The organism is Desulfolithobacter sp. (assembly GCF_054025815.1).
Map to the genome: position 1 here is coordinate 1 of NZ_JBPMMS010000030.1, position 50929 is coordinate 50929.

At 55.7% G+C, this 50929-nt stretch carries 48 protein-coding genes, 1 tRNA gene and 2 pseudogenes; 21 read left to right on the plus strand and 30 right to left on the minus strand.

Annotated elements, in window-relative coordinates:
* Window positions 1-47: 47 nt before the first annotated feature.
* The 6 genes from ACXJJY_RS07545 to glmS form a co-directional block, all read right to left on the minus strand.
* Window positions 48-887 (minus strand): LpxI family protein, encoded by an 840-nt coding sequence (locus ACXJJY_RS07545; protein ID WP_456386552.1) that lies wholly within the window; start codon window positions 885-887, stop codon window positions 48-50.
* Window positions 888-897: 10 nt separating this feature from the next.
* Complete coding sequence (gene lpxA / locus ACXJJY_RS07550) at window positions 898-1695, minus strand: acyl-ACP--UDP-N-acetylglucosamine O-acyltransferase (protein ID WP_456386554.1); 798 nt, start codon at window positions 1693-1695, stop codon at window positions 898-900.
* A gap of 70 nt (window positions 1696-1765) precedes the next feature.
* A complete protein-coding gene (gene fabZ, locus ACXJJY_RS07555; RefSeq protein ID WP_456386556.1) occupies window positions 1766-2224 on the minus strand; it encodes a 3-hydroxyacyl-ACP dehydratase FabZ in 459 nt (152 codons plus the stop codon).
* Between the two features lie 51 nt (window positions 2225-2275).
* Entirely contained in the window at window positions 2276-3334 is a 1059-nt protein-coding gene (lpxD, locus tag ACXJJY_RS07560) for a UDP-3-O-(3-hydroxymyristoyl)glucosamine N-acyltransferase (RefSeq protein WP_456386558.1), read from the minus strand.
* Between the two features lie 59 nt (window positions 3335-3393).
* Window positions 3394-4563 carry an exo-beta-N-acetylmuramidase NamZ family protein gene (locus tag ACXJJY_RS07565; protein ID WP_456386559.1) on the minus strand — a complete coding sequence of 390 codons (1170 nt, stop codon included), beginning with the start codon at window positions 4561-4563 and terminating at the stop codon, window positions 3394-3396.
* 150 nt (window positions 4564-4713) lie between these two features.
* Complete coding sequence (gene glmS, locus ACXJJY_RS07570; RefSeq protein WP_456386561.1) at window positions 4714-6552, minus strand: glutamine--fructose-6-phosphate transaminase (isomerizing); 1839 nt, start codon at window positions 6550-6552, stop codon at window positions 4714-4716.
* 402 nt (window positions 6553-6954) lie between these two features.
* Here glmS and pyrE point away from each other — a divergent pair, with 402 nt between their 5' ends.
* Genes pyrE through ACXJJY_RS07585 form a run of 3 tightly spaced genes read left to right on the plus strand, consistent with a single transcriptional unit; the run spans window position 6955 to window position 8156 of the window.
* Window positions 6955-7509, plus strand: a complete 555-nt coding sequence (pyrE, locus tag ACXJJY_RS07575) for an orotate phosphoribosyltransferase (RefSeq protein WP_456386563.1) — start codon at window positions 6955-6957, stop codon at window positions 7507-7509.
* 4 nt (window positions 7510-7513) lie between these two features.
* On the plus strand, window positions 7514-7684 hold the full coding sequence (locus ACXJJY_RS07580; RefSeq protein WP_456386565.1) for a dual CXXC motif small (seleno)protein: 171 nt from the start codon (window positions 7514-7516) through the stop codon (window positions 7682-7684).
* 4 nt (window positions 7685-7688) lie between these two features.
* Window positions 7689-8156 (plus strand): PilZ domain-containing protein, encoded by a 468-nt coding sequence (locus ACXJJY_RS07585; RefSeq protein WP_456386567.1) that lies wholly within the window; start codon window positions 7689-7691, stop codon window positions 8154-8156.
* A gap of 21 nt (window positions 8157-8177) precedes the next feature.
* Here ACXJJY_RS07585 and hflX read toward each other — a convergent pair whose 3' ends face one another.
* The 6 genes from hflX to hisB all read right to left on the minus strand — a co-directional run bounded on the left by hflX (window position 8178) and on the right by hisB (window position 14380).
* Window positions 8178-9797 carry a GTPase HflX gene (hflX, locus tag ACXJJY_RS07590; protein ID WP_456386569.1) on the minus strand — a complete coding sequence of 540 codons (1620 nt, stop codon included), beginning with the start codon at window positions 9795-9797 and terminating at the stop codon, window positions 8178-8180.
* An 87-nt stretch (window positions 9798-9884) separates the two neighbouring features.
* Window positions 9885-11261 (minus strand): asparagine--tRNA ligase, encoded by a 1377-nt coding sequence (gene asnS / locus ACXJJY_RS07595; RefSeq protein ID WP_456386571.1) that lies wholly within the window; start codon window positions 11259-11261, stop codon window positions 9885-9887.
* Between the two features lie 11 nt (window positions 11262-11272).
* Window positions 11273-12160 carry a damage-control phosphatase ARMT1 family protein gene (locus ACXJJY_RS07600; RefSeq protein ID WP_456386642.1) on the minus strand — a complete coding sequence of 296 codons (888 nt, stop codon included), beginning with the start codon at window positions 12158-12160 and terminating at the stop codon, window positions 11273-11275.
* A 62-nt stretch (window positions 12161-12222) separates the two neighbouring features.
* Window positions 12223-12978, minus strand: coding sequence for a tRNA lysidine(34) synthetase (locus ACXJJY_RS07605; protein WP_456386644.1), 756 nt, complete (start codon window positions 12976-12978; stop codon window positions 12223-12225).
* 6 nt (window positions 12979-12984) lie between these two features.
* The gene (locus ACXJJY_RS07610; protein WP_456386646.1) at window positions 12985-13635 is read right to left on the minus strand and encodes a hypothetical protein; all 651 of its coding nucleotides are present in this window, start codon (window positions 13633-13635) and stop codon (window positions 12985-12987) included.
* Window positions 13636-13780: 145 nt separating this feature from the next.
* A complete protein-coding gene (hisB, locus tag ACXJJY_RS07615) occupies window positions 13781-14380 on the minus strand; it encodes an imidazoleglycerol-phosphate dehydratase HisB (RefSeq protein WP_456386648.1) in 600 nt (199 codons plus the stop codon).
* 200 nt (window positions 14381-14580) lie between these two features.
* Here hisB and ACXJJY_RS07620 point away from each other — a divergent pair.
* The 8 genes from ACXJJY_RS07620 to ACXJJY_RS07655 all read left to right on the plus strand — a co-directional run bounded on the left by ACXJJY_RS07620 (window position 14581) and on the right by ACXJJY_RS07655 (window position 22413).
* Window positions 14581-14655, plus strand: a tRNA-Gly gene (locus ACXJJY_RS07620).
* Between the two features lie 73 nt (window positions 14656-14728).
* Window positions 14729-15157 carry a 50S ribosomal protein L13 gene (rplM, locus tag ACXJJY_RS07625; RefSeq protein WP_456386650.1) on the plus strand — a complete coding sequence of 143 codons (429 nt, stop codon included), beginning with the start codon at window positions 14729-14731 and terminating at the stop codon, window positions 15155-15157.
* A 21-nt stretch (window positions 15158-15178) separates the two neighbouring features.
* On the plus strand, window positions 15179-15571 hold the full coding sequence (rpsI, locus tag ACXJJY_RS07630; protein WP_456386652.1) for a 30S ribosomal protein S9: 393 nt from the start codon (window positions 15179-15181) through the stop codon (window positions 15569-15571).
* Window positions 15572-15691: 120 nt separating this feature from the next.
* Window positions 15692-16732, plus strand: coding sequence for an N-acetyl-gamma-glutamyl-phosphate reductase (argC, locus tag ACXJJY_RS07635; protein WP_456386654.1), 1041 nt, complete (start codon window positions 15692-15694; stop codon window positions 16730-16732).
* Window positions 16729-17511 carry a tRNA pseudouridine(38-40) synthase TruA gene (gene truA / locus ACXJJY_RS07640; RefSeq protein ID WP_456386656.1) on the plus strand — a complete coding sequence of 261 codons (783 nt, stop codon included), beginning with the start codon at window positions 16729-16731 and terminating at the stop codon, window positions 17509-17511. Before argC ends, truA begins: the two co-directional genes overlap by 4 nt.
* Window positions 17508-18149 carry a Maf family protein gene (locus ACXJJY_RS07645; protein ID WP_456386658.1) on the plus strand — a complete coding sequence of 214 codons (642 nt, stop codon included), beginning with the start codon at window positions 17508-17510 and terminating at the stop codon, window positions 18147-18149. Before truA ends, ACXJJY_RS07645 begins: the two co-directional genes overlap by 4 nt.
* A gap of 107 nt (window positions 18150-18256) precedes the next feature.
* Window positions 18257-19639 (plus strand): TIGR03013 family XrtA/PEP-CTERM system glycosyltransferase, encoded by a 1383-nt coding sequence (locus ACXJJY_RS07650; protein WP_456386660.1) that lies wholly within the window; start codon window positions 18257-18259, stop codon window positions 19637-19639.
* 116 nt (window positions 19640-19755) lie between these two features.
* Complete coding sequence (locus ACXJJY_RS07655; RefSeq protein ID WP_456386662.1) at window positions 19756-22413, plus strand: HEAT repeat domain-containing protein; 2658 nt, start codon at window positions 19756-19758, stop codon at window positions 22411-22413.
* A gap of 86 nt (window positions 22414-22499) precedes the next feature.
* On the opposite strand, the gene ACXJJY_RS07660 is transcribed toward ACXJJY_RS07655, so the two are convergent.
* From ACXJJY_RS07660 to trmFO, 6 genes are all read right to left on the minus strand, one after another.
* Window positions 22500-23009: an Hsp20/alpha crystallin family protein gene (locus tag ACXJJY_RS07660; protein WP_456386664.1), complete on the minus strand. Its 510-nt coding sequence runs from the start codon at window positions 23007-23009 to the stop codon at window positions 22500-22502.
* Window positions 23010-23151: 142 nt separating this feature from the next.
* Window positions 23152-23616 carry a phosphate-starvation-inducible PsiE family protein gene (locus ACXJJY_RS07665; RefSeq protein WP_456386666.1) on the minus strand — a complete coding sequence of 155 codons (465 nt, stop codon included), beginning with the start codon at window positions 23614-23616 and terminating at the stop codon, window positions 23152-23154.
* 150 nt (window positions 23617-23766) lie between these two features.
* Window positions 23767-24873: a baeRF3 domain-containing protein gene (locus ACXJJY_RS07670; protein ID WP_456386668.1), complete on the minus strand. Its 1107-nt coding sequence runs from the start codon at window positions 24871-24873 to the stop codon at window positions 23767-23769.
* 139 nt (window positions 24874-25012) lie between these two features.
* Window positions 25013-25957, minus strand: coding sequence for an ion transporter (locus ACXJJY_RS07675; protein WP_456386670.1), 945 nt, complete (start codon window positions 25955-25957; stop codon window positions 25013-25015).
* Between the two features lie 5 nt (window positions 25958-25962).
* Window positions 25963-27141 carry a hypothetical protein gene (locus ACXJJY_RS07680; protein WP_456386672.1) on the minus strand — a complete coding sequence of 393 codons (1179 nt, stop codon included), beginning with the start codon at window positions 27139-27141 and terminating at the stop codon, window positions 25963-25965.
* 2 nt (window positions 27142-27143) lie between these two features.
* A complete protein-coding gene (gene trmFO / locus ACXJJY_RS07685; RefSeq protein WP_456386674.1) occupies window positions 27144-28457 on the minus strand; it encodes a methylenetetrahydrofolate--tRNA-(uracil(54)-C(5))-methyltransferase (FADH(2)-oxidizing) TrmFO in 1314 nt (437 codons plus the stop codon).
* A gap of 433 nt (window positions 28458-28890) precedes the next feature.
* Here trmFO and ACXJJY_RS07690 point away from each other — a divergent pair, with 433 nt between their 5' ends.
* Window positions 28891-29097, plus strand: coding sequence for a hypothetical protein (locus ACXJJY_RS07690; protein ID WP_456386676.1), 207 nt, complete (start codon window positions 28891-28893; stop codon window positions 29095-29097).
* A 23-nt stretch (window positions 29098-29120) separates the two neighbouring features.
* Window positions 29121-29345 (plus strand): hypothetical protein, encoded by a 225-nt coding sequence (locus ACXJJY_RS07695; RefSeq protein ID WP_456386678.1) that lies wholly within the window; start codon window positions 29121-29123, stop codon window positions 29343-29345.
* 33 nt (window positions 29346-29378) lie between these two features.
* Here ACXJJY_RS07695 and ACXJJY_RS07700 read toward each other — a convergent pair whose 3' ends face one another.
* The 7 genes from ACXJJY_RS07700 to ACXJJY_RS07730 all read right to left on the minus strand — a co-directional run bounded on the left by ACXJJY_RS07700 (window position 29379) and on the right by ACXJJY_RS07730 (window position 38215).
* A complete protein-coding gene (locus tag ACXJJY_RS07700; RefSeq protein ID WP_456386680.1) occupies window positions 29379-29759 on the minus strand; it encodes a 3D domain-containing protein in 381 nt (126 codons plus the stop codon).
* 287 nt (window positions 29760-30046) lie between these two features.
* Entirely contained in the window at window positions 30047-31333 is a 1287-nt protein-coding gene (gene ahcY / locus ACXJJY_RS07705; protein WP_456386682.1) for an adenosylhomocysteinase, read from the minus strand.
* 168 nt (window positions 31334-31501) lie between these two features.
* Complete coding sequence (gene metK / locus ACXJJY_RS07710) at window positions 31502-32671, minus strand: methionine adenosyltransferase (protein WP_456386684.1); 1170 nt, start codon at window positions 32669-32671, stop codon at window positions 31502-31504.
* A 28-nt stretch (window positions 32672-32699) separates the two neighbouring features.
* On the minus strand, window positions 32700-34613 hold the full coding sequence (locus tag ACXJJY_RS07715) for a bifunctional homocysteine S-methyltransferase/methylenetetrahydrofolate reductase (protein ID WP_456386686.1): 1914 nt from the start codon (window positions 34611-34613) through the stop codon (window positions 32700-32702).
* A 122-nt stretch (window positions 34614-34735) separates the two neighbouring features.
* Window positions 34736-36211: a ketol-acid reductoisomerase gene (locus ACXJJY_RS07720; RefSeq protein WP_456386688.1), complete on the minus strand. Its 1476-nt coding sequence runs from the start codon at window positions 36209-36211 to the stop codon at window positions 34736-34738.
* 154 nt (window positions 36212-36365) lie between these two features.
* Complete coding sequence (fabL, locus tag ACXJJY_RS07725) at window positions 36366-37109, minus strand: enoyl-[acyl-carrier-protein] reductase FabL (RefSeq protein ID WP_456386713.1); 744 nt, start codon at window positions 37107-37109, stop codon at window positions 36366-36368.
* 152 nt (window positions 37110-37261) lie between these two features.
* A complete protein-coding gene (locus ACXJJY_RS07730) occupies window positions 37262-38215 on the minus strand; it encodes a DUF362 domain-containing protein (protein ID WP_456386690.1) in 954 nt (317 codons plus the stop codon).
* Between ACXJJY_RS07730 and ACXJJY_RS07735 the strand changes: the two genes are divergently transcribed.
* Window positions 38214-38534 (plus strand): hypothetical protein, encoded by a 321-nt coding sequence (locus tag ACXJJY_RS07735; protein ID WP_456386692.1) that lies wholly within the window; start codon window positions 38214-38216, stop codon window positions 38532-38534. The genes ACXJJY_RS07730 and ACXJJY_RS07735 overlap by 2 nt on opposite strands.
* Window positions 38535-38545: 11 nt before the next feature.
* On the opposite strand, the gene ACXJJY_RS07740 is transcribed toward ACXJJY_RS07735, so the two are convergent.
* A complete protein-coding gene (locus ACXJJY_RS07740) occupies window positions 38546-40477 on the minus strand; it encodes an aconitate hydratase (RefSeq protein WP_456386694.1) in 1932 nt (643 codons plus the stop codon).
* Between the two features lie 61 nt (window positions 40478-40538).
* Window positions 40539-41720: a phosphoglycerate dehydrogenase gene (locus ACXJJY_RS07745; protein WP_456386695.1), complete on the minus strand. Its 1182-nt coding sequence runs from the start codon at window positions 41718-41720 to the stop codon at window positions 40539-40541.
* Window positions 41721-41988: 268 nt separating this feature from the next.
* On the opposite strand from ACXJJY_RS07745, the gene ACXJJY_RS07750 reads away from it, so the two are divergent.
* The 3 genes from ACXJJY_RS07750 to ACXJJY_RS07760 all read left to right on the plus strand — a co-directional run bounded on the left by ACXJJY_RS07750 (window position 41989) and on the right by ACXJJY_RS07760 (window position 46475).
* Window positions 41989-45138, plus strand: a complete 3150-nt coding sequence (locus ACXJJY_RS07750) for a ChaN family lipoprotein (RefSeq protein ID WP_456386697.1) — start codon at window positions 41989-41991, stop codon at window positions 45136-45138.
* Window positions 45139-45372: 234 nt separating this feature from the next.
* Window positions 45373-46182 (plus strand): hypothetical protein, encoded by an 810-nt coding sequence (locus ACXJJY_RS07755; protein ID WP_456386699.1) that lies wholly within the window; start codon window positions 45373-45375, stop codon window positions 46180-46182.
* Entirely contained in the window at window positions 46152-46475 is a 324-nt protein-coding gene (locus ACXJJY_RS07760; RefSeq protein ID WP_456386701.1) for a hypothetical protein, read from the plus strand. Before ACXJJY_RS07755 ends, ACXJJY_RS07760 begins: the two co-directional genes overlap by 31 nt.
* Window positions 46476-46669: 194 nt before the next feature.
* On the opposite strand, the pseudogene ACXJJY_RS07765 reads toward ACXJJY_RS07760, so the two are convergent.
* Window positions 46670-46801, minus strand: a pseudogene (locus ACXJJY_RS07765) (superoxide dismutase [Fe]); the annotation flags it as partial.
* A gap of 567 nt (window positions 46802-47368) precedes the next feature.
* Here ACXJJY_RS07765 and tsoR point away from each other — a divergent pair.
* The 4 genes from tsoR (at window position 47369) to ACXJJY_RS07785 (ending at window position 49835) form a co-directional block, all read left to right on the plus strand.
* Window positions 47369-47704 (plus strand): ArsR/SmtB-type metalloregulator TsoR, encoded by a 336-nt coding sequence (tsoR, locus tag ACXJJY_RS07770; RefSeq protein WP_456386703.1) that lies wholly within the window; start codon window positions 47369-47371, stop codon window positions 47702-47704.
* Window positions 47705-47723: 19 nt separating this feature from the next.
* On the plus strand, window positions 47724-48176 hold the full coding sequence (gene tsoA, locus ACXJJY_RS07775) for an LULAXC motif selenoprotein TsoA (RefSeq protein ID WP_456386705.1): 453 nt from the start codon (window positions 47724-47726) through the stop codon (window positions 48174-48176).
* 95 nt (window positions 48177-48271) lie between these two features.
* On the plus strand, window positions 48272-48592 hold the full coding sequence (locus tag ACXJJY_RS07780; protein ID WP_456386707.1) for a DsrE family protein: 321 nt from the start codon (window positions 48272-48274) through the stop codon (window positions 48590-48592).
* A gap of 52 nt (window positions 48593-48644) precedes the next feature.
* The gene (locus ACXJJY_RS07785; protein WP_456386709.1) at window positions 48645-49835 is read left to right on the plus strand and encodes an NAD(P)/FAD-dependent oxidoreductase; all 1191 of its coding nucleotides are present in this window, start codon (window positions 48645-48647) and stop codon (window positions 49833-49835) included.
* Between the two features lie 29 nt (window positions 49836-49864).
* On the opposite strand, the gene ACXJJY_RS07790 is transcribed toward ACXJJY_RS07785, so the two are convergent.
* Both ACXJJY_RS07790 and ACXJJY_RS07795 read right to left on the minus strand, forming a co-directional pair.
* Complete coding sequence (locus ACXJJY_RS07790) at window positions 49865-50635, minus strand: peptidoglycan-binding domain-containing protein (RefSeq protein ID WP_456386711.1); 771 nt, start codon at window positions 50633-50635, stop codon at window positions 49865-49867.
* A gap of 102 nt (window positions 50636-50737) precedes the next feature.
* Window positions 50738-50929 (minus strand): annotated as a pseudogene (locus ACXJJY_RS07795) (IS3 family transposase); the annotation flags it as partial.

A 50929-nucleotide genomic window follows, 5' to 3' on the forward strand; every position in this document is an offset into this window, starting at 1 on the left:
CTGATAGGAAAAAGAGGCGAGTAGAACGAAGCAGGAACAGGGAAGGCTCAGGACCTGGATCCAGGATACCCCAGGTCCTCATCGGTCAGGCCCACCACCACCAGCCCGGCCCGGTCGGCGGCCCGGATCATCTCTCCCCGGTCAAAAACCAGGGACTGGCCGGCCTCCACGGCCAGCACCGCCCCCCGGACCGCAGCCAGGCTTTCGATGGTCCCAAGCCCGGTGGCAGGGAGGTCAAAACGGAAGTCCTGACCCGGCTTTTTCAACTTCACCACCACGGCACCACTGCCGGCCAGTTCCCCGCCCCGACGAATGGTGGCGTCAGTGCCCTCGATGGCTTCCACGGCCAACACGGTCCGGTCCCGCACAACCACACACTGGCCTATATCAAGCCGGCCCATATCCCGGGCTATACTCCAGCCGAAACGAATATCATCCATCTGTTCACTGGTGGGTTTTTTCCGGCTCAAAACGCCGCGGGGAAAGAAGAGATGCTTGAGATAACAGGTGGAGGGCAGGACCTCGATCCCTTCGTCCTCCAGGGCCCCGGCCACAGCACGGAGAATGGCATCATCCTGGTGGCGATCAATCTTTTTCCAAAGGGCCAGTCCCTTCACGTCCGGAAGAACGTCCCTGAAAATACGGGTCTTGGTGATGGTTCCGCAAAAAACTGTCTGCCGGACCTGTTCCCGATGAAAACACTTGAGAATCCGACCAAATTGCCCCAGCTTGACCCAGTAAAGGGTATGGACCTCTGTTTCAAGACCAGGATCTGTTTCCCCCCGGTGGGCGATGGCCACCACCCTCCTTCCCGCCTCCCGGGCAGCCCGGGCAAAGAGGAGAGGAAACTGACCGCCGCCGGCAATGAGCCCGATGGGTCCATCCATGACTGTAAACTCAATCCTCGGTGGTTCGTTTGACCACCCCTCGCTTGCTGGACTGGAAGAATTCCACCAGATTGCGCACCTCAGGACAGTCCGGAATTTCTTCCAGAGTCTTGACCAGGGCATCCTTGAGCAGCAGCTGCGGAGTACGGAAGATGATCTTGAAAGCGTGATCCAGTTTGGAAATTGTTTCGCGGCTCATTCCGTGCCGTCTCAGACCGATCTTGTTGATACCGGCAATACGCATCTGGTTCCGGGTCCCGGTAAGGATAATATAGGGCGGCACATCGAGGCTGATCCCCGACAACCCGCCCACATAGGTATAGGCTCCAATCCGGCAGAACTGGTGGACGGCCACAAGGCCGCCGAGACTGACATGATCATCAAGCTGTACATGACCGGCCAGGGTGGCCACATTGGCCATGATCACGTGATTACCGATGATACAGTCATGGGCGATATGGGTATAGGCCATGAACATGTTGGCATTGCCGATTACGGTTTGGCCGTTGCCGGAGACGGTCCCCCGGTGGATAGAGACATATTCGCGGATCTGATTGTCATCACCGATGATGAGCTCTGTGGGTTCACCCTTGTAATGCATGTCCTGGGGCGGGCCACCCACCGAAGAAAAGGAACCGATCTTGTTCCGGGCGCCGATGGTGGTGGGGCCGGAGACCACCGCATGGGGCTCCACCACGGTTTCCGGACCGATACGGACCTTGCCGTCGATAACCGCATAGGCACCGATGGTGGCTGTAGAGTCTATTTCCGCCTCGTTATCGATAACGGCTGTGGGATGTATGGGCATATATATGTGTACTTGTAAAATTAATAGCTGAAGCCGGAGCAACGGATCGTCCTCCCGCCAGAGTGGCCTGTCAGGCGAAGGTGGCCATGAGCTGTGCCTCGGTGGCAAGCTGACCGTCGACGTAGGCCATGCCGGACATCTTGCTGAGCTTGGTCTTGTGGCGGATCAGTTCCAGCTTGTAAATCAACTGATCCCCGGGACGGACCATCCGCCGGAACCGTACCTTGTCCAGGCCGGCGAAATAGACCAGCTTGTCACCAACGGTATCCGGGGTGGACAGATAGGCCAGGAGTGCTCCGGCCTGGGCCATACCTTCCAGGATCAGCACCCCTGGCATCACCGGCTCACCGGGGAAATGGCCCTGGAAAAAGGGCTCGTTCATAGTCACGTTTTTCAGCACAGTGATCGACCTGCCCGGCTCCATTTCCAGTACCCTGTCTACCAGAATAAAAGGATAGCGATGCGGCAGAAGATCGAGTATCCCCTTGATATCTATAGGTATGGTGTGTTCTGCTGTTTCCTGCGCCATGCGACCCACTCCTCTTTGTTTTTCCTGTATCAAGCCGCGGCCAGCGGCCGCTTAGTCGTCCTGGTCTCTGGCCTGCAGCAGATCAGAAAGGTGCGAGATCTCTTTTTTAAGCCGCCGGATCTCCCTGTGCATCTCGGGCAGCCGCATGAAGGCGGTGGCGGCCCGGCCCCATTTACGGATATCAAAGGCCGGGGCCCCTCCCAGGACAGCGCCGTTTTCCTGACTGTTATGCACCCCGGACATGGCCGCGGTCATGACCCCGTCTCCCAGGTGTATATGCCCAGCCACAGCGGTCTTTCCGCCCAGGACCACATTACGTCCCAGGGTGGTTGAACCGGCGATGCCCACCTGGGAAACAAGTATGGAATTCTCGCCCACGTCCACATTATGGGCCACTTGGACCAGATTATCGATTTTGACCCCGCACCGAATCCGGGTCTCGCCAAACGCTGCCCGGTCTATGCAGGTATTGGCGCCGATTTCCACGTCATCGTCAATGCGCACAATACCAACCTGGGGTCTCTTCACATGCTCGCCGGTGGTTTGGTCAGTGGCAAAGCCAAAGCCGTCACTGCCGATCACCGCCCCTGGATGGATAATAACCCGCCGGCCGATCACACATCCGGCGCAGACAGTGACATTGGGATAAAGGACAGTTCCTTCGCCGATGGTTACCCCGTCACCGAGCACCACTCCGGGGTGGATTTCCACCTCCCGGCCGATACGCACCCGATCTCCGATACTGACCAGGGGATGGATCGAGACACAGGGATCGATGGTGCAGTCCCTGCCAACCTGGACCGATGAATGTATCCCGGTGGCCGTAAAGGGGTGCTGAAGAAAAAAATTATGGATAATGGCCGCGGCAAGATCCGGATTGTCCACCTGGATGGCGGGCCGATCCACCCCGGCCAGGTCCCGGGGTATGATGAAGGCCCCTGCCCGGCTCTGGACCAGATCGTCCTTTTTCTTCGCGCTGGTGATAAAGGTGAGCTCATCCTCCCGGGCCCATTCCAGGCCATTGAAACCACGAATCCTGATGGTGGGGTCACCGATCACCTCACCCTGAACCAGCTTTGCGAGTTCCTGCACTGTATATGTCTTTTCCATCTCCTAATCCCTTTGCCCGCCGCCAGCCGCAAACCAAGCGGAGCATAGCGTATTTCCACTTAGTCGTAAAGAAAAACAGCGCGGCGCAGCGACTCGAACCGGTCCAGATCCGGTTGCCACGCCTGTTCCAGTTCCAGGACATCCGCCCCGGATTCCAGGGCCAGCCGCACCTGCTGGTCGCCGAGGATCAGATCCATGGGCATTCGCTCGAATTCATATTCATAGGGCGGCTCCTTATAGGAAAACTCGTCCGGATGAAGACGCAGTACTACCCCGAGCAGGGCCAGGCTGAGGCGATAGGTCCGAAAAGCGTGGGGGTCGGTGACATGGATCTGAAAACCTCTGCAGGGTCTGCCGGCCCATTTGCCCGAAGTGGGCTCAAAGACAACAGGCCGAAGGACACAGCCTGCCAGATGGCGGGGGTCCAGGAGCGATTTGATCGCATCCTGATCAAAAAAAGGGGCGCCAAAAAGCTCAAACGGGAGAGTCGTACCACGCCCCTCGGAAATATTGCTCCCCTCCCAGATCACCTGTCCGGGATAGACCAGGGCGGTTTGAGGGGAAGGCATGTTGGGAGAAGGATACACCCAGGGAAAACCGGTATCGTGAAAAAACATTGTCCTCTGCCAGCCCTGCATGGGAACCACCTCAACCTCAGCCCCGATATCCATCTCCCGGTTCAGCAACAGGGCCAGCTCGCCCAGGGTCAGGCCATGACGCATGGGTATGGGATGCAGCCCGACAAAGGAACTCCACTGCGGACGGAGCAGGTTCCCTTCCACCAGGTGCCCGCTGACAGGATTTGGCCGGTCGAGGATCAGAACCGCTGTTCCGGTTTCAGCTGCTGTCTGCAGGCAGTAGATTACGGTCCAGATAAAGGTATAGACCCGGGTTCCCACATCGATGAGATCCACCAGCAGGACATCAAAGGATTCGAACATCTCCGCATCGGGCTTTCGTTTATCACCATAGAGCGAATAGACCGGCAGCCCGGTCAAGGAGTCGATTATATGTTCTGACTCGATCATGTTGTCCTGCTTTTCACTGTAAAAGCCGTGCTGGGGCGAAAAGAGACAGGAGAGCTGACCGGGAAAGGCCTGACTGACAAGCTCGCGACTGTGGACAAAGTTACGGTCTGTCGAGGCCTGGTTACAGAGCAGGGCCAGCCGCCGTCCCCGGAGAAAGTCCGGCGGCCGAGAGACGACTTCTTCGATACCGATACGAATCATGGCTGGCTCCTGGCTCCTGGAAGTGAACGGAAAACGGGCGGTTCCCAGAAAACCGGGGCGAACGGCCGGAGGAGACCTGCCCAGGCTGTGAACCTTCTGATATCAAACCCGGTCCATAAAAAAATTACCGCCATGGTTTCCGGTGGCATGTTATTCGACGGTCACGCTCTTGGCAAGGTTCCGGGGCTGATCCACGTCGCAGCCGCGGCGGTTGGCGATCTCATAGGCCAGGAGCTGGGCCGGAATGGTGTAGAGCAGCGGATTGAGGTCATCATGGACCCGAGGCAGGTAGAGTACATCATCGGTGAGGGTGGCCAGATGCTCATCCCCCCGGGTTCCGATCAGCACCAGCCTCCCTTGTCGGGCCTTGATCTCCTCCACATTGGAGATGGACTTCTGGTAGACCCCATCCTGTGGCACCAGGGCCATAACCGGCATGTCCTTGTCGATCAGGGCGATAGGCCCATGCTTGAGCTCACCCGAGGCATACCCCTCGGCATGGATATAGGAGATCTCCTTGAGCTTGAGCGCTCCTTCCAGGGCAATGGGAAAGTTGAGACCCCGGCCGACGAAAAGAAAGTCGCGGCTGTCATAATACCGCTCTATGAGTTCCTGGATCTGTGAGCGGATGGTGGGCAATTCCTCCTCAATCACGCCGGCAATGCCCACCAGGGCATGGCCCAGTTCGCGCAGAATCCCAGGCTCAATGGTCTCCCGGACCTTACCGAGATAGAGGGTCAACAAAAACAGGGCCGCCAGCTGACTGGTGAAGGCCTTGGTGGAGGCCACTCCTATTTCCGGCCCGGCATGGGTATAGATCACTCCGTCCGCCTCCCGGGTCATGGTGGAACCGACCACGTTACAGATGGTCAGAATCCGTGAACCGAGCTGGCTGGCCAGACGGATGCCGGCCAGGGTATCGGCGGTCTCCCCGGACTGGGAAATAGCGATGGTCAGCACCCGGTCGTTCAACAGCAGGGTCCGGTAGCGGAACTCCGAGGCGATATCCACCTCCACCGGCACCCCGACCCATTTTTCGATCCAGTACTTGGCCACCAGGGCCGCATGCCAGGAGGTCCCGCAGGCCACCAGGGCGATGCGCTCGACACTGCGGATAGTCTCGTCATCCAGGCCGATTTCGGGCAGGTCGACCTGGCCGGAGTCCGGGATGATCCGCCCCTTGACGGTGTTCAAGATAGCCTCGGGCTGCTCGAAGATCTCCTTGAGCATGAAATGCTTGAAGCCGGCCTTTTCCGCCATGGAGGCATTCCAGTCGATGGTCGAAATCTTTTTGTCAAGCACCTCCTCACCATCAATCCGGGTGATGGTGTAACGCCCGGGCTCGAGCACTGCCAGTTCCTGGTCGTCAAGAAAGATGACCTGCCGGGTATAAGGCAGCAGGGCCGGGATATCCGAGGCGATATAACAGGCCTCTTCATCTACCCCAAGAACCAGGGGGCTGTGGTTGCGGGCGGCGATCAGTTTCTGCGGTTCCCGGGCCCAAAGTACCCCCAGGGCATACGATCCCTCCACCCGGGCCAGGGCCTGACGGACCGCTGCCACCAGGTCGTCTTCCAGATACTCTTCGATCAGATGAGCCAGGACCTCGGTGTCGGTTTCAGAGGAAAACTCATGGCCATTTGCCCGCAGTTCCTCTTTCAGAGCCCCGTAGTTCTCGATGATACCGTTATGGACCACAACCAGCTCACCGGTGCAGTCGGTGTGGGGATGGGCATTATCCCTGGTCGGGGCGCCATGAGTTGCCCAGCGAGTATGGCCAAGACCAGTGCGGCTCGCCACCCCGATGTTTTCGTCCACTGCCTCTTCCAGATTGGACAATTTGCCCCGGGCCCGGTACCGGACCAGCTCGCCCTCGTAGTGATACACCAGCCCTGCCGAATCATAGCCACGGTATTCCAGCCGTCGCAGTCCTTCAATCAATACGGGAACAACTCTCCTGGTACCGACATAGCCCACAATACCACACATAAAAAGCTCCTTTTAGATGACAAAAACCAACTGAAGCCAGCCTCTCTGTCCGACGTCCTGCCGGCCGGAAACAGAGGCCTGTACTATAATATATGTTACAATTTGGTCCGGGAGGGACACCGGAAAGCTGCGCATCGAGGACACTCTGCAACAGAAGGACCACTTTGCATGCGTACTCTCATGGTAGCATAGAGAAAAAATGAAAAACACCGAAAAGTGCGGTTTTTCACATAATTTTAGCTGCTCACTCCGATTAGGGCCGGGGACAGATGCGCGAGTTCTTCCCTGCTGCCGGGACGTGCACAGGTGGCCGGAAAAAAAACCGTTTGCACCGCAGCCCAAACCAGGTATTTTGTGATCCTGTCAACCAAAAACCGCCCCCATCCAACAGGAATCACACCCATGAATGAAAGGCAACGCCTCAAAGAACTGCTGCTTGAAAAATCGTACCGGAAAGGGACCTTCACCCTGACCTCCGGCAAGACATCCGACTTCTATGTGGACGGCAAACAGACCACCCTTGATGCCGAGGGGGCCTATCTCTGCGGCAGACTGCTTTTTGAAATGATCAGGAATCATCCGGAAAAAATAACCGGCGTGGGCGGCATGACCCTGGGTGCCGATCCCCTGGTCACCGCCGTATCCCTGGTCAGCTACCTGGAAAAAGAGCCGATCCCCGCCTTTATCGTCCGCAAGGAGGCCAAGGGACACGGGACCGGAAATTTCATCGAGGGCAAGAACAACCTTGTTCCCGGGGAAACAGTGGCCCTGGTGGAAGATGTGGTCACCACCGGCGGGACCTTGCTCAAGGTCATCGAGCGGGTGGAAAACGAGGGATTCAAGGTCGCCCTTGTGGCCACGGTTGTCGACCGGGAAGAGGGTGGAGCCGAAGCGCTTGCCAAACAGGGCTATCCCCTGAAGGCCATCTTTACCCGTTCCGAACTCATGGGGAAATAAGATCATGCAATGCAAAAAATGCCAGGGAAAACTGGAAGTAAGCCGACGCTGCCGTCAGGTTCGACTCAAGTGCAGCCGCTGCGGCCATGAATACCAGATCCATGAACTGGCCTCGGAGCTCGACCGGGAAACAGAAGAGATCCTGGAGCGCTATACGTGTATCATCTACGACTGAACCCATGATCTCTGTCAAGACGTTCGTCCGCCACGACAACATCGCCACCATTATCTGCCCCGCCTGCAAAACAGCCAAAAAGGTCGCCGTGGGCAGGTACCTGAACAAAAAACACTTCCTGAACGTCAAGTGCCGCTGCGGACAGGTTTTCACCGTCCACCTGGATTTCCGGAGCCATTACCGCAAACAGATCCGGTTGCCCGGGACCTATACCATCATCAGGCCACCGGCCGGCGGGGGCGGAGTGGTGCACATAAAAAATATCTCCCGCTCCGGAATCGGCTTTACGGTTTCAGGCCTGCACAACATCGAAAAGGACCAGATCCTCCTGCTTGAGTTTCACCTCAACGACAAGAAACAGACCAAGTTGAAAAAAGAAGCCGTGGTCCGCTCGGTACGGGGCAATGACATCGGCTGCGAATTCCTTGACAAAGAAGTGGAAAAGGAGCTTGGTTTTTTTCTCCAGCCCTGAAATTCTCTCAAAGCAGAGCCCTCACCCGCCCAGTTCCCGCTGCAGCACGGCCTGGGCCTGGACGAAAAATTCCCGCAGTGTCGACCGGTCAAGGGCACTGATCGCAACACCTTCCATCCGTTCCACCTGTGCGCGGGTCTGGGGGTCGAGCAGATCCATCTTGTTGTAGATCCTGAGCAGCGGAATACGGTCCAGATCGAGCCGGTGCAGCAGTTGCTCAACCACCTCAGCCTGTTCCCGCCAGGCCGGATTGGCCGCATCGATCACATGGACCAGGAGGTTGGCCTCAAAGAGTTCTTCCAGGGTCGACTCAAAGGCCTTGAGCAATTCGGCAGGCAGATTGCGGATAAAGCCCACGGTGTCGGTGATGACCACCTCCATGTCCCTTGGGAAACGCAACCGTCGACTGGTGGGATCCAGGGTGGCAAAAAGCATGTCCTCGGCCTGGATATCGCTGCGGGTCAGGGTATTGAGCAATGTGGATTTGCCGGCATTGGTGTATCCGACAAGAGAAATGACCGGCACATCGCGCTTCCGCCGTCGGTTGCGCCGGTGAAACCGCTCCTGACCCACCTTTTTAAGTTCTCTGGCCAGTCGGGCAATCCGGTCGTTGATCCGCCGGCGATCTATCTCCAGCCGGGTCTCTCCCGGTCCCCGGGCGCCAATGCCGCCGGTCAGCCGGGACAAGGCGTCATCGCGGGTGGACAGCCTGGGCAGCATGTACTTGAGCTGGGCCATCTCGATCTGCAGTTTGCCCTCCCTGGAACGGGCCCGACTGGCGAAGATGTCAAGGATGAGCTGGGTTCGGTCGATGACCCGCAGATCGGTGTGATCGGTCACCGATCGGATCTGCGACGGACTGAGCTCCTGGTCGAAGATAAGCAGGTTAGCCCCGAGACGCAGCGACAACAGCATGATTTCCATGAGCTTGCCCCGACCGAGGATGAAACGTGGATGAATCTTGCGTCGTCGCTGGATGACCTGATCCAGGACCACCACCCCGGCCGCCCGGGCAAGCTCCCTGAGCTCGGCCATGGAGTCGTCGGCTCCGGCCCGTGAGCCGGTGGTCACGCTGACCAGGATAGCCCGGTCCTGGCCCTGATCCACCTCGCGCACTGGCCGGCCCCGAACGAATTCATCTTCCAGCGCCTCAATAAGATCGCGACAGGACAGGGTCTGACGGGCCGGATGGACCGGATCCAGCAGAATCCAATCACGGCCCGCCACCGGTACCGGGGCCAGATGGGCGGTATGCAGCAGCTCGGGCAGGCCACCTTCCATGGTCAGGACCGAGACCAGGTCCAGCCGGAGACAGGCCATGTCCATGATATCTTCATCGATGATTCCGGAACCGAAACTGGTATGGACCAGACGCAGGCCCCGAAGCCGACCGCCGGCAGTCCGTACATGGCTGAGCACTGGGATGACGATCCGGTCGTAATCACCGACGATCACCGACTCCACCTGGCCGGAGCGGTGGATGAGCAGACCGATCTGCCGGTTCAGTTCCGTGGACAGAGCCGCCACACTGCGGGCCAGATCCCGGCCGATTATCTCATCGGGATCGACCCGTTTCTGAGCAAGTCGCTCAAGGGCCCGGAGCTGCCTGGTTTTCAATCCTGCCCTATTGCCCGTAATCACGCTGCTCTGTCCTCAAAAAAATATATCCCGGCCCACCAAAAACTGGGCGGTATTCATCAAAAAAGTCACCTATACGACGATACTCGCTCAGCACGGGGCATTGCCCGGTGTCCTGGGAAAGGGAATCACGTCCCGGATATTGGCCATGCCGGTGACAAACTGGACCAAGCGCTCAAACCCCAGACCAAAACCTGAATGGGGCACCGAGCCGTAGCGACGCAGGTCCAGATACCAGCTGTACTCATCCAGGTCCAGGCCGGCTTCACGCATCCTCGGCTCCAGGACCTCAAGCCGCTCCTCCCGCTGGCTGCCGCCCACAAGCTCACCGATCCCGGGCAGCAGGATATCCATGGCCGCCACGGTTTTTTCATCATCGGCCACCCGCATGTAAAACGGCTTGATCTCCTTGGGATAGTCGGTGACAATCACTGGCCGACCGGCCAGCTCTTCACACAGCCATCGTTCATGCTCGGACTGCAGATCCATACCCCAGGACACGGGAAAAGCAAATTCGTGTCCGGATTTTTTCAGTGCTTCCACAGCCTCGCTGTAGGTTATACGGGCAAAAGTGCCGGCAACCACATTTTCAAGGCGCTTGCACAACCCCCTGGCAACAAACCGGTCAAAAAGTGCAATGTCCTCACTGCATCTGTTCTGCACATACTCAACCAGGTACTGTATAAGGGATTCGGCCAGGTCCATGTTACAGCCGAGGTCGCAAAACGCCATCTCCGGCTCCAGCATCCAGAACTCGGCCAGATGACGGGAAGTATTAGAGTTTTCGGCGCGGAACGTGGGACCGAAAGTGTACACCCGCCCCAGGGCCAGGGCATAAATCTCAGCCTGAAGCTGACCACTCACAGTCAACCCGGCATGACGACCGAAGAAATCATTTTTCCAGGGATCACTTCCTGCCAGTTCTCCTGGTTCCAGGGCGGTGACAGTGAACATCTCTCCAGCCCCTTCGCAATCCGAGGTAGTGATAATCGGGGTGTTGACCAGGAAGAAACCCCGATCATGGAAAAAACGATGAATGGCAAAGCAAAGCTCGCTGCGGACCCGGGCCACGCTGGCCAGGGCATTGGTCCGCGGCCGCAGGTGGGCGATTGAACGGAGAAACTCAAAAGAATGACGTTTTTTCTGGAGCGGATAGCTGCCGGGATCCGCCCAGCCGATAACCGTCACCTCGCCAGCCCGCAGCTCCACTTCCTGGCCCTTGGCCGGAGATTCCACCAGCTCTCCCTGGACCCGAACAGCGCAACCGGTCCCCAGTTTTTTGACCTCTTTATCAAAGTTTGGCAGGGACGATTCGGCAACAACCTGGAGATTGGTCAGACAGGAACCGTCATTTATTTCCAGAAAACACAGCGCCCCGGAATCACGCCGGGTCCGCACCCATCCATCAACCTCCAGTGTCCTGCCCACCTGGTTCGGATCGAGAATATCTTTTATCCGCTCTTTCATGTTGCCTCGTTTCAGTTCTGCTTCTGCATCATAACCACCATCTCGCCCTTTCCTTTCACACTGCCGGGTGCCAGCGACATCCGGTTGCGAATATCTTCCGCCACCACCTGGCACTTGACGGTGAAAAGAAAAAACAGGGGCGCGACCACATCGGAAAGCGTTTCATAATTGCCCATCCCCTTGCTGATAATGAGGTCAGCCCGGTGAAAAAGCTTCCTGAACTCAGGGCTGCAACGCGCAAGAGGAGTCCCCGGACAGACAACTCCACTGGTTATCACCGGGCAGAGACCATCCAGCCCGCAGGCCCTGATATCATCCATGGTGGCGTCGTTAATGATAGCCCCCTCCCGCACCACCAGTGTCACCCGGCAGTTGCGACGTAAAAGCTCTTCCACCAGCAGGCCGTCGAATACTATTTCCCCAGCATTATCTGCCAGGTAAAGCACTTCAGGTCTTCTGTCAAGAGCAGCCACAAGAGCGGGTGTCGAATCCAGGAGAAAGGGCGTCTCCAGGCAGGAGGCCATAGTGGCATCGACGTCGAAACTGTGCTGGGCCGCATAGTCTATGATATTGCCGCCGATTGCGAAACGAACTGCGGCCAGCAGCGGATCCGGCGCAGCGCGGATTCGTTCCCGGACAGTATCACGCATGGCCAGAGCAAGCTCGTTACCCTGGACCTTGAGCTCGGCAAACGGGTCCTCGACCCCGGTCAGCCTGGCAATCATCTGATAGAGATCCACGGCATTTTCCGGCGGCGTCAGGCCGAACTCAACCCTGGAAAGAAGGGCACCGGCCTCGTTGACCACCCGCCGCTGGAGCAGAGAATCAATGGTGGAAAGCCTGACGGTTGTCAGGGCCTGGCGCATAAAACAGACAAGGCAGTCCAGAGTGGTATCCATGGTGACGACAGTATCGTGTGAATATTCAAGAAATTTGCAGGGTCACGAACAGTACCTGCAGCCTAACGGTGCAGCAGATACTCATGTCGGACATTGGCAAGAGCGGCAAAGATGTGTTCCCTGGACCCGGGGATTTGCTCGTAGATGGACTCCAGAACATCTCTGACGTCGCGGCGCCGGGTCTGTTCCGACAGGGGACAGGAGGAAGGGACCGGGACGACCCCAACAGCCGCTCCGATCTTTCGTATCTCGGCCTTTTCAATCCCGGCCAGAGGCCGGATAATGGTCAAACGGCCCTCAAAAAGCTCCTGCCTGGGCTTCATGGTGCTGATATTGCCGGCACTGGTCAGGTTGATAAAAAAGGTTTCTATGAGATCATCCTGGTGATGGCCCAGAGCCAGCTTGTTACAACCTGTCTTCCTGGCCGTGTCAAAGAGTTGCCGTCTGCGGTTACTGGAGCAATGAAAACAAATGTCCTTGCGCTGGTTTTCCCGCAATGGAGTGTCCTCCGGCAGGGAAGGCTTCCAGATTGAGGGAATCACCTGGCAGGCCAGGCCGATTTTCTCCAACTCCATGGCCACGTCCCGGGCAGCCTTTCCAGGCCGGCCATCGACACTTTCCGTATCGATATGCACCGGATGAAGGGTAAAATCAATGGGGGCTTTGGCCCGCCAGTGCAGCAGCAGCCAGGATAGTACCAGAGAGTCGATCCCCCCGGAAACAGCAACCAGAACCCGGTCTCCATGGGCAAGCATGTTCCACCGGTGCATGGTCTGGCCAATACGCCGGTTGATGGCTCGACTGAGAGGACTTTTCATGCTCGCTTACCGGGCCGGAACCAGGTAGGAGCAGCCGGAAAACTTTTCCCGCAATCCCTCACGCAGCAGTTCCCCGGCTGTCACCCAGGTGAAGCCACGCTGCCTGGCCTTGCCGAAGGCAAAAATATTCTCTGCCACAGACTGCTGGACCTCGTCAAAGGTTCCCCGACAAAGCACCTCCCCACTGTCAACCCCGACCAGCCGGTAGCTGAAAGCCACCGACGCCGGCTGTTGCACCGCATACTCTCCACCGACCCGCTCCTGGTAACGCTCCAGAAAAACTTCAAGCACCGCATTGCAGCCAAACCGCTTGCCTGCCTCACTGACCAGGGCCTGTTCCCCGGCTTCCAGGCCTTCTCCCAGGCCGGCGAGCTGGTGTCCGGAAACAAACCGCACATCACAGCATCCGGCAAGATGTTCACGCAACAACTGGTCAAGCACCGATACCCCCCGGGCCATTTCCGCAGCCGCCTCCGGAGACATATCTTTATCAGGACTCTGCGGCTTCCGGGCCGGAAGCACGGTGATACAGCGGATCTGGTAGTCGGAGACAAGTGTATCACCGCCTGTGGGCACACTCTTGGGAGCCCCGCAACCAGCGAGTACCAAAATCAGAGCAAGCAGGGCTACAACCAGCAGCGAAAAACCAGATTTCATATGTATACTCCTGTCGATTCATGGCCTTTTCTCAAGGCAGGTTCCATGGTTCTGGTCTGAAAAAGATAGGCGGTCCAATGTCCCGGGATAAAGCCTGGCTCATCCCGCACCAGCACGGGAAACAAGCCATGGACCAGGGTCGGGACTAAAGCGTCCCCTTGCTGGAAAGCTGCCCGCGCAGTGTTGGGTGGCGGCTCACAGCATGCGACAGTGAGCGGCCAAAGGCCTTGAAGACAGCCTCAAGAATATGATGGCTGTTCTCCCCGTGGAGCAGATCCGCATGGAGTGTCAGACCTCCGTGCAGGGAGACGGCCCGAAAAAATTCCTTGGCAAGAGCCGTATCAAAGTATCCCACTTTCTGGTCCGGAACCGGAACCTCGTAATGAAGACAGGGCCGGTTGGAGACATCAATGCAGACCCGGGCCAGGGTCTCGTCCATGGGCACGTAGGCGTGTCCGTACCGGCATATGCCGGAGAAATCACCCAGGGCCTGTTTCAGGGCCTGACCCAGGCAGATCCCCAGGTCTTCCACGGTGTGATGATCGTCCACCACGGTATCTCCGCGGGCGGTAATTTCGAGATCGAACATGCCGTGAACCGCAAACAAGGTCAGCATGTGATCCATGAACCCCACCCCGGTGTCGATGACGGTGGAACCGCTCCCGTCAAGCACCAGGCTGAGCTGGATATCGGTTTCTCTGGTTCGCCGATGGATATCGGCCCTGCGGTCGACCTGCATGGCCATGGACAGCACGCTCCCTTACAGAAAATTACTTGTTTTTGTTGCCTGGTTTCTTCTGATATACTATTCTCTCTCTCAGAGATTGGCAACAGTTCTTCCCTGGAAGGACAAAGCTGTTTTCTCTTTCCCTGGTTTTATATTTTTTTATTGACAGATTCTCAGACGCCCTGTTATAGTCTTGGGCTGTCACGGAAAACGACTGAGCGGGAATAACTCAGTGGTAGAGTGCAACCTTGCCAAGGTTGAAGTCGCGAGTTCGAATCTCGTTTCCCGCTCCACTGACACTTCAAGGTTCGGACACCGTTCGAACCTTTTTTTGTTATTTTCTTTTTGCAAAGCTGAGGCGCAGCAATGAAAACCTATTATACGCCTGTGGATGAAATCAAACGCAAGTGGTACGTCGTGGATGCCGACGGCAAGGTACTGGGGCGCGTAGCTTCGGAAATTGCCCGCCGTCTGCGCGGCAAGCACAAGCCAACCTTCTGCAACTTTCAGGACAACGGCGATTTTATCGTGGTCATCAACGCGGACAAGGTGCACCTGACCGGCAACAAGTGGGATGACAAGAAGTACTACCGTCATACCGGCTACATGGGTGGCATCAAAGAGCAGAGTGCCAAGGAAGTCCTGGCCAAGAAACCCGAGGAGCTGATCCGCATGGCGGTCAAGGGCATGTTGCCGAAAAACAAGCTTGGCCGCAAGCAGCTCAAAAAGCTCAAGGTGTACGCTGGCAGCGACCATCCCCATCAGGCACAGCAGCCGGAAACCCTGGATATCTGATTCTAACGGAGTACATATATCATGGCGCAGGACACATATTACGCAACCGGCAAACGTAAATCCGCTATTGCCCGGGTCTGGTTAACCCCTGGGAGCGGAAACATTGCTGTCAACCAGCAGCCGCTGGAGGAGTATTTCGGACAGATCTACTTTGAGCCGAAAGTCAACAAGCCCTTCTCCATCACCGAAACCATGGAAAAATATGACGTCAAAGCCACAGTCAGAGGAGGCGGCAAGTCCGCTCAGGTTGACGCTCTGGTTCATGGCATTTCCAAGGCACTGCAGGAGATGAATCCCGATATGCGGATTCCGCTGAAAAAGGCCGGCCTGCTGACCCGTGACCCCCGCGTCAAAGAGCGGAAGAAATACGGTCAGCGTGGTGCCCGCGCCCGCTTCCAGTTCTCCAAGCGTTAAACACAACGGAGCCATTGGTCAGGATATCGCAACCGATATCTTCAGTTTGCGTGTTCAAGGGAATAACGATGCTTCGTTATTCCCTTTTTTTATTTTCAACCTCCACGGAAAAAACAGATCATGATACGAGTGGGAATAGTCGGGGCTTCCGGATACACCGGTGTCGAACTGGCACGGATACTGTCCACCCATCCCGAGGTGGAGATCACCGTCGCCACCTCCAGGACATATGCCGGCAAGCCTCTGTCGGAAGTCTTTCCCAACCTGCGGGATCGAGTCCAGATGGTATGTGAAAACCTGCAGCCCGACGAGCTGAAGGACCGGGCGGACTTCTTTTTTACCGCGGTGCCACATAAAACCGCCATGGATATTGTCCCTCCCCTGCTGGCTGCAGGAAAGAAAGTGGTTGATCTCAGCGCCGATTTCCGGATCCGCGACGTAGCGGTATACGAGCAGTGGTACCAGGCCCATTCCAGCCCGGAGCTGGTCAGGCAGGCGGTCTACGGGCTGCCTGAACTGTACCGGGACCAGATCCGCAAAGCCGACCTGGTGGCCAATCCCGGCTGCTATCCGACCTCGGTGATCCTGGGTCTGGCGCCGCTTGTGCGAAACCATCTCATCGACCCGGGTACACTGATCATCGACTCCAAATCCGGCACCACCGGAGCCGGACGTTCCGCTGCGGTGGCCACCCTGTACTGTGAAGTGGCCGATGGATTCCGACCCTACAAGGTCGGCGGCAGCCACCGGCACATACCGGAAATGGAACAGGAGCTGAGCGCTCTTTCCGGCAGCCGGGTAACCATCTCTTTCACCCCCCATCTCCTGCCGGTCAACCGGGGTATCCTCTCCACCATGTACGCCCGGCTGGAGAAGTCGATGACAACACAGGCACTGCAGGAGCTCTATGAAACCACCTATGGCGACGAGTACTTTGTCCGGATCTGTCCGCAGCCGGCCCTGCCAGCCACCCAGCATGTCCGGGGCAGCAACTGCTGCGACCTGGCTGTGCGCCTGGACGAACGTGCCGGCCGGGTCATTGTCATGGCTGCCATAGACAATATCGTAAAAGGTGCTTCCGGCCAGGCGGTCCAGAACATGAACCTGATGCTGGGCCTTGCCGAAAACACCGGACTTGAGAGCGCACCCTTTTTTCCGTGAGCGGAGAAGAGCGAAACATCAGACTCTGCCTTGCCTATGACGGCACCGGTTACTCTGGCTGGCAGCGACAGCCCGAGGGCCGCACCATTCAGGCCACTGTGGAGGCCTGTCTGGAACGCATGACCGGAGAGAAGGTCACCCTCCACGGGGCTGGCCGGACCGATGCCGGGGTCCACGCTCTCGGCATGGTGGCCAACTTCCATACCCGCACCTCTATCCCTGTACACGGACTGTGGCGGGGCCTCAACTCCATGCTGCCGGCCGACATACGGATCCTGAAGGCCCTGGAGGCCGATCCCAAGTTCCACAGCCGCTACAGCGCCACCGGCAAGGCGTACAGGTATGACCTCTATACCGGGCCTGTCCAACAGCCCACCAGGAGGCTGTATGAAACCCATGTCCCCTCCCACTTTGCCCTGGAACCGGTCCTGCGCTGCCTGGCGCTGCTCAGGGGCAGCCACGACTTCTCGAGCTTCGAGGCCAGTGGTTCCCGCGATCCGGCCTGTACAAACGGACGGGGAGCCGTGCGGACCCTGTTTCACTGCTCCTGCACCCCGGGAACAGAGCCGGAAAACTGGAGTTTTCGCTTTCTGGGCGATGGTTTTCTCCGCCACATGGTGCGCAATCTGGTCGGCACCCTGCTACTGGTGGCCCGGGGCCAGATGACCACGGACGAGTTTTCAACAATTCTCCAGGCAAGGGACCGCAACCTGGCCGGCCCCACAGCCCCGGCCCGTGGACTTTTCCTGGAACAGGTTTTCTATGGTCCCCTGCCGTGATACCCGCTGTTTCCCAACCTGACGGCCCCTTCCGCAGCACCGCCTCCCTCATCCTGGCCTCGGGTTCCCCCAGGCGTCAGGAGTTTCTCAAAAATCTCGGCCTTGATTTCCAGGTCCTGCCGGCGGTCATCGACGAAACTCCGGAGCCCGGAGAGAACAGTGAGCACTTCGCCCGGCGCATGGCCCTGGAAAAGGCCTGCCAGGTGGCCGAAATCCATCCAGAAAGCTATATCATCAGTGCTGACACCGTGGTCACAATCCAAGGCCGAATCCTGGGCAAACCTGCCAATGGTAAAGAGGCTCTGGCCATGCTCACTGCCCTCCAGGACACGACCCATACGGTGATCACCGGCCTCTGCCTCCATCACCGGGAAAAAGGAATCACTGAACTGCAGACCTGCAGCACCGAGGTCACCTTTGCCCGCTTCCCGCAAACAGTACTGCGGGCCTACGTGGCCACCGAAGAACCTTTCGACAAGGCCGGAGGATACGGCATCCAGGGCATCGGCGGTTTTCTGGTCAGGCATATCCGGGGCTCCTGCTCCAATGTCATCGGCCTGCCGGTCAGCCAACTTGTCACGCTCCTGCTCCACCACCAGGTTGTCGCTCCCTGCCCCTCCCGAGAGGATTCCCTGTGATTTCCTTGACATCTGGACCAGAGCTATGCTATCCAATATATAGTAAATTTTCTTTCTTTCTCAGTGGCTAAATAAATTCTCGCGCTCTCTGCTGCCGCCTACGGTCGATGCCCTATATTCTCAATAAATATTACCCGGTCCGTAACATTATCTTCTTCCTCGGCGAAGGGTTACTCATCTTTCTCACCATCAATTTAGTCTATATTGCGTTCAGCGGCTGGGGACTCTTCCTCGACCAGTTTTTTCTCGACACCCTGCGGGCGCTGGTTGTCACCATTATCTTTCAACTCTCCCTTTACTTCTTTGACCTCTATGACCTGAGTTGGGTCACGACTCCTCTGGATACCTTTATCCGCATGGTCCAGGCCTTCGGGGTTGGCTGCGTCATCCTGGCAGGGATCTACTACACCTTCCCCCCCATGGTGATCTCCACAGTCGTGTTCTGGACCAGTTACTGGGTGATCTGCGCTCTTCTGCTGGGCTGGCGGGTGCTCTACTACATGGTTCTCAAGAAAAGGCTTTTCTCCCGGCCGATCATCATGATCGGCACCGGTAAAATTGCCTCGGAAATCGCGAGAGAGATTGAAGGGAGGGCGGATTCGGGCTATAAAATCGCCTCGTTTATCGGCAACTCCCTGCCCCACTACAACCCCAACCAGGTTTCTGTCCTGCCCCGGTCCAGCCCTCTCTTGTCCCTGTGTCATGCCCACGAGGCCAAACGGATCATCGTGGCTCTGGATGACCGACGCGGTACCATGCCCGTCGAGCAACTGCTGGAATGCAAACTGCAGGGTATCGCCATAGAGGAAGGAATAACCTTCTATGAATCCATCACCGGCAAGATCCTGGTGGAAAACGTCAACCCGGCCTGGCTCATCTTCTCCGAAGGATTCCAGAAAAGCCGGATTCGCTACCTGATAAAACGAGTCCTGGATATTGTTCTTTCGGTCGTCGGCCTGACGGCTTCCCTGCCGGTCACCATCCCCATCGCTGCCCTTATCAAGCTTGAATCACCCGGCCCCATATTCTATCTCCAGGAACGGGTTGGGGAGAAAGGCCGCGTCTTCAAGGTGATCAAGTTCCGCTCCATGCGTCAGGACGCTGAGAAGGACGGAGCGGTGTGGGCCCGACAAAACGACAGCCGGGTGACACGGGTGGGTGGCTTTATCCGCAAGGTGCGCATTGATGAAATTCCCCAGATGTTGAATGTTCTCAAGGGAGAAATGAGCTTTGTCGGCCCCCGGCCTGAACGGCCCATGTTTGTCGAACGCCTCACCGAGTCCATCCCCTATTACTCCCTGCGCCATTCGGTAAAGCCCGGTATCACCGGCTGGGCCCAGGTCTGCTATCCCTATGGCGCCTCGGAAGAAGATGCCCTGCGCAAGCTGGAGTATGATCTCTATTACATAAAGAATCTCTCCATCTTCATCGACCTGCTGGTCATCTTCAGAACCATAAAAACGGTGCTCTTTCAAAAAGGTTCCCGATGATGAACAGTTCATCAGCCGCAGACAACAAAACCCTGATACCTCCCCTGCTTCAACTTCCCCTGAGGTTCTACTCGGCGATACGCACTGTGGGCATATACCCACCGGACAATCCCCAGGTGCAAAAAAATATCGAAAGCCTGCAGGCCTGCCTGGATGCGCTTTTCACAGATCATGCCGACGCAGTGGTCATCGGAGTTTCCGGCCAGAAGATGCTGGTCAATGACTTTGTTCTGCCCGAGAAAGACCAGAAACGTCCCCACATCAAAGGATTGGTCTCTCTCATGTCTCACCTGCAGATCGATTCGGTCTCCTTTCTTCCCGGCATAACAAGGGACGAATGCGAGACTCTGTTGAAAGAAATGGCCAAGGGCACTTCCACCCAGCACATCTTCTCCACCTCAGGTTTATCTCTTCGCGAGCTTTCCTTGAGGCATATCACTATCGATGGCAAACGATACCTTGCCCTGCAAAATGATGAGCAGGCATCAGTCACCACAAACCCGATCAGGGTCGACCCAGCAAAAGATCAGGCTGGCACACAGAAACCCGGAGAGAGGCTCTCCCGCCTGCTTGACGGAGACCTGGACGTGCTGAAAGAACCAGCCTGCAGCTCGACTCTGCCGGCTCACCTGGCAATGCTAATGGATAACAACCAGGAACGTGAAGCCGACCGTCTGCTGGGACAACTGGTTATCGGGCTCCAGGACGTCAATGCCGAAGTTCGTCAACACGCCGGGCAGGCCCTGGCTGAGACAACCAAATTTCTCAACCTGAACCAGGACTGGCACCGAACCGAAAAACTGCTGCCGGCCCTGGAGGAAACTCTTGCCCTGGACACCACAGATGAAGAAACGGCCCGGACCCTGATTATCAACCTGGGCCCTTTCATTGCCCATCTCATTGACAGTGGACGTTACGAAGCAGCCCATGATATCCTCCAGCGGCTTCACGACACAATCCTGGGCCGGGTTGACGGAAAATCTCTCCTCGGAGCGCTGGAACGGACCCGGCAAACCATTGCAACCCCATCCAGACTTGAGTGGCTGACTGAAGAATACCTGCACCAGAAAGAGCGCCGACGGAAAGCAGGTAAACTCCTCAGCGTTCTGGGCCGGTCGGCAGCCGGCTGGCTTATAGATATTCTGGGACAAAGCCAGGAACGTTCTGAACGCCGACTGCTGCTCGCCCTGCTCCTGGAAATCGGCTCTGGAGCCCAGAGCGAGCTCCTGTGCCGGCTCAAAAAGGATGCACCCTGGTACCTTCTTCGCAACATCATCAGGCTTCTTGGTGAGGTGGGGGATGGATCATGCATGGACGCCATACTGCCCTACTTCTCCCACAAGGACCTGCGGGTCAAAAAAGAGGTCCTGGTCGCTGCCGGCAATATTGGCGGACCAAAACTCAACGACTTTCTTCTCCACGCGCTGCAACATGGTCCCCGGCAGCTGATCGGCACCGTAATCACCCTGATCGGGGAAACTGAAAACGAGCGTTTCGCCACCCCTTTGTGCGAACTCCTTGAACGTAATCCATTCAACGACCCGCATCATCGGAACGAACTTGAAAAAAGAATATGCAGAGCCCTGGGTAGAATCGGGTCAAAAAAAGCGATCCCGGCTCTAAAGAAAATCCTGGATCTGAAAAAAACGCCGGAATCAGTCTCAGATAAAGTCCGCGAAACAGCTGAGATTGCCCTGGCCCGTATTATGGCAAAAAACCGTTCCAGCGAAAAAGACTCTTCAGGAACGGGCAAATCGGACACCTTCAGGCAGGTTGCAGAAAACGGCATTCAGGGCCGGGAACAGCAAATTTTTTCCCTCGCAGCAAGCGGCGAAACGGACAAGGCCAAAAAGAAACTGGTCGACCTCATTCTTACCTGCGCCCGCAATCACGATTTTGCCAACGCCGAGCGCCTCAGGGATCGAATCTATGAAATAGATCCCCTGGCACTAAAAGAAATAATTCGGACTGGAGAGATTATAGAACAGGAAAAAGCCGACGCCATCAATAAAGATCACCTCGAAGTATGGGCCGATTTGATGGACGAGCTTACGTCGGAAGAGTTTGCCGCCATCTATCATGAACTGGAAGAACGTAACTTCCAGCCAGAAGAGATCATAGTGTCACAGGGTGAAAAAAACGACGAACTGTTCTTTATCAACCAGGGCAACATAAGGGTTTCCTACCTCCAGGGCGATCGAGAACTGTTCATCAAGACACTTGGCAGCGGAGAACTGGCCGGAGAAAACTTTTTCAACGCCTCGCTCTGGACCGTTACCCTGACAGCCCTGACTCCGGTGCGACTCTCTGTATTACGGCGAAAAAGCTTTGCCCGCTGGCACGAGGAGTTTCCGGGTCTGGAATCGAAGCTACAGGACTTTTACAACCGTTTCAACGATATCCAGTCAATGCTGAGGAAGAAAAACCTGGATCGTCGCACCAGCCGCCGCTACGAACACTCATGCAAAATCCAGGTCCAGATGATCGATGCCCAGGGAAAAAAACTGGGCCGGGCTTTCAGAGGCAGCCTCAGCGATATTTCCCGCGGCGGTCTTGCCTTTCTGGTCCGTATCTCGAAAAAAGAAAACGGTCGCCTGCTCCTTGGGCGGACAATGCGCCTCTCCATTCCAACCAGCGATTCCGACGAGATTATGCATGTCACCGGCACGGTAATCGGAGTCCAGCCTTTCCATCTACCGGAAAGTGACTATTCCATCCATATCAGGTTCAACAAAGATCTTGACCGGGAAACCCTCCAGAGGATCCTCGGCTGAGCCTCAATCGTCATAGACCAAAAAGGGGCACTTTGCAAAAAAGTGCCCCTGATTTTATCCATTCCTCCGGGCCTGATATGAAGGGATTACTTGATGGGAACCTGACGGACCCTTGAGCGGGCCTTTTTTCGCTTAGGCAGCTCGATCCGCAGAACTCCCTTCCGATACCGGGCCTTGGCCTTGCCCGGCTCGACCGAAACCGGCAAAGGTATGGCCCGCTCAAAAGAACCATAGGCACATTCCACCAGATGGTACTGCCCCACGGTGGATTCGTGCTCGACCTTCTTCTCTCCACGGATCAACAAAATATCATCCACCACCTCGATATCGAAATCATCCCGTTTCATTCCGGGCATTTCTACCCGAACAACCACCCGGTCCGAATCATCAAAAACCTCTGCCGCCAGGATTCCCCAGCCGACATTCCTGCGGTTGCTTTCCACCAGGGCAATCTCATCCCCGCCCCTGACAGCCTTGCCAGGCAGAGAAAAACGGGTTATGGCGCCGTATGCACGCCTGGTAAGGGCCCGCCAGCCCTCGACCATACTGTCCCAAACCTGCCCTATCCCCTGACGAATCTGAGTCAACGTTGCCATGATTCCACCTCCAATACCGATACATTCCAACCGCGTTTTTTACTTTCACCGAACCGCGCTTGACCTGCGTCACGGAGAAACCCCTCAGGTTCAAAAATATGTCTCCAGAGGCAGGACGTCAAGTACTGACAGGAAATGGAGCTCAGCAGGAAGAAATCTGCTTTTCCCTGTGTTCCCGTTCCCGAATCAGCCAGAAGACGATTCCAAGGGAGAGCACACAAAGGGCCAGAGCGGCCAGGCTTCCGGCCCCAAGTGAGTTCACATCCAGGATAATGAATTTTCTTGCCAGGGCCAGCAGGGCGATGAGCAGGACGGTTTTCACCTGAACCACATGATTTTTCCGTTCCAGGACCTTGATAATGGAATGCTTGAACTCCATGGCAATGAGCAGGGTCATGATCATTCCGAAGATATTCTTGAACACCTCATGATCCAGGGGATCGAGCATCCCTGTAATCAGCAGGTCATAGACATCCACGGCCAGCCGGACAAAGGCGATCAGGACTATAACCGCTATCAGCCCGGTGAGTCCCAGGGAAATGACCTGTTCATATTTTTCATAGATTCCAAGCAGTCCAGACTCTTTCTCTTTGTGTTTCTCTTCCAATGCGACTCCTCCGTATGTGACCGACCGCTCACGGTTTGCCCGGGACAGGAGCAGCTGGCCCGGGTATCTTGGTATCCCTTGACACAGCAACAGGTCGGAAGACATCCGGCCTGCCTGTGCACTCTTCAAGACCCATGGACAACAGGAGGATCAATACCTGGTGGACAGGATGATCCGATCATACTTTTCGAGTTTTCCAGGCCCGACAAAATAGGATTCTCCCCCCTGGGAGAGAACCATTTCAACAACATCATCTACCGCGTCCTCATGGAACTCGGCCTCTTCTTCAGGTTTTTCCTCGCCGAGGACCAGGAAGACGTTGTTCTTGACACTCCAGCCCTTTTCCCGGTAATCACGCTCGGCCAGCAGAACGCGCCCCTCCTTCATGGCCGCCACTGTCCAGACCTCCTGGATACCGGAAACATACCGCAACCGATCAATATCCTCCTGCATGTTGTCAACCAGCTGGTTTTCCCACTTCTCCTGGAATTCCTGGTAGATTTCCGCCACCCGCTCCTGGATTTCAGAGACCCGGGCGTCATCGAAACTACCCTGGATCTCGCCGATGATCTTGTCCGGCCTTCGGGTGGTCTCCTTGAAATAGCTAAGCAGCCGGGCGTCGCCGATGACGACCAGCGGCCGGTTCATGGGGGTGAAAATCCGAATAAAATGGTCCACATCACGGACATATTTCTTCAGGGCATCGGTCTCGACTTTTTCCGGATCAATGGCGCCGTCCTTTTTCATCTTGATAACGTCATCCACCCCTCCGGGAATGGCACTGGTCAGAAATTCCTGGATTTCAGGACCATAGGCGTTAAAAAAACGGGTTTTCTTCTTGCTGAGCAAAATCACATCATACTGGAAGCTGCGGTTGACTGTCATCAGCAGGTCACGAATCTCAAAGGAAGTGTCCACCGTGGTCTTACTGGTAATTTGAAAAGGGAAATAAAGGATTTCATATTCATTTTCAGAAACAAAAATCCCGATCCCATGCAGAAAACCGGTAAAATCAACATCGTCCATGCCCTGCCGCATCTTTTCATCCAGCATTCGCACCACCCGCTTGGGGTAGCCCCGCTCATCAAGAGTCGCCACTACCTTTTTTATCTCATCCTTGAGCGCTATCTTAAGCGCCGTGTTTTCCGTGGTCCTCGACTCGTTACCAATGATTATCGAAATTGCCGGATCTTCCTTCTTGTTCAGCAGGTCAACAAGCTTCTCCTGAATGGTTATCGCCTTGTTCGCAAAATTCATGGCTGTCCCTCCTCTTCAGAAAGTGAAACATGGTTGAAAAACACACTGTTTCCAAAAACCAGCATTAATGCTGACAGCCTGCAGGCAGTGAACTGGCCGTTGGCTGGCACAGGGGCCAGATCCCGGAAAATTCCATCCCTCAAGCCCTGGCCCCGGGATCACCTGCTCCACTGCTGTCCTGGTGTTTGCGCAGCCACTGCTGTTCCCTCTGCTGCACCTGGCTGATAATCAACTCGGCCTTGTCCCGATTGATACCAAGCTCCTGCCGATCCCGTTCGAGCTGGCCCATATCCTCACTGGAAAGATGGCCGTCGTCCTGGAGCAGCTGTTCCACCTCGGACTGAAACCGCTCCCGCCGCAGCCGCAGCTGCTCGGTGAAACCGGAGGCAATGATACCGGCGGGCAGGGAGACCAACCCGACCCCGACCACAGTGATCAGGGTGGCAAATATTTTTCCCTGCACAGTGACCGGGGTCACGTCTCCATAGCCAACGGTGGTCAGGGTAACAATAGCCCACCACATGGCGTGGGGAATGGAACCAAATGCTTCTGGCTGCACCTGATGTTCAAAGGTATAGATACCCACTGAGGCGAATATCAAAATAATAAACATCAACATGACCGAAACCAAGAGCGATTCTGCCTCATCGCGCAGAACATCGGCCAACAGATCAAAGGCGAGAGAATAACGGGTCAGCTTTAACAACCGGGTGAGCTGCAGAAGCATGAGTATCGGCGTCTGCTGCCCCCCGGCCAGCATGATCAGGGACGGCAGAAAGGAAAACAGATCCACCAGCCCCATGAACGAGGTAAGATAACGGACCCGGCTGCTCCAGGGCGAACGCAGGGGGTACTGTTCGGGGGCCGTCCAGATCCTGAGCAGATATTCGACCATGAACGTCAGACTGGCCACGACCTCCACCGCCCCCAGCAGACGACCGAAACGTATCTCCACCGCAGGTTCGGAGGTGAGAACCAGGGCAATGGAACTGGAAAAGATGACAACTACCATAAAGACGGTAGAACCCCGCTGTAGAGAGCCGGGCGCCTGGTGGCTCAGCATGTCAAAGAGTTTTTTTCGCATGCGTTCTACGTCTCCTCTGTATAGACAAGCACAGCCTTGAGATCGTGCTCCTCCTCAAGGTTCCCGCCCAGGGACGAGGCCAGGATACCGAAGGTCGCCATAAGCTTGGCAAAATGGACCATGGGCAGGTCCTGGTCGCCCAGGCCGGCCCAGCCGGCCAGAACCCCGTCCGGCAGGAGACAGATGACCCCAAGTGATACTATAAACAGATTGATCCAGAAAGAAACCATGCCGACCAGCAGGGTCCCGAACAGGACGATCCGTGAGCGAACCGCCTGCTCCATCATCCGGTCAGACCGGCCAACTCCCTGAAGATTCTGCCCGAAATAGAGCGACAGGGTGGCTGCCAGCAGGACTAAAGCAAGGATCAGGTCCAGCCAGCCGGAACGGATGGCCGCCCCCATTTCCCAGGCCTCTGCGCTCAAAAAGAGAAAGATAATGGATACCGCGGTGGCGGCCGTGAACCGTCCCAGATGGAGCATCATCAGCCAGGAGCGAAAAAGAAGGATATCTTTGGCCAGCGCCACGCCTTCACGGAGGAGCACCTGAAGATAAAAGCGCCAGACACTGGTGGCGGCGGTCGAGGTCTCTTCCAGCCGAGGATCGGCAATATTCTGAAGATAGGCCCCGATATTTTTCTTTTCTTCCACACTCCAGTCCAGGGGCTCATCACCACTCCAGAACTCGCGGGGCCGCATCACGGAGTCTTCGTTATGATCAAGTCCCCAGAGATGCCCGAGGATATGCCGGCAGAGGGCAAGCATTGCTCGGTCAATGACCTGCCTGTCGCTGTTTTCCAGCAGCCGGGAGAGGGTCACCACCCCGGTTTCCAGCATGCTGGAAGGTACGCCGCTTACTGTCTGGTCAAACCTGGCCTTGAGGGGCAGGGAGCTGAAGACCAGGAGAAAATCCAGCCCGTATTCGATCTTGATGTCCGAACCGAACTCAAGCAGTTCCAGGGGGTCCAGGGGCAGATCCCGAGGAAAATCCCGTCGTGACATGAGACGGATCGACCACGCAAATTCAGAAAAATCCCGCTGCAGAGTGCGCACAAGCGTATCCCGCAGCCATGCAACCCGCTGCTGTACCTCCGGACTTTCGCCGCCGTCGAGCACAAAGCCTATGGTTACCGGAGGGAGGTTGCCCGGACTTTCTGGTGGACATTGGGATGTGTTCTCGCTCACGATCAAATTCCCAGCTTTTGTTGCCATTCACGGAGCGCTTCCAGGGCCAGTCGAGCCCGGAGGGCACCCCGCTCCCGTTTTCTGATCTTGCGGCCCAGTGGTGGAAAGAGGCCGAAATTAACATTGGAGGGCTGAAAATGGTTGGGATCCGACAGGGTCAGATGGCGGATAAGGGCGCCATGGGCGCTGACCTCGGGCGGAACTAACAGTTCCAGGCCCCGGCTGAGCCGGGCCGCATTGATTCCGGCGACCAGTCCCATGGCTGCTGACTCCACATAGCCTTCAACTCCGGAGAGCTGACCGGCCAGAAAGAGACCGGGCCGTTTTTTCATCTGCAAAGTCCCATCCAGCAGGGCCGGAGCGCAGATAAAGGTATTACGGTGGATGGAGCCGAGACGGACAAACTCAGCCTGTTCCAACCCGGGAATGGTCCGAAAAACCCGCTTCTGCTCGGGCCAGGTCAGCTTGGTCTGAAAACCGACCAGGTTGTACATGGTCTGGTCCAGATTTTCGGCCCGGAGCTGCACCACGGCATACGGGGTTTCGCCGGTGCGGGGATTTTCAAGCCCCACCGGCTTCATGGGCCCGAAACGCAGGGTATCCTCACCCCGGGAGAGCATCACCTCGATGGGCAGACAGCCCTCGAAATACTTGGTCTGCTCAAAACTCTTCAGCGGTACGGTCTCGGCCTCGGCCAGCAGGCCGATAAAATGAAGGTACTGCTCCCTGTCCATGGGACAGTTGAGATAGTCGCCCGGCCCATCCTCCCAACGCGACTTGCGATAGATGATGTCCATGTTCAGGGATTCGGCCGTGACAATGGGGGCTATGGCATCGTAAAAGGCCAGGTGGCGCTCCCCGGTCAGCCGGATCAGTTTTTCCGTCAGGGATTCGGAGGTCAAGGGCCCCGTGGCCAGGACCACCGGAGTTGATCCACTGGATGGAATATCCACCACCTCCTCACGCACCACGGTAATAAGCTCGCTTTCTTCCATCTCCCGACTGATGAAAGCGGCAAATTTCTCCCGATCCACGGCCAGGGCCTTTCCAGCGGGCACTGCGGTGGCCTCCGCCGCCCGCATGATAAGCGAGGAAAGACGACGCATCTCTTCCTTGAGAAGTCCTACTGCAGAATCCCTGGCATTGGACCTGAGGGAATTGGAGCAGACCAGTTCACCGAGAAACTCTGATTCATGGGCCGGACTGAAGCGGTGCGGCTTCATCTCATACAGGGTGACCCGCACTCCGTGACGGGCGGCCTGCCAGGATGCTTCACAGCCGGCAAGTCCGCCGCCGACAACGATAATTTCATTCATTTTCGATCTCTGCCTCAAAACACACCAAAAAGGTTCCGTAGAAAAATGGCGATCAAGTACGCCCAATTATCAGTCACAGCATAGCACAGTTATGCCTTTACCCACAGGTAAGAGGATGTTGAAAAACGTAACGAGCGAAGATGAGACAAGGAAAAATGAGGCGAAAAAGCGCAGAGGTTTTCCAACAGTCCCGGAACCACCGAGGGATATAAAAGATACCTCCTGTCAGCGGGAAAAACTGTTGACACACCTGTCACTCTGGAATATGTACCTGATGTCCACAGGTTAGGTGTCTTAAGGAGACCTGTCCGGTGGCAGCAGGCAGGGGTACGATTTTTTTTTACTTGCCTGGGAACATCTGCATCGTGGTTATGCCCCCCTTGACGCAAACAACATTGGCCACGGGTCGCCCCCCGGACGCTGGAGAACGGCCATGCTTTTTCTAATAACCTGTGATTACGAAAGTTTTGGCGTGCGCGGCGACACCTTTCAGGTGATGGAGCTGCTTGATGAAAACGGCACCGACTACACCTTTGTTGTCGACCAGGGCAAGCCCTATTTTTCCCTGCAGGAGGTGGCCTTAGACATCGCCTCCTCCCTGTCCGTCCCCCCTGAAGAAATAGAACTGGAAGAAATATAATTTTCACAAGGAACCTGTCAGTTATGGAACCAATCACCATTGGCACCGAGGCTCAGGCCCTCCAGGCAGTTGAAGAGTGGAAAAAAGAACCGGTCCAGGTACAGCGCAAAAACATACGCCTTGCCATAGAGTCCCTGGAACTGAGTCAGATCTATTATGAACAGAAGGGAAACAAACAGGGTGCCAGAAGATCCGTACGCTGTATCGCCATACTCAAGGCGCACGCAGACGGAATAAAAAGAGGATAATGAGAGTCTGAACCAGGCCGGGAGCAGGAACCTCTATCGCTCGATCTTCACCTCAAGCCGCCTCCGGCCCCATTGCAGCGCCTGATCATGGGAGTCGAAATAAAGATCAATCCGATCCGGACCTTTGATGGCTCCGCCACGGTCCGCCACCACTCCCCAGCCATAACCAGGGACATACATCCGGGTCCCAAAGGGATAATAACGCGTATCCGCGGCAATGGTTCCATCACGCTCAAGCCAGAGCCAGGGAAAGACTATCCGGGCGGGAATGGTCCAAGGATGCCGGAGCGTATCTGACGAAATCAGCCCCGGATGAGGCTCCACCGGTTCGCTGCCACTTGCAGTCTTGCCTGTATAGGGGGTCCCGGCCCGCCGTCCTTCGCTGACATAGCGTTTCCAGAAGTCCAGTTTCATATACTTCCAGGATCCACGCTCCCAGGAGCAGCATTTCCCACACCCGCAATAGGCGGTGGTTTCCATGACTCTTGTCTCGTAACGAGCACAACCAGACAGGACAACAACCACGCCCACACACAACACTGAAAGTAAGAAGCCAATTTTCATCCCTTTTCCTGAACCCTCCCGTAACAGACTCCCCCAGTTAACGTAAAAAGGCATCGGGAGAACAATCATTCTCGTCCCGATGCCTTCATCGGACAACCAGGCAAACTTGAACAGCGGAAATATACGACAGCAACCGTTCAATACCGGTAATAATCCGGTTTGTAAGGTCCATCCACATCCACACCGATGTACTCGGCCTGCTCAGGGGTCAGCCTGGTGAGATGGGCGCCGATTTTTTCCAGGTGGAGCCGGGCCACCTTTTCATCAAGCTTCTTGGGCAGGAAGTAGACCTTGTTCTCATACTTCTCGCTATGCTTCCAGAGTTCGATCTGGGCCAGGACCTGGTTGGTGAAAGAATTGGACATGACAAAACTGGGATGGCCGGTGGCACATCCAAGGTTGACCAACCGCCCCTCCGCCAGAACAATGATCCGCTTGCCATCGGGAAAAATGACATGATCGACCTGGGGCTTGATGTTTTCCCAGGTCAGGTCGCGGAGCCCGGCGATATCAATCTCTGAGTCAAAATGGCCGATATTGGAGACAATGGCCTGATCCTTCATGGCCTCCATATGGGCCCGGGTGATCACCTTGAGGTTGCCGGTGCAGGTGACAAAGATGTCGCCAACCGGGGCGGCCTCCTCCATGGTCACAACCCGGTATCCCTCCATGGCCGCCTGCAGGGCACAAATGGGGTCGACCTCGGTCACCAGCACGGTTGCTCCCATGCCGCGCAGGGCCTGGGCACAGCCTTTACCCACATCACCATAGCCCACCACCACGGCTATCTTACCGGCAATCATCACATCGGTGGCCCGCTTGATACCGTCAATCAACGATTCCCGACAGCCGTAAAGGTTATCGAACTTGGACTTGGTGACCGAATCGTTGACATTAAAGGCCGGGCACAGAAGGGTTCCCTTCCGGGCCATCTCGTTGAGCCGGTGAACACCGGTGGTGGTTTCCTCGGACAGCCCGCGCACATCCTTCATAAGTTCTGGATATTTTTCATGCATGACCTGGGTCAGGTCCCCACCATCATCGAGAATCATGTTCGGCCGCCAGCCATCCGGCCCGAAAATAGTCTGATCAATACACCACCAGAACTCCTCCTCGCTCTCGCCCTTCCAGGCAAAGGTGGGGATACCGGCCGCGGCCATGGCTGCGGCTGCATGGTCCTGGGTCGAGAAAATGTTACAGGAGGACCAGCGCAGCTCGGCTCCCAGTGCCACCAGGGTTTCCATGAGAACCGCCGTCTGGATGGTCATGTGCAGACAGCCGGCTATCCTGGCCCCGGCCAGCGGTTTTTCCTGGCCATATTCCTCCCGCAGGGCCATGAGCCCCGGCATTTCGGTCTCGGCAATGGAAATTTCCCTGCGACCCCATTCCGCTTGATTTATGTCCGCCACTTTATAATCAGTCATTGTCTTCTCCATGGATCCCGTTTCCGGAAGTTTTTTCTTTTTGGTGCCTGTCACCTGAGCTCAGAAAAATAATACCGTAATGCAGGCTGAGTTTCAGTGGTACTCAAACTTCTTTTACTTTGATCCTCGTTACTACGTGCCAAAGTTCATTTCCCGGCAACCCGAACTCTACTTGATGCCGGCCGCATCCCGCAGCTCGTCAGCCTTGTCGGTCCTCTCCCAGGTAAATTCCGGCTCTTCCCTGCCAAAATGTCCATACGCGGCTGTCTTGCGATATATGGGACGAACCAGATCCAGCATGGTGATAATCCCATAGGGACGCAAATCGAAATGGTTACGGATCAACTCGACAATACGCTCCTCGGGAATCTTGGCCGTACCGAAGGTTTCCACGGAAATCGAAGTGGGTTCGGCAATGCCGATGGCATAGGATACCTGGATTTCACACCGGTCGGCCAGGCCAGCGGCGACAATATTTTTGGCCACATAGCGACCGGCATATGCAGCGGACCGGTCTACCTTGGAGGGATCCTTGCCGGAGAACGCGCCACCTCCATGACGAGCCATGCCGCCATAGGTGTCGACGATGATCTTGCGTCCGGTCAGGCCGCAGTCTCCCACCGGCCCACCTATCACAAAACTGCCCGTGGGATTGATATGAAAGCGGGTATCCTTGTGCAGCCACTCCTTGGGCAGCACCGGCAAAATGATATTTTCCATCACCGCCTCCTGGAGCCGCGAGTAGTCTATATCCGGATCGTGCTGAGTGGAGAGGACAACGGCGTCGATTCCCACCACCCGGTCATCCTCGTAACGAAGGGTCACCTGGCTCTTGGCATCCGGCCTCAGCCAGGGCAGTACCTTTGATTTACGGATCTCGGACTGCCGCTGCACCAGCCGGTGAGCATAGGTGATGGCCGCCGGCATGAGCACATCGGTTTCATTGGTGGCATAGCCAAACATCATTCCCTGGTCCCCGGCACCCTGCTCCTCGGGGTTTCCCCGGTCAACACCTTGAGCGATGTCGCCGGACTGCTTGCCGATCAGCGACATGACCGCACAGGTGGAGCCATCAAAACCCACCCGCGAGCTGGTGTAGCCGATCTCACAGATCACCTCGCGAACCAGTTCATCCAGATCGACCCAGGCCTCGGTGGTGATTTCACCGGCGACAATGGCGGCCCCGGTTTTGATCATGGTCTCACAGGCCACCCGCGCGTGTTCCGGGTTGGGATCCTTGATCAAAATGGCATCCAGGACTGCATCGGAAATCTGATCTGCAACCTTGTCCGGATGGCCCTCGGAAACAGACTCGGAGGTAAAAAGATGTGTTGGCATGTCGTGCTCCTTCCAAAAAAATATCTTGCTACTGCAACGACTCAGTTACAAAACGATCAGCCCGGCCGCTGCCTTTCCAGCCTGCGGCCCGAACCTGTTTGACAAATTCAAGGACAATATCCCACTTGTTGAGCGGACTGATAAGGTAGAGGCCGTCGACAAAGCAAGCAATGTCCTCGATCAACCGCCCGGTGTACTCCAGGGCGACTTTGCGCTGATCGACGACCTGTTCATACCTGGCCAACTCGGCCCGCAACTTGGCCGGTACAGATATTCCCGGAACCTCGTTGTGGAGAAATTCGGCATTGCGGGAAGAGATGAGGGGAAATATCCCGGGGAACATCAGCACATCGATATGGCCGACCTTCTCCATCATCTGTTCCACCACATCGCGGGAAAAAAGAGGCTGGGTCATGGCGAACCTGGCTCCGAGCGCTACCTTCTTTTCCAGCCGACCAATCTGCAACCCCGGGCTGGCCGGCCGAAAACTGAAGGCCGCACCGATGGAAAAATTGGTTGAGGTCTTGACAGAACGCCCGGCCATGTTCACCCCGTGGTTAAGGCCGTCCAGCATGCGGATAAGTCCCATGGACCGCAGATCAAAGACCCCGGTGACTCCAGGCTGATCCGTACCGGCGGCTGAATCACCGGATACGGCCAGAACCGCCTCGATCCCCAGCAGGTGAGCTTCCATCATCCGCGACTGCAGCCCCAGGGCGTTGAGATCACGTCCGGTCTGATGGATAATGGTCTGCACTCCTGTCTGTTTACGAATAAGCGCCGCCACCCCAAGATTGCCGGCCCGGAGGATGGCCAGGGGATTCTCACCCAGCGAGATGGCGTCAACGCCTGCGTGCGCAAGCTGCCTGGCCCCTTCGACAACCGGTTCCACGTCCAGATGGGTCGGCGGATCGAGTTCGACGATCACCGGTAACCGGCCGGGGTTGAGACCGGCAAGTAACCCTCCACACACCGGTTCAGCGGTTCGGACCCTGGTCTGTTCAGGGGAACTCAGTACCCTGCCTCCCTTGACCCGCACCGGCTTGATCCGCAGGGCGGAACGAAACTCCTGGATATGGGCCGGTGTTGTGCCGCAGCACCCCCCGATCAGGTGGACCCCGAGCTTGATCATCTCCCTGGCCCGGGAGGCCATGTAGCCGGGCTGGGCCGGGTAAATCATCCGGTGTCCCACCATTTCCGGCATTCCGGCATTGGGAAAGGCTGAAAGCGGAACTTCCTGCTCACAAACGGCAGACATCCGGGTAATAGCGGTCACCATGGTATCGATGCCGCGCCCGCAGTTGGAGCCCACCACCAGGGCCCCGGCCTCGCTCATACGCTGACAGCAATCCAGGGCATCCTTGCCGCGGACTGTCATGGCCCGGGCGGGAAAGACCATCTGGCCAATAACCGGAACGTCGGGTGCCACTTCCCTGGCCACGCCTATGGCCAGAAGGATTTCCTCCAGGTGGGAAAAAGTCTCAAAGATCAGGACATCCGCCCCGCCTTCAACAAGGCCCAGCACCTGTTCCCGGAACCCGGCCCGGATTTCATCCCCGGTCACCTCCCGCCTGTCTTCGACACACTCCTCGTCCAGGGGGAAGCTGATCCCTGTGGGCCCCACGGATCCGGCCACATACACCTGGTGTCCGGCCGCCTTGCAGGCAATGGCCGCACCGGCACGGTTGATTTCCCGTACTTGTTCCTCGGCCCCGGACTCACGCAGCTTGAAGCGGTTGGCCCCGAACGTGTTGGTTTCGATAAGCTGACTTCCGGCCCGAATATACTCTTCATGGGCGGAAAAAATCACCTCGGGCGCCTGCAGATTCAGCAGGTCCAGGTTCCGACCGCGCTCGATACCCCGCTCAAAAAGAAAGGAACCCAGCGCACCGTCACCCAGAACCACATGATCCCGAATATATTCCTGAAACTCAGGTTTCATTACCTAAGAAAATCGCAAGCAGGAGGACAAAGGCTTACTGCAGCGCAACATGGGTATGGCGGACCAGCCGGTGCGGATCCGCCATGCAGGAAGAGATGTTTCATATCCACTGCCCCGAGCAGCTACTCGGTCAGCGAGATATCCACGGAGGGACGCATGGTCGCCACGGTGGCCAGAACGTCATGGACCAGATGCGTCTTGAATGATTCAACCAGGTTTTCATCGACCGGCGCACCCTGATCATAGGCCACAAAGGCCTGCTGCATGATATTGTAATCAAAGCGCGGGGCCCATTTTCTGGAGCCCAGGCGAGCGGTGGTGGAGCAATTGTCGACCATGTGGGCCACACCCTTAAAGTGCATGTAGGGATTGAGCGAATCCACCGCCTCGATCACCGACTCGTTGCAGACCTCGGACAGGCAGTGACCCTTTTCAATCAGGAGATCGATCTGGGCCATCATCACCGCGCAGTAGAGGCCGGCGGTTTCCGGGTTGACCGGAGGCTCACCGGAACGGCTGGCCCGAACCTCTTCTCCCACCTTCCACATCCTGGTCCCGTCAATCTTGCCCATGGGATAGCGGTCAAACCGTTTTCCGGCCATGACCACGGAGCGAATTTCATTGCCTGAAGAGACTTCGTCGTAGATCTCCATCAGGATATCAAAAGCCGGATGGTAGGCAGCCGAATACATGCGCTCGAAGATTTTTTTCCCTTCGTCATCAAGATTCCTGTAAACAGCCAGAATACCATCATGGGAAATGGTGCGGGACAGGGGGCCGGTGATATTCTCGACCACGGAAATAAAGGCATCTTTCTCGTCCATGCCTTTCTCCATGACAAAACGCCGGTACATTGCCTCGGAGATGCCGTGGACGGCCCCGAGCAGAATACCGCGCTCACCAAAAATATCCGAGCGGTACTCGTGACCCAGCGTGGTCTTGAACACGTAAGGGGCTCCAACGCCAATGGCCCAGCCAAGGGCCTGATCCGTGGCCCGGCCATCGACATCCTGCTCCACGGCAAAGGAACAGTTGATCCCAGCGCCGTTTACCTCCTTGCCCTGGACGTAGAGACGACGGACAGAGGGCCCCATGCCCTTGGGGCAAACACCGATAACGTTCATCTTGTCCGGAAACCCCTCGCCGACGGACTCAAGATGGCCCAGCAGAAAGCCATGGGACAGGCCCAGGGTGGCACCCTCCTTCATGGTCTCGAAAATTCGTCTGTAATGCTCCACCTGAGCCGCATCTGAGATCAGCAGGATAACCATATCGGACTCTCCGATAACCTCCCACATCTCACCCAGGGTGCCGCTCTCCTCGGTAAATCCGGCTTCCCGGGCCGAAGCCATGGACGAGGATCCATCGCGCAACCCCACCTTGACCCGAATATCAGTTCCTTCCAGAGAATCACGCAGATTCTGCGCCTGGGCCGGCCCCTGGGAGCCCCAGCCGATCACACCGATCTGCTTGATTCCCGCGAAGGCCTTGGGCAGAAGGGGAAATTTGTCGCGCCCGCCCCGGACAATCGTTTCCTGCGTATCGGCGAGTTTAATTACCTCTGTTTCAAAAACATTGGAAGTGAACATGGTTTCCATGCGTGGTCAATCCTCCAGAATATGGTGGCCCGCTGAAAGGCCTTCTCTGTACAGTGTACGTTTATAATATCGAAGCAATGTTGAATTTTGTACAAATACAAAATTCATCGGCTAAATTCAATAAAAATACCGCATCCTCCGAGTTTGGCCCGGATCAACCGGCAATGGCATACCCGCCATCCACAACCACGGTCTGGCCATGGATCATCCGGGCGAGATCACTGCAGAGAAACAGAGCCACGTCGGCCACATCGTCGGGTGTGGTCAGTCGCCCCATGGGGGTACGCCGCAGTGATTCGCCAATGATTTCTTCGCGGTTGGGGAATTTTTTCAGGGCATCGGTATCCACCACTCCGGCCGAGATGGTGTTGACATGAATCCCCCGGGGCCCCAGTTCCACGGCCAGATGCCGTACCAGGGATTCCAGAGCCGCCTTGGACGCCCCGACTACGGTATAGTTGGGCACCGCCCGCACGGCACCGATACTGGAGACCGCCATGATCCGGCCACCCTTTTCCATCATGGGCACGGCATGCTGACTCAGGGTCAGCAGGGCCCGGGCATTGATATCCATGGCCCAGTTCCAGTGGCGGGTGGTCAGATCCATCACCGGCTTGAGCACACCGGATGCCGCATTGGAAACCAGAATGTCCAGACGCTGATACGTTTGAGCAATTTCCTCGAACATCCGGGCCACATCCTCTTCCTTGGCCACGTTGGCCTTGACAGCCAGGCACCGTCCTCCCAGCTCTTGAATGGCCTGCACTGTCGACTGGGCATCCTTCCGGTGGCGGACATAATTGACCACCACGTCCACCCCGTTTTCGGCGAGCCTAAGGGCAATGGCCCGGCCAATCCCCCGCGACCCACCGGTTACCAGGGCCACCTTTCCCTTCAGATCAAACATATCTCAACTCCCTCTATAAAAACCACTCAAACACAGACAGTTATATTTCAATACGTTCCCGTCGGACAACACAGAAGTTCCCGGTTGCCAAGAACTGGTGCAGTGTAATGCGACTGGGTGGTGATTGCAAGGAAACGGTCGGCTCAGCAGGAATTTCGGAGCAAAATACGCCTGAGGGAGTTCTTCATGAAACGGAAGAGATTGAAGCGAACCGGATTGAGTTGCTCCGGAGCGACAAAACCGGTCACACGCAGATCATGAGGATGACACAGGGGAAAATGAAGAGCTCCCAGTTCAGTCGCCACCTGTCCCTGCTCATGGCAAACCTGCCAGAGAGGCACAGTCCGGGGATCGACCCCGATCACGGCCAGCAGAGCCGTATCCACGGCCACCGGGTCTCTACCGGCCCCAATCAGACAAAGAGAAAACGGCTCACCGCCAATGGGTCCGGTGGTGTGCATGGCGGTGATCCCGTCCACCACCACGATCTGATCCGGCAGGACCCCGGGAAGCTCGATCAGCAGGCGGGCAAAAAAATGCTGGTCTCCGCCGTGGCGCATGTGCCACCAGGGCTTGCGCATCCCCACCAGACAACCGAAACAGTTCTTCAGCGCCATGGTCATGCGCATCTGGGCATGGGCCTTGACCCGTGGCATATTGACAAGCAGGTCACAGCCAAGGGCCTCGGCTGCCACCCCGGCCCTGACGCCGGAGGGCAACACTATCTCCCGCACGGTTTGGAAATCCGTCACCCGGACCCCGAAACTACGGAGCTTCTCCAGGATTCCCAACCGGGCAAGGATCCTGCTTGCCGAGCCAAAAGCCGGGGAGTCACCCAGGCTGACCCGGGCCCCCTGATCCAGGAACCAGCGGACGACAGCCAGAATAAACGCTGCCTCGGTACAGGGAAGATTACCCTTGCGACCGGTAAGCAGATTCGGCTTGAGCAGGACCCGCAGAGACCGGCACTCCGGCATGGCTGTGGCGCGCAAGACCTTATCCAGGCAGGGAAGCAGAGTGTCGTGATCATAGGTCGCACACCGCGCAAGGGCAACGGTTTGATCCCGGCTGATCATGGATGTGGTGTTTGACTGCATGGGCCTGAAAAAAAACCGGCTCAGCCACAATGGCCGAGCCGGAAAAGGAGAAAGGAGAGAAGAGATGAGAAAGTACCTTTATTATTGCACCCGCCGTGCCACTTCAGAAAACAAAAAGAAAAAATATCACTTCCACGTAGTTCCGATGCGTTACTGCGCAAAACATTCATTCATTGATCCTGAACAACACCCCGGAAAGTACAATAATTTATACAGACAAGACTGTTCTCCACCCTCCCCACCAAACAAAAAACTACCGAAAGCAAGCAATTACAAGAAAGATTTGTTTTTTAAACTTCTTTCTCCAATTACGCTGTAACTGGATACTTTCTACACACCCCGGGCCCAGTTCAGCAAACCACCGGCGACCAGAATCTCCCGATGCCGCGGAGAAAGATCGATGGTGGCGGCCACCGGTTTACCGTCGACCTCCACGATGAGACTGTCCTGACCACCGGCCAGGGCATCGCGGATGCCGGGGATCACGACTTCGGCTCCCTGTTCCACCAGATCATAATCTTCAGGGCTGGCAAAGCAGAGAGGAACAATACCGAAATTGATCAGATTCGCCTTGTGGATCCGGGCAAAACTCTTGACCAGTTTAATCTGAACCCCGAGATAGCGCGGCGCCAGGGCCGCATGCTCGCGACTTGAACCCTGACCATAATTTTCACCCCCGACAATCATTCCGGCCACGCCCTGTTCAGCAGCCTGCTTCATACTGGTGGCAAAATCCGGGTCAACGGCATGGAAAACGTATTCGCTGATGGCCGGAATATTGGAACGCAGCGGCAGAATCTTTGCCCCGGCCGGCATGATATGATCGGTGGTGATGTTGTCGCCCACCTTGAGCATGACCCGTCCCTTCCAGGTCTCGGGCAGGTCCGCGAAATCAGGAAAAGGGGCGATATTGGGTCCACGAATGATCTCCACCCCGGCATCTTCCGGCCACGGGGCTTCGATGCGCTCGTCTCCGGGCAGATACTTCTCCGGCAGCTCTATCTCGGGATAGTCACCCAGGTCTCGCGGATCGGTGATCACGCCGGAGATGGCAGATGCCACCGCCACCTCGGGGCTGCAGAGATACACCTGGTCATTCTGAGTCCCGGACCGTCCCGGAAAGTTACGGGAAAAAGTCCGCAGTGAAATGGCATTGGTGGGCGGTGCCTGTCCCATGCCGATACAACCGAGACATCCGGACTGATGGACCCGGGCACCGGCCTGGAGCAGCGGCAGGAGATCACCCTGGGCGGTCAGGTTTTCCAGGGCCTGTCTACTGCCGGGATTGACCTCAAAGCTGACATCGCGGCTTGTTTCCCTGCCTTGCAGTATCCTGGCCACTGCGGTCAGGTCGCGCAGGGACGAATTGGTACATGATCCGATTAAAACCTGGGCCACGGGTTTACCGGCCACCTCGCTGACCTTAACCACATTATCCGGTGACGATGGGCAGGCGATCATGGGCTCCAGGGTAGACATATCGATCTCGATCACCCGATCGTAAACTGCGTCCTCATCGGCCTTGAGTTCCTGCCACTGGTCTTCTCTTCCCTGGGCGGCCAGGAACTGCCGGGTCTTTTCATCAGAGGGGAAAACCGAAGTGGTAGCGCCAAGTTCGGCCCCAAAATTGGTGATCGTAGCCCGATCAGTTACACTGAGTTCGGCCACTCCAGGCCCGAAATACTCCATGATATATCCCACCCCCCCTTTGACGGTAAGCTGGCGAAGTACCTCAAGGAGGACATCACGGGCCGCAACCCATGGCTGAAGCCTGCCGGTCAAACGTATACCGAAAATTTTGGGCATGATCAGGTAAAACGGTTTGCCAGCCATGGCCATGGCCACATCCAGGCCACCGGCTCCCATGGCCAGCATACCCAAACCGCCACCGGTTGGAGTGTGAGAATCCGATCCAAGCAGGGTCTTACCGGGAACACCAAAACGCTCAAGATGGACCTGGTGACAAATGCCGTTGCCTGGCGGAGAAAACCATAGTCCGAACTTGCGGGCCACGGACTGGAGAAACCGGTGGTCGTCGGCGTTGCGGAAATCCGACTGAACCAGATTATGGTCCACATAAGAAACCGACAGCTCGGTTTTCACCCGGGGGATACCGATGGCCTCGAATTCAAGATAGGCCATGGTTCCTGTGGCATCCTGGGTCAATGTCTGGTCAATACGCAGGGCGATTTCCTCGCCCTTTTTCAGCTCACCCTCAACAAGGTGCGCATGGAGAATCTTTTCTGCTACAGTCAAACCCATGTTATATCGTCCAAAATTCAGATTTTAATGAATCGTCCGGGTTACCAGTCTCCGGCCCGTGTTATTTATAGGCGATGACCCGGGTCTTGATCACGCCGTCGCAGGCCTCTATCTCCTGCTGCACTACCGGGGGTACAGCATTCTCACAATCAATGATATTGTAGCCGACGGTACCATTGCTTTCGTTGGAATAACTCATGATATTGATATGATGCTTGCCAAGGATATTGGTCACTTGTCCGATCATACCCGGTTTGTCATGGTTAATCACAATCAAACGAGCATGTACCCAGACCGTGGGGATGGCTTCCACATTGGGAAAATTCACAGAGTGGGTGATATTGCCGTACTCGAGGTAGGATTTCAGTTCTCTGACAGCCATACAGGCGCAGTTTCCCTCGGATTCAGAAGTGGAAGCCCCCAGGTGCGGGGTAATCAGTATTTTGCCATTATCGATAAATTTCTCTGAAGGGAAATCTGTTATATGCCCGCTGAGCTTGCCGCTGGCCAGGGCCTCGAGAACAGCGTCCTCATCCACCACCGGGCCGCGGGCGTAGTTGAAAAGCACTGCCCCGTCCTTCATCACCTTGAGAAAATCCGTAGACACCAGGCCGCGGGTATTCTTGTTGAGCGGCACGTGCACCGAGACATAATCGGCCTGCTCCAGGACCTCCTTGCGCGAGCGGGCCAGTTCCACGTCCGGGGAGAGGTTGTGGATATTGCCCATCACCGGGAAAGGATCAAACCCGACAACCCGCATCTGATGATGGACGCCTGCATTGGCAACGCGAACACCAATCTGGCCGAGTCCGATCACCCCCAGGGTCTTACCGGCCATTTCCACGCCCTTGAACATTTTCTTTCTCGCTTCCACCTCCTGATTCAGCTTTTCTCCCTTGAGACCAGCTAGATCCTGGCAGAAGCTGATGCCCTGATGCACGTTGCGCAGCCAGATGCCAAGCATGGTGAACACCAGCTCGACCACCGCATTGGCGTTGGCTCCGGGCGTGTTGAACACGCAGATGCCCTTTTCCGTGGCCGCATCCACCGGTATGTTGTTAACCCCGGCCCCGGCCCTGGCAATAGCCAGCAGCTCCGGATAGCTGTCTATATCCACCGGCGATGAACGAACCACTATTCCGTGGGGATTTTTCTCATCCGGACTGACCTGGTAGCGGTCCCCGAAAAGTTCCAGACCCTCCGCGGCAATGGCGTTGATAGTCCTGATGCGATATGTATCCATACTCATTCCTCAATTGACTGAGATTATGCAGATTCGCCACAGACCTACAATGTTCGTCCACTTTTTGTCAAGAAAAAGCCGGGCCGTTGCCAGGACTTCCCCCTTTCCTTTTTGTTAAAAATGATTATTATGGCAGGTTCGTAGTTCATTGCCATCGTGCTTTCCAGACCAATAATTGTCCTTAAAAACAAGGCCGATCCCTGCCGGTCGTCCAAAGATCCGGCAAAAAGGCCCTTTTCATGGCAACCGACACAATACCTGATATATCATGCGACACCAGACCTGCTGCTTTTCCGTTTCTCCCGTCCTCTTCACCCTTCTTCTGGTCTTTTCCTTTCTCGTCGGCGCATCGTCTGGCCAGGCCGGAGACCAGAAAATGGACCGACTCAGGCACACTCTTTCCCTGAGCTTTGACCTTAAAAACCACAAGGTCCTGGGAACCTCGCGTATCGAGCTGCCGCCGAACCGCTCTCTTACGCTCCACTGCGGGCCGCTGGAAATCACCGGGACGCTGCTGAAACAGAAGGAAACCACTCCAAAGATCCTGAAAACCGGACCGGAAAAGACCCTGCTCATCCCGGCCGCGCCCCGGCCCCAGACCCTCTATGTGTCCTGGTCCCTGACAGCTCCCGAGGGTTCCGGGGACAACCTGATCACGGAACATGGCATCACCCTGGCAGGATTCTGGCATCCCCTGGCCGAAGAAGACATGCTCTACAGCCTGCAGGCAACCCTGCCCGGGTCCTTCTCTGCTGTCTTTGAAGCTGAAACCATTTTCTCTTCCACAACCCGGCAGGGTCGACGGTTCCAGGGTGACTACCCCTATCCCGTGCAGGGGCTCCATTTTGTCGCAGGACCATATACAGTACAAAAACGAAAAGTATCCTCAACCACACTCTATTCGTATTTTTTCAAAGAGGATGCCGCCCTGGCTACCGAATACCTGAACCGTGCCGCTGCGTACATCGAGCGCTACGAGAAACTGATCGGTCCCTTTCCGTTCAAACGATACTCCATTGTCGAAAACCGGCTTCCCACGGGATACGGCATGCCTACCTTTACGCTGCTCGGGCAGGCGGTAGTCCGTTTACCCTTTATCAAGGACACGTCCCTTGGCCATGAGATCGTCCACTCCTGGTTTGGTAACAGTATCGGGATAAAAAAGGCCAATGAGCGAAACAGGGGGCCTCTGGATACAGGCAACTGGTGTGAAGGCCTGACCACCTATCTTGCCGACCAGCTTTATGCGGCAGACAAAGGAGAGGATATAGACTACCGGAAAAACCAGCTGCTCCGCTACATGGCCTATGTCCACCCGGACAACACCATGACCCTGGCGCAGTTTCAAGGCGCCGGTGATTCCCGCCCCACTGCCAGAAAAATCAGGGCCATTGGTTACGATAAGGCCAGTATGGTTTTTCACATGCTCCGCAAAAATATCGGCGACGATATGTTTTACAAGGGCCTGCAGGAATTTTACCGGAGTTTTTCCTTTAAACGTGCCAGCTGGCAGGATCTGCAGGAAACCTTTTCCAGAGTCAGCGGTCAAAACCTTGAACCGTTTTTCACCCAGTGGCTCACCCGCGCGGATATCCCCAGGCTGCAAGTTTCCCGGGTCGAGGTCCGCCAGGCAGATGGCAGCTCCCAGATACGGTTCCACGTTGTTCAGCAGACAGACAAAGCCTATCAACTGCGCCTTCCCCTTACAGTAACCACCCTCTCCGGCCAACAGGCCGAGACTCTGGTTCTGGAGAAAAAGGATCAGGAGTTTGTGATTGACACCCCCGACCTTCCCGTATCCATGGTCATGGATCCGCGGTATGACACCATGCGAATGCTGACCCTGGACGAGACTCCCCCCACCTGGAGCTGGTTCATGGGCTCGGAGAAAAAAACAGTTATCCTCCCGGAAGAGGATAACGTGAAAATCTTTGAGCCACTCAAAAGGGCGCTTGAGGATATGGGATGCGAGATACGATCAATAGATGAGGTCAAAAACAGCGAATTGTCCCAGGGGAGCTTTCTCTATCTTGGCCCATCGGTTCACAGCCGAGCCCTGTTTGCGGATCCCGGTCACCCCGGCTCAGGCTTCACCCTGGATGTGCGCAAAAACCCTCTTAACCCGAACCAGGTCATGGTCCTTGTGACCAGTGCATCGGAAACAGAGACCAGTGCAGTGGCGCACCGGTTGAGACATTATGGCAAGTACAGTTACCTGCACTTTGAGAAAGGCCGGATAAACGAAAAGAGGATTGCGCAGGCTCTGGACGGTATCGCCGTGGACCTGTTGACGCCGCCCGCAGGAATTCCGACCGGCAGGATTCTTGATTTCGACAAGATCGTCGATGATCTTGAAAAAAAACGGGTTGTCTACGTGGGCGAGATGCATACCGACTACCCCAGCCACCTGCTGCAACTCCAGGTCATCCAGGCCCTGTACCGGCGTGACCCTTCCATTGCCATTGGCATGGAAATGTTCCCGCGCTCGTCACAGCAGGCCCTTGACGACTACATTAACGGCAAGATCGAAGACGAAAAGGATTTCATCAAGGCCTCCCGTTATTTCAAGGTCTGGGGTTACGATTATCGTATGTACCAGGACATCATCGGTTATGCCAAAAAACACCGGATCCCGCTGGTTGCCCTGAACATAGACAAAAAAATAACCAGCCAGGTCTTCCGGGAGGGCAGCCTGGACAACCTGGACGAGGACCAGGTAAAAAAAATACCAGCGCAGCGGGACCTTGATGTTCCCGGCTACCGAAAACGGCTGCAGCAAATCCACTCCATGCATAACAGTTCGCCGCAAGGAAGCGGTTTTGACGGATTCATCCAGGCCCAGGCCATCTGGGACGAAAGCATGGCCGAATCCGTAGTAAATTACCTCACCGCTCATCCCGACCAGCGTATGGTCGTCATTGCCGGTACCGGACACGTGTACAAGGACAGTGCCATACCCAGGCGGGTAGCCCGCCGGATACCGGGAATCAGACAATGCGTTATTGTCAGCGCAAGCGTTGTCGATACCGGCACAGAGCAGGGCAAACAGGTGGACTACCTGATGTATACCGAGCCCAGGAAGCTTCCCCCGGCCGGCAAGATCGGCATAGTCTTAAATGAAGTTGAGGATGAAAAACTGGGCACACGCATGCAGGTTGTTCAACTCAGCCCGCACGGCAAGGCCGGGAAGGCAGGAATCAAAAAAGGTGACATCATCCTGGCTCTCGACAAAACCGAGGTCCGGACGATAGAGGATCTGAAACTTGGTCTCCTGAACAAAACGGCTGGCGACAAAGTGACCCTGAAAGTACTGCGCAAACATACCCTGCTGCCGGATGAAACACTGGAGATCGAGGTGGAACTCTCCGGCCTGTCCCCAAGGGGTATGATGATGCCTCCCGGGCATCCACGCAGATAAGCCGGCATAGCCGGACATGTTTCAGATCTGTCCAGCCACAACAAACCATGAACATCACCCTGGCAACACTACGCTCCGGGGCGATTTTCGGATAAAACGTGAGCAATTGCCGGACAACCTTCGGTACAGAATCACAAAATTCTGGAATTTGTGCATATTCCAGATCATTCCGGCCACCGATTCCACGTGATTCCGGCCGGTGATTCCAGTCATAATCTGATGACGATTTATGGCATGGGCAGTATACCATGCGACACCTCCATGCGTGAGATTTTAGATGGTGTTGATCCCAACAATCTCAGGCCGTTATTTAAAGATGCATTCAGGGCTCTGCAACGGGGTAAAGCCCTTGAACAGATGGTGTTCATGGACGGTTGTTATCTGTTGAACCTTGACGGCACCGGGTATTTTTCTTCCAGCACTCTGTATTCCGACGCATGCATGAAGAAGGTCAGCAGGAACGGAAAAGTCACCTGGTATCTGCAGGCTGTCGGTGCGGCCATTGTCCACCCGGATTCAAAAGTTGTTATTCCTCTCTGCCCGGAAATAATCAGAAAGCAGGACGGCGAGAAAAAAATGGATTGTGAGCGCAACGCCGTCAGAAGGTTTCTGGAGAAATTCCGTAAAGATCATCCTCATCTGAAGGTTATTGTCAACGAGGATGCCCTCAGCTCCAATGCCCCGCATATCAGGGATCTGGAGCGATATAACTGTCATTACATCCTCGGAGTCAAGGAAAAGGATCATGAATTTCTTTTTCAGCACGTTGACCAGGCCGTAGAGAACGGGGAGGCGGTTGAAGTGGCCATACCGGATGAAGACAAAGAGGAGATCGTTCATTATTTTCGAATTATCCATGATGCTCCTATCAACAAATCCAACCAGGATATCCGAGTAACCTTCGCAGTTTCACTGCTGTCGAATATTGGCAGGAGAATACCAAAACCGGAAAAATTCTCCGTTTCAGCTGGATCACAGATCTGGACGTTACCGAGGACAATGTGTACCAATTCATGCGTGGTGCCCGGGCGCGGTGGAAAATAGAGAACGAGACCTTTAACACCTTGAAGAATCAGGGGTATAATTTTGGTCACAACTACGGTCTTGGCAAGAAAAACCTGTCGGAAGTGTTTGTTTTTCTGATGATGCTTGCTTTTCTTGTTGATCGGATTCAACAGTTATGCTGTCCCCTGTTCAATGCGGCCTGGAAAGAATGGAAGAGCAAACGTTCCCTGTGGGAAAAGGTACGGAGCAAATTCCATGAATTTTACATTGAAACCATGGAGGATCTCTATCGTTCCCTGTTGGATCATAAACAGGTGCCGTTACCGCTGTAAGAAGGTAACCGGTTATTTCAAAGATCTGCTCCCTGGCTTGAAAAAAACAGGCCAGGACGACGGGATAGATCCGTCCAAAAAACGGAAAATCTTACCTTTGGCTAACAAATTTAACCAAAGGTGCGGGTCAGGAGAGCTATTTCATAAAACAATCTGCCTGCTGACTATGAAAAATCAAACTTTAGACGGCAAACTGGTGCCGTCCGGGAGCAGCTGGTAACATACGCATTGTGGTGTTTTCCATGATGAAAATCCAGGGTCATTGAGCTGATGTGAGGTTCAAGAGCATCTTTTTCGTACGGCAGGTCAGGTAGCATAATAGTCATGTTCCGTTTCCCTCCTTTAATAACTTTGGTTTTTCAGAGTCGAACAAAGCCGAATGAGCCGCGAGACTCGAAATCGGTTCCATTGACCTGACAGGGGGAGGCATAAGCGGTCCGTTCTCGTTCTATTTGTACTGATAAGTAGAAATGAAAGCTTTCCATGATATTGGAAGTAATAGGCGGGATACTTTTCCATTTATCTCGATATAGAGCTGGACATATGGAAAACTCTTCCCCATTCATTCCTTACGGTTCGCCATCCCTCTTATTGCGACAGTATGTCAGCAAAAACAGAAAGTAAAACGAAATTTCGAGAAGATCTGAAACACAAGCTGCTGGATCAGGTTCGCAAAATCCTTCGTTTCCACTGTTATGGTTGCTGGACAAGGCAAACCCGTTACCAGAGGATCTTCCAATGTATTGATCTTCTGCAGGCCCGGCCGACCCGGCCTTGCAGGAGGTGGCGAAAAATTCAACAGAGGGAAAAAATCTTGACACTTGCGCATAAACATATAAATGTTTATTTATATGTTTATGGCATGGTAAATTTTTACTCCATGGGAGACTGTTTTGCGTGGGGAGAAAAACCTTTTTGTTCAATCATCGGAAGACGACCTGCATGCCGCAGCCTTTCTGGCCAAAAGCCTGGCCGACGAGAACCGGCTCCGGATTCTGCGGGCGGTCAGCGGAGAGAAGAAAGCGGTTTCCCGCATTGTCGAGGAACTGGGCATCTCCCAGCCTCTTGTCTCTCACCACCTGAAGGAATTGAAACGGGCCTTGCTGGTTACAGTTGAGCGAAAAGGCCCCTTTGTCTATTACCAGATCGCAGACAAGAGCGTCCTTGAAATTATTGCCGGGCTTAAAGACCTGGCAGCCCGCCTGCTGGAGCAGCGAACACGTTTTTAGTTTTTTGGAGGCCTCTGTTATGGAAGAATTGCATAAAATTATCGCCCAATTGGAGCCGGATAAGGCCCTGGCCGCGCTTGCCGAGGCAGCAAAACAAATACTGGCCCACCTGGATGAACAGGCCAGGGTCGAGTTCGTGGTCAGCATGATTGGTGAATCAGGCAGTGACAAGGTCGCAAGCCTGGTTGACCTCTGACTGGCCGAATGCATGGACGAAGGTGTCGATCCAACACACATGTGCCAGAGCCTGGTTGAAAAAGTAGCACTGTCGAAACAACTGCGGGCGGTAACTGAACCTGACATCCAGCCCCTGTTCGAGGATTGGCTTGACGAGTTGGAACGGGAAGTCCGTGATCTCGTCATGGCTACCGGCTCTGCCGATCCCCAGCGGATTGCACGGGAGCTTGGTCTGAGCGACAACGGCGTATCCTTTCTGCTCACCAAACTCCGGCGGGAGGAGAAAATATCCTGATTTCCTGTACCGTCCGGTTAGAAAAAAACATTTGGTAACCAGCGCCAGAACAAGAGGCAGCGCATTGCGCCAAACCACCTACAGGGAGGCAAATCATGAAACTTGGAATCATCATCAGCTCCAACGAGCCGGAAACGGTCTGGAACGCCTTTCGTTTCGGGGTATTTTCCGTAAAGCAGGGGGACGAAGTTAAAGTATTTCTAACCGCCAAAGGAGTTGAAAGTGAAAATCTTGATACCGACCAGTTCAAGGTGACAGAACAGATGGCAGCCCTGGTCAACGGCGGTGGAGAGATATACGCCTGCGGTACCTGCCTCAAGCTCAGACAATTACCGGGCAGTGACACCTGTCCTCTCTCCAACATGAAAAAGATGTACGATATCGTCAGAGAAAGTGACCGGATCGTAACCTTCTGAGCCCCGGGCGCGGTCTCGACCCCGCTATCAACTAAAAAACAAGGGTGGTCGCATGAGAAAAAAGATCGTTGTCCTGGGCGGTTCCTTTGGCGGACTTACCGCGGCCCTTGAAATCAAACGGCTGCTCAAGGATCGGGCCGATGTCACCCTGATCAGCAATGACCGTGATTTTGTCTTTCTGCCTTCGCTGCCCTGGCTGATCATGGGCAGCCGCCGGGCCCGGGACATTACCTTAAAGGTTGAAGACATTCTGAAACCGCGGGCAATTACCTTTATCCATGCCACGGTGACCGGAGTCGACCCGGATTCGCTCACCGTATACACAGACCAGGACAATTATCATTATGATTACCTGGTTATTTCCACAGGGCCGCATCTTTCCTGCGATGAAATACCCGGCCTGGGACCTGAAGGCGGCCACACGCACTGCACCTTCAGCCTGAAACATGCCGAGAAGAGCCGAGTCGCCTGGGCCAGACTGCTGTCTGAGCCTGGTCCGGTGGTGGTGGGATCAACACAGATGGCCAGCTGTTTCGGTCCCTATTACGAGCTCGCCTTTGAAATGGATTACGAGCTGCGCAAGAGGAAGATGCGCCACAAGGTCCCCCTTGTCTATCTCACTTCAGAACCATACGTTGGCCATATGGGGGTTGGAGGTCTGGGAAAGTCTCGCCGGTTTCTGGAAGATGAGTTTGCAGAACGTGACATCAAGGCTGTCATCAACCAGTCGGTGGACGAGATCACCCCGGATGAAATCCGCCTTGCCAGCGGCATCACCCTGCCCTTTAAACTGGCCATGCTGGCCCCGCCCTTCAAGGGCGTGGCCGGAGTGGCCGGCCTTGGCAACCCGCGCGGATTTATCCCGGCCGACGACCATTACCGACATCCCGAACATCAAAACATCTACACCATCGGGGTGGCCATGGCCCTGGCCCCGGCCGAGCCGACCCCGGTGCCCACAGGAGTGCCGAAGACCGGCTTCATGACCGTGAAGATGGCCAAGGCAGCGGCCGTCAACATCGCGGCCGATATCGACAACCAGCCACCGGTGGCAAGCAAGGATCTGGATATCATCTGCCTGATGGACATGGGCAAAACCGCCGCCCTGATGGTAGCTGATCCGGTCCTGCCGCCCCGCCAGAAATCATACCTCAAGGAGGCCAGGTGGGCGAAATGGGCCAAGATCAGATTTGAAAAATATTTCCTGTGGAAAATGCGGCACGGATACAGCCAGTTACCGTGACTCAAGAAAGAGAAAAGGGCCAGCCATCTCTATCTTCTGACTCCCCCTTCCAGCTGCTCCACCAGGTTAAGCATGTAGCGTCTTTTCAGCTCGGCCATGGTTCTCGGGCCAGGAATGCCGTCGGGCTTGAGACCTGCCATTTTCTGGAACCGCACCAGTTTCTCCCTTGATGACGGACCCCAGATCCCGTCGACCTTGAGATGTGCCCCCAGGATCTGATTCAGCGCCTGCTGGAGAAACCGGACTTCATCGGGATTGCTGAGTGCTCCGCGATCCCGCGCAAGCTCTGCCCTGTAGTCACGAAACGTGTTCTTCACAAAAAGCCGCCAATCCTTCTCGTTCACCCCCATTGCAGGAAGTGCTTCCTCCAGCGAAAAAGAGGAGCCTTCCTCTTTCGCCATCCGGTACAGATCATCGACCAGCTGCCGCTGATCCAGAAACAGGAGCAGGAGACGAATTTCAGCGTTTTCATTGGAATGGAGCCCTATTTCCTTGGCTTTTCCGGCCAGTACCTGGAGCGAGGGTATGTTGTCTTCACGCATCCTGTCCATTCGCCAGTTGGGCAGGGTGTTGAGTCGGGCAGGAGTCCATTGTGTCCGCTCATAAAGGCTGGCAAGACCTTCATTGAGCCACGGCGGAGCCTGGGGAAAATCGGCCTCTATCAACGCATGGATCATTTCATGCAGCAGGGTGCCGTATCCTGTACGTCCTCCCGTGGCCATGATCAGATTGTCGGCAGGGTTGTAATAACCAAGAAATGGAGCGTAGAGCGGAAGGCCCATCACTCCACCTCTATTCATGAAAGGAAGACGTCATTCAAATAATCCGATTTCTCACTGGTCCCTATTAACAGAATCTGAAAAATATCTCAGCTTTTTGTGAAGGGAATTTAAGAACCAACACCTGCTGAGCCAGGCATAATATCCACTCCTGGATACCTGGAGAACTCGACAAAGCAGGTGAACAGAATACTGGAGTCGCAGACTTTTTATCGCCGCGTACCTGGCAGCGACTCCCTGGCAAAGTACGCGGCTGCTTTTTTTAGGATGTCACGCTCCATTCTGGTAACGGCAAGCTCACGCTTCACCCTGGCA

Coding starts and splice junctions, on each gene's coding strand:
- ACXJJY_RS07545 (WP_456386552.1), bottom strand. CDS start 887: ATGGATGGACCCATCGGGCTCATTGCCGGCGGCGGTCAGTTTCCTCTC.
- lpxA (WP_456386554.1), bottom strand. CDS start 1,695: ATGCCCATACATCCCACAGCCGTTATCGATAACGAGGCGGAAATAGAC.
- fabZ (WP_456386556.1), bottom strand. CDS start 2,224: ATGGCGCAGGAAACAGCAGAACACACCATACCTATAGATATCAAGGGG.
- lpxD (WP_456386558.1), bottom strand. CDS start 3,334: ATGGAAAAGACATATACAGTGCAGGAACTCGCAAAGCTGGTTCAGGGT.
- ACXJJY_RS07565 (WP_456386559.1), bottom strand. CDS start 4,563: ATGATTCGTATCGGTATCGAAGAAGTCGTCTCTCGGCCGCCGGACTTT.
- glmS (WP_456386561.1), bottom strand. CDS start 6,552: ATGTGTGGTATTGTGGGCTATGTCGGTACCAGGAGAGTTGTTCCCGTA.
- pyrE (WP_456386563.1), top strand. CDS start 6,955: ATGAATGAAAGGCAACGCCTCAAAGAACTGCTGCTTGAAAAATCGTAC.
- ACXJJY_RS07580 (WP_456386565.1), top strand. CDS start 7,514: ATGCAATGCAAAAAATGCCAGGGAAAACTGGAAGTAAGCCGACGCTGC.
- ACXJJY_RS07585 (WP_456386567.1), top strand. CDS start 7,689: ATGATCTCTGTCAAGACGTTCGTCCGCCACGACAACATCGCCACCATT.
- asnS (WP_456386571.1), bottom strand. CDS start 11,261: ATGAAAGAGCGGATAAAAGATATTCTCGATCCGAACCAGGTGGGCAGG.
- ACXJJY_RS07600 (WP_456386642.1), bottom strand. CDS start 12,160: ATGGATACCACTCTGGACTGCCTTGTCTGTTTTATGCGCCAGGCCCTG.
- ACXJJY_RS07605 (WP_456386644.1), bottom strand. CDS start 12,978: ATGAAAAGTCCTCTCAGTCGAGCCATCAACCGGCGTATTGGCCAGACC.
- ACXJJY_RS07610 (WP_456386646.1), bottom strand. CDS start 13,635: ATGAAATCTGGTTTTTCGCTGCTGGTTGTAGCCCTGCTTGCTCTGATT.
- hisB (WP_456386648.1), bottom strand. CDS start 14,380: ATGGCCATGCAGGTCGACCGCAGGGCCGATATCCATCGGCGAACCAGA.
- rplM (WP_456386650.1), top strand. CDS start 14,729: ATGAAAACCTATTATACGCCTGTGGATGAAATCAAACGCAAGTGGTAC.
- rpsI (WP_456386652.1), top strand. CDS start 15,179: ATGGCGCAGGACACATATTACGCAACCGGCAAACGTAAATCCGCTATT.
- argC (WP_456386654.1), top strand. CDS start 15,692: ATGATACGAGTGGGAATAGTCGGGGCTTCCGGATACACCGGTGTCGAA.
- ACXJJY_RS07650 (WP_456386660.1), top strand. CDS start 18,257: ATGCCCTATATTCTCAATAAATATTACCCGGTCCGTAACATTATCTTC.
- ACXJJY_RS07660 (WP_456386664.1), bottom strand. CDS start 23,009: ATGGCAACGTTGACTCAGATTCGTCAGGGGATAGGGCAGGTTTGGGAC.
- ACXJJY_RS07670 (WP_456386668.1), bottom strand. CDS start 24,873: ATGAATTTTGCGAACAAGGCGATAACCATTCAGGAGAAGCTTGTTGAC.
- ACXJJY_RS07675 (WP_456386670.1), bottom strand. CDS start 25,957: ATGCGAAAAAAACTCTTTGACATGCTGAGCCACCAGGCGCCCGGCTCT.
- trmFO (WP_456386674.1), bottom strand. CDS start 28,457: ATGAATGAAATTATCGTTGTCGGCGGCGGACTTGCCGGCTGTGAAGCA.
- ACXJJY_RS07690 (WP_456386676.1), top strand. CDS start 28,891: ATGCTTTTTCTAATAACCTGTGATTACGAAAGTTTTGGCGTGCGCGGC.
- ACXJJY_RS07695 (WP_456386678.1), top strand. CDS start 29,121: ATGGAACCAATCACCATTGGCACCGAGGCTCAGGCCCTCCAGGCAGTT.
- ACXJJY_RS07700 (WP_456386680.1), bottom strand. CDS start 29,759: ATGAAACTGGACTTCTGGAAACGCTATGTCAGCGAAGGACGGCGGGCC.
- ahcY (WP_456386682.1), bottom strand. CDS start 31,333: ATGACTGATTATAAAGTGGCGGACATAAATCAAGCGGAATGGGGTCGC.
- metK (WP_456386684.1), bottom strand. CDS start 32,671: ATGCCAACACATCTTTTTACCTCCGAGTCTGTTTCCGAGGGCCATCCG.
- ACXJJY_RS07715 (WP_456386686.1), bottom strand. CDS start 34,613: ATGAAACCTGAGTTTCAGGAATATATTCGGGATCATGTGGTTCTGGGT.
- ACXJJY_RS07720 (WP_456386688.1), bottom strand. CDS start 36,211: ATGGAAACCATGTTCACTTCCAATGTTTTTGAAACAGAGGTAATTAAA.
- ACXJJY_RS07735 (WP_456386692.1), top strand. CDS start 38,214: ATGGGCCTGAAAAAAAACCGGCTCAGCCACAATGGCCGAGCCGGAAAA.
- ACXJJY_RS07730 (WP_456386690.1), bottom strand. CDS start 38,215: ATGCAGTCAAACACCACATCCATGATCAGCCGGGATCAAACCGTTGCC.
- ACXJJY_RS07740 (WP_456386694.1), bottom strand. CDS start 40,477: ATGGGTTTGACTGTAGCAGAAAAGATTCTCCATGCGCACCTTGTTGAG.
- ACXJJY_RS07745 (WP_456386695.1), bottom strand. CDS start 41,720: ATGGATACATATCGCATCAGGACTATCAACGCCATTGCCGCGGAGGGT.
- ACXJJY_RS07750 (WP_456386697.1), top strand. CDS start 41,989: ATGCGACACCAGACCTGCTGCTTTTCCGTTTCTCCCGTCCTCTTCACC.
- ACXJJY_RS07755 (WP_456386699.1), top strand. CDS start 45,373: ATGGGCAGTATACCATGCGACACCTCCATGCGTGAGATTTTAGATGGT.
- ACXJJY_RS07760 (WP_456386701.1), top strand. CDS start 46,152: ATGCGTGGTGCCCGGGCGCGGTGGAAAATAGAGAACGAGACCTTTAAC.
- ACXJJY_RS07780 (WP_456386707.1), top strand. CDS start 48,272: ATGAAACTTGGAATCATCATCAGCTCCAACGAGCCGGAAACGGTCTGG.
- ACXJJY_RS07785 (WP_456386709.1), top strand. CDS start 48,645: ATGAGAAAAAAGATCGTTGTCCTGGGCGGTTCCTTTGGCGGACTTACC.
- ACXJJY_RS07790 (WP_456386711.1), bottom strand. CDS start 50,635: ATGAATAGAGGTGGAGTGATGGGCCTTCCGCTCTACGCTCCATTTCTT.